Origin of the sequence: Actinoplanes sp. NPDC051475, assembly GCF_040689425.1 — a bacterium.
Classification (GTDB): Bacteria; Actinomycetota; Actinomycetes; order Mycobacteriales; family Micromonosporaceae; genus Actinoplanes.
The window spans coordinates 113,844-170,752 of sequence record NZ_JBFAZZ010000002.1; the positions used below are offsets into that span (position 1 = coordinate 113,844).

Consider the following 56,909-nt stretch of genomic DNA (forward strand, 5'->3'; position numbering starts at 1 on the left):
CTGCGTGGCGGAGACCGAGAGCGACGCCCCGGTACGGTCGTCCGCGGCGATGGCGGCGACCGTCGTGGCCGGCGCCGAGGGGACGTCCGGCGTACGCAGCAGCGCCCCGACGGCCAGCCCGGCGACGACGAGCACCACCGCCAGCAACCCACCGTTACGCACCAGCGCGGCGGTACGCCGGTTGCGCATCCGGAACCTGCGGCGTGCGGGTGGAGCCGTGGGCCCGGACCGCCCCGGCGGCGAAGCCTTGTCCGGTTCATCGCTGCGGGCATCGCCGAAAAAACGGACGAAGCGCGCCGGCGCCGGGCCCGTACGGTGCAATGCCCCGAAGGTGTCGAGCAGCTCGCGCCGATCGTCCTCGGGAAGCAGCTCGAGGGCCGCGATGGTCTCGACCGTCTCGTCGGCCGCTCCGCGGCACGACGGGCACGACTGAAGGTGGCGCTCCACCGCGTCGCCGTGCGACCGGTCCAGCGCATCCATGTAGTAGAGCCCGAGCAGGTCCGTCACGTGCTGCTCGTCACCGGCGATGTCAGCCACCTACATCAACCCTCTTGTCGCCGCTCGTCATGTCCACCGATGAACGACCGGGCAGGCCGCCTGGTTCATCCGGGCGGTCCTGGAATCCGGCCGGCGCCAGCCCCGCCCACCATGCCAGGCGACACCTCGTCCGGTGAAGTCCGGCGCCCCGATCCCCCGCCGGGCCCGTGAACCGCGCCGGTACGGCCCCCGTTGTACCGGTGATCCCAGCCGATGCAGCCGTGGAGGAGCCTTGTACTCGGTCGCCGTCGTCGCGGACCTGCCGATGTCGCGCAGGCACCTGGAGCGGGTCGCGTCCGGCGCCCCCGGCCTCCGGGTGGTCACCGTGGTCGGGTCGGTGCCGGAGCTCGACGCCGCGCACCGGGGGCACGACGTGGTGATCATCGAGCTGTCCCGGATCGACGATGCGGCGCTGGCGCTGGTCTCGCACGCCGCCGCGTACGGCCGGCCGCTCGTCGCCGCCGCCTGGCACCGGCCGTCGGACTTGCTGGCGACCGTCCACGCCGGAGCGCACGGCTGCATCTCCCGCCCCAGCGATCCCCGCGAGCTGGCCGCCGCCCTCGACGTCGTGGCCCGGGGCGGCTTCTATGCGGGCCAGCAGATCGGCGGGCCGCCGCTTCCGATCGGTGTGAACCTCGCGCCCCGGGAGCGTGAGACGCTGCGCTGGATCGCCTCGGGCTACACGCATTCGCAGATCGCGACCCGTATGGGCCTGTCCGAGGCGACGGTCAACACCTACGCCAAGCGCCTGCGGGCCAAGCTCGACGCGCGGAACAAGGCGGAGCTCACCCGGGTGGCGATCGAGTTCGGCGTCGTGCCGCAGGGGCGGCCGGACACGCCGGCCGCCTGAGCCGGCACGGGGCGGCTCAGGCGACGGGTGGTGGCGGTCCGGCATGCTCAGTCCGTCCAATGGCCACCGGGATCGGACCAGTGGTCCCCGCCGGGTCCTGGACCGCCGTTCACCGAAGGCGGCGGAACCGGCTCCGGGTCTCGTCGAGGAACCGGCCCGGCAGAGACGGGGCCGGGGGACGCCATCGCCGGCTCGCGGGCCTGGAGCCGCGGGTCGTACAAATCCATGTCGTTCTCGTAGCCCGCATCGTCGTCGTCCTTGCGCAGCAGCTGCCTGATCCGGTGGCCGAGCAGCGCGGCAGCCGCCAGCATCAGGGCCACCGTCACGATCAGAACGGTGGTTCGCGTCGAGCCGCTGCCCTCGTCGCCGCTGTCCTGCGAAATGGCCGGCGCAGGTTCCTGGGCCGAGGGTACGGTCGCCGCCGACTCCTCGCTCAGGACCTTCGTCACCGCCGAGGCGGGGCTGAGGAAGCCCCAGCCGTACTGGCTGTGCGGGGGTTCGCCGTCGCCCATGCGCTCGGCGGTGGCCTTCAACCGGTGGGTGACCTGGGCGGCGGTGAGGTCGGGATAGGCGGATCGGATCAGGGCCGCCTCCCCCGCCGCGAAGGCGACGGCGTAGTGGGTGCCGCTGCCGCTGACCGGGCCGTTGCTGCCGAGGCTGGTGACGTTGACGCCGGGTGCGGTCACGTCCACGGCGCCCTTGCGGTAGTTCACCGCCCATTGGTCGTCGATGCCGACCCCGGCGACGCGGACCGTACCCTCGGCCGCCCTGACGTCCGGGTTCACCGGCTTGTCCTCGGTCGGCGCGCCCAGGACCACCACGACGTCGCGGGCCACCGCATCGGCGATGGCCCTGGCGACGCCGGCGTCGGTCGCGTCGACGGACGAGCCCAGGGCGATCACCGTCGCGCCCGCGGCCACCGCGGTCGCGATGCCCTTGACCTGCGCCTCCGGCGTCACGGGGAGCTTGTCGCGGGCCACGCGTACCGGCAGGATCGTGGCCTCCGGGGCGACACCGACCGGCCCCTCGCCCTTGACCTGCCGGGCGACGAGGAGGGCGGCCATCGCCGTACCGGTGCCCAGGCAGTCGCTGTCGCCCCGGCCCGCGTCGTCGGTGACGTCGACGCCGATCGACACGTGCCCGCTGAGCTGTGCCAGGCCGCCGTTGACGCCGGAGTCGACGATCGCGACGAGCTGGCCCTTGCCCTTGCTCTGCGGCCACGCCTTGTCCGCCGCCATCCGCAACCGGGCCCAGTCCGACTTGGTGCTCGACGTGGAGGAGGACGGGCAGGAAGGCGCCGCCGGCGGCCGGCCGGCCTGCGGAGCGGTGAGGGTCACGCCGGGCTGGGCGCTCGGCGGGTTACCGGGCATCGGGATCGACTGCGGCGGGGCGGACTGCTGCGGAGCCGGGTCCTTGGTCGGCGTGCCCTTCTTCGGCGGGCTCTTCCTCGGTGGCGGGGGCAGGACGCCGTACTGGATGCCGGCGCCGACCGCGTCCCACGGCATCACCAGCATCCACCCGGCGTGCAGGCGGTTCCCATCGGTGAGGACGTCGCCGTCCGGCTGCTCGCGGCCGGTGTTGCCGTTGAGGATCTCCGCCGACCGGGAGCCGCTGCCCAGGAACCGGGTGGCGATCTCGGTGAGGTTCTCCGGCTTGCCGTTGTAGGACGAGGTCACCGTGTAGTACTTCACGTACTCCTCGTCGGCGGCGCGGACCGGCCCGGCCGTGGCCGTGAGCGTTCCCACCGCGACGGCGACGGCCAGGCCCATGCGGACCACGGTCCGGCTGATGCACCACATCGATGCGTTCCCCCTCAAAATCTGAAGCCCCGTTCCGTGAGCGCCTCGCGCAGGGCGCGCAGCGCGTAGAAGGTGCGGGACTTCACCGTGCCGGTCGGCACGTCCAGGATCTCGGCCGCTTCGGCCACGGAGCGTTCCTGGAAGTAGATCTCGACCAGGATGGTGCGCAGCCGCTCGGGCAGCGACGAGATCGCCGCGCGCACCTCCTGCGCCTCGAGCATCCGGTCGATGTCGTTCTCGGCTCCGGCGTGCGCGTCCAGCCGTTCGTCGAAGTACTCAGCCGGGCGTACCTGGATCGCGCGGACGTGGTCGATGGTGATCCGGCGGGCGACGGTGAAGAGCCAGGCCCGGTTCCACCGGCCCTCGGCGTTGCGCGCCTCCGGGTTCTTCCAGGCCCGGACCAGGGTCTCCTGGAGGATGTCCTCGGCCCAGTGCACATCGCCCTTGGTCAGGCGGGTGATGTAGGCCAGGAGCACCGGCCGGTGCACCCGCTGGAGGTGCTCGAGCGCCTCGGCGTCAGGGGTGCCGGGCCGGGCGGTGACCGCCGCCGGCGGGGCGTCCGTCCCACTTCCGGGCGGCGGGGAAGACGTACTCGGCATGGGCTCGTCCGATCCGGGTCGGTCCTCGGAGGCGCGTCCGCCGGCGGCCGGGGACAGCGGTCTGCTGAGGACCGCCACGCCCGTTCTCTCCGTCCGCATCGCCTCTCCGTTTCACCACTCGTCTGCAGCCACCACGCGAGGAGCCGGTGGCAAATCGGATGGTTGCACCGCCGCCGAGGGGTGTCGCGTCTCCCGGGACCGTCTCGCCCGAACTGCCACCCACATCTGCGTATTCGTTCCCGGGCTCACCGTGACCGGGAATCCCCACCGTCCCTGCGGCCGCCCGGGTCCAGCGCGCGCACCCGCTGCTCGAGCCGGGTGACCTGCCGCGGCAGGCGGTCCACCTTCCGGCCGATCCGCCAGGGCGCGATCCAGGGGATCCGGTGCACCGGTACGGCGGACCGCAGCACCTTCACCCGGCTCACCAGGGTCCGCGGCAGCCGTCCCGGCGCATCGGCGACGAGCACCAGCCCCACCAGCTCCATGCCGGCCGGGTGCCGCCCCTCCCGGACGGCGTTCAGGGCCCGGGAGGCGGCGCGCAGGCCCTGGGCATGGGTACGGGCCACCAGGAACACCCGCGCGGGCTCGTGCCGCCCGGCGTTCGGCCACCGGCAGCCGAGATCCACCCCGCCCAGCACAGCGGTGAGCGTCGTCGCGCCGGACCCACCGTGCGCGGAAACCCAGGCGACACCGTGTTCCGACAGCCGCCCGGCCGGTGCGGGCGCCGCCGTACGGGGTTGATGCGGCTGCCACCGCGGCACCTGCCCCCCGGGAGCCGCCACAGTGGACGGCAGTGAATCCGGTGGGGGCGGCGGCTTTTCCTCCACGGCAGGCGCGACGACCGGCGCCGGACCCCCGATGGGCGCGTGCGCCGGCGTGATCTTCTTCCCGAAGTACGTGTACGAGTGCCGGCCGGGCACGGGCGCAACCGGCTGCTCACCGTCGACGGCGGCATCGGGTGTGACGTACATCCGCATCTCCTCGTCAGGTGTCGGCGGGCTCGTGAACCGCGCCGGGCCGGTGCTCGTCCGGAACGGCGAGGACCCGAACGAGCCGTTGTCGAAGAGCCACAACGGACGTCCCGTGGTCCCGGTTCACGGCGTCCGGGAATTCGTCACCGGCGCCCGGCCGAGAGGACGTGGTCACGATATCCGCGGGACGCGGCAGGGCCGGAGTTGATTCAATGCGGGGATGCGTCCCGAACCGATCCGCCCGCCGAAGCTCGCCCCCGGTGACCGCGTCGCGGTCCTCTCACCCTCCTTCGCCGCCCCGGCGGAGTTCCCGGCGGTGCACGAGCGCAGCGTGCAGCGGCTCCGGGAGGAGTTCGAGCTGGAGCCCGTGGAGTTCCCGGCCACCCGGCGGCACGCGTCGGCACAGGAGCGGGCGGCCGACCTCATGGCGGCGTACGCCGACCCGAGCATCCGGGCCGTCTTCGCCACGATCGGCGGGGACGACCAGATCACGGTGTTGCGGCACCTCGATCCGGCACCGTTCCGGGCCGACCCCAAACCGTTCTTCGGGTACTCCGACAACACGAACCTGCTGAACTGGCTCTGGTACCACGGCGTCGGCGCGTACCACGGGATGTCCACGATGGTGTTCCTCGGCCGGGCAGCCGGCGCCGGGCCCGAGCTGACCTCGTCCCTGCGGGCGGCCCTGTTCACCGGGGGCGACCTGCAGATTCAGCCCGTGGACGAGTTCCGCGAGGAGGAGCTGGACTGGGCCGGCCCGATCGCGCTCACCGGGTCCGTGCAGTCGTACCCGCATCCCGGCCGGGTGTGGCATCGGGCCGATCGGGTGGTCAGCGCGCCGACGTGGGGCGGCAACCTGGAGATCCTGCACTGGACGCTGGCGGCGAACCGGTGGGTCCGGCCGGTCGAGGACTACGCCGGCTGCGTGCTGCTGCTGGAGACGTCCGAGGACATGCCGTCCGCGACGGAGGTGTTCCGCGTGCTGCGCGACTTCGGCGAGCGGGGCCTGCTCGAGCAGTTCCCGGCGGTGCTGGTCGGCACCGCCAAGGCCACGTCGCTGTTCAATCCGCGGCCGGTCGAGCGCCGGAACGCCTACCGGGAGGACCAGCGCGAGGCGGTGCTCAAGGCGTTCGGCGCGTACCACCCGGAGGCGATGATCGTCTTCGGCGTGGACTTCGGGCACACCGATCCGCAGTGGGTGCTGCCGTACGGCGGGCGCGTGACGGTCGACGGCGTGGCCCGCACCATCACTGCGCACTACTGACGGCGTCGAGGCCCGCGCACTTCCGCAGTCCGGTGTAGTTGTCGCGCGCGATGCCGGCCCGCCAGCCGCTGAGCACGGTGGGTTGGCCGGTGCCGGAGACGACCGTGGGCACGAACTCCGAACGCACGACCGTACGGCCCCGCACGGTCAGCCGTAGGACTCCGCTCCGGCCGCTGTACGGCGGGAACAGCCCCGAGGTGTACCAAAGGAAGTTGCCGAGGCCGTACGCGACATAGGCATCCCCGGACCGCCCGGCCCCCTGCAACACGTGCGCGTGCGCGCCGACGATGACGTCCGCACCGGCACCGATCAGGGCGTCGGCGAAGTCGCGCTGCCGCCGGTCGGGACAGCGGTCCCCCTCGGTCCCCCAGTGCGGCAGCACCACGACCAGGTCGCTGTCGGCGCGGGCGGCTCGCACCGCGGCCAGCGCCCGTTCCCGGTCGAACGCCATGGCGAGCCCCGCCCGGTCCGGTTGCGCCGCCCACTCCTGCGCGAGGTCGTCCACCTGGCTGAACGCGAGCACGGCGACCCGCACGCCGCGTACGGTCCGCCGCCACGGCTTGTACGCCTCGGTCGTGTCCCGGCCCGCGCCGATCGCACCGAGGCCGCCGCGCCGCACGGTCGCCATGGTGTCGGCGAGACCCTGCCGGCCGTAGTCGAGGCTGTGGTTGTTGGCGAGCGACACCGCGTCGACCCCCGCGGCCTTCAACGCCGGGACTGCGCCGTCGCGCGCGCGGAACACGTACCGTTTGGGCTCGGCCTTTCCCCGCCCGGTGACCGGCGTCTCCAGGTTGACGAACGTCAGGTCGCCGTCGGCGAGCTCCTTCGCCGCCGGTCCGAAGGCGGTGGCGGGATCCCCGAGCAGCTTGTCCACCCGCCCCTCGAAGTGCACGTCGCCCGCGAAGGTCAGGGTCACCTCGGGTGCCGAGCCGGCGGCGGCCTCGGGCGCGTCGTCGGGCGCGCAGCCCGCCGCGGTGAGCAGCACGGCCGCCGAGGCGATCGCCGCCAGCCGTACCCTCATCGCGCCACCGCCGGAACCCGCGCCCGCACTTGGCGGCCGAGGGCGGCCAGGACGATCCCACCGAGCACGATGGCCGCGGTCAGCGCCGCGGGCTCGGCCGCCGCGACCGCGAGCTGCACCGCGGAGCCCTGCACCGACAACCGCGGCAACAAGATCTTGTCGGCGAGCGCAAGACCAGGAACCAGAAGCAGATACCCGGGTACGGCCGCAGCACCCATCGCCGCCAGGAGCCGCCCACGCGCCAGAGCCGCCACGGTGAGGCCGAACGGCAGCGCCGCGAGTCCGGCGACCACCGTGGCGAGCCCGGCCGGGAAGCGGTCCACGCCGAGCACGGCCGCGCCGACCAGGGCCATCGCCCCGCGCAGCACGAGGTTCCGCCGGGACGCCGTGGCGATCAGGCGGTCGGTCTCGCCGGACAGGCGCAACCCGGCGGCGAGGAAGACCGCGAAGGTGACGGTCTCCGTCAGCAGCGTCGCGGCCGCCAGGACGGCGACCACCGCGGCCGCGGGCACCCGCTCCAGCAGCTTCGCGAGCACCGGGAAGAGTGCGAGGACGTACAGCAGGGAGAACTCGCGAGGCGTCAGCAGCACGACGCTCAACAGGTCACGCGAGTCAAGGAGCGGGACGCCGGGCAGCCCCGGGTTGAAGCGGCGGAGCACGACCAGCGTGACGGCGAGCCAGCCGAGGTGGGCCGCCAGGCAGGGGACCACCCAGGTGAGCACCAGCCGGGGCCAGGGCAGGGCGACGAGACGCGCCGTGCCCCGGCCGAGGTGGACGAGGAACAGCGCCGCGCCCAGCACCCCGGCCGCCCCGCCCACCGCCCACCACACCAGCGGTACGGGCAGGCTGATCGCCCATTCGATCTGGAGGTAGTGGCGGCCGACGACGTACTCGACCACGGCGCCGCACAGGCCGATGCCGGCGGCGGTGGCGAGCGCGCCGGTGGTGTCCGGCGTACGGGTCATCGGATGCTCTCGTAGCGGCGCGCCACCCGGGCTCCGATCCCAGTGAGGATCTCGTGCGGGTTGGTCCCCGCCCACCCGGCCCAGTCGGCGACGGTGGGCTCGCCGGCCTTGCCGGGTCCGAACATGACGGCCCACTCACCGGCGCGGACCGGCAGGTCACCGACGTCGAGGACGACCTGGTCCATGCTCACCCGCCCGGCGATCGGGCAGCGTACGCCCCGGACCGAGAACGACGCCCGGCCGGCCGCATGCCGCGGTACCCCGTCGGCGAAGCCCAGCGGCACCAGCGCCAGCGCGGTCTCACGGTCGGTGACGAAGTCGGGGCCGTACGAGACGCCGGTGCCCGCGGGGACCCGCTTGGTGAGCAGGATCTGCGCCCGTACCGTCATCGCCGACCGCAGGCCGAAGTCGCGGCCCGGCACCGGCTCGATGCCGTAGAGCCCGATGCCGGCGCGCAACATGTCGAAGCGGGCCCGGGGCAGCTGGAGCGCCGCGGCCGAGTTGGCGACGTGCAGGATCGGCGGTTCGAGTCCGGCGGCGGCGGCCGCCTGGCGGGCCTGGTCGAACTCGTCCAGCTGGGCGAGCAGGCGGGGGTTCCGCGGGTTCTCGGCGTTCGCCAGGTGCGACCAGAGCGCCCGTACGCGCAGCAGCCCCGCATTCTCGAACTTGCGGGCCCAGGAGAACAGCTGCGCCCACTCCTCGGCAGGTGCGCCGCCCCGAGACATCCCGGTGTCGAGCTTGAGGTGCACGTTCGCGACCGTCCCGGTGCGGTCGGCCGTGTCGGCGAGCACCTCCAGGGCCTCGACGCCACCGACCGACACGTCGATCCCGGCGGCCAGGACCTCCTCGAAGGTCTCCGTCGGCGGATACAGCCAGAGCAGCGTCGGCGCGGTGAGGCCCGCGGCGCGCAGGGCGAGCGCCTCCGCGACCGATGCCACGCCGAGCCAGGTGGCACCGTGGCGCAGCGCAGCACGCGCGACCTCCGCGGCACCGTGACCGAAGCCGTCGGCCTTGACCACCGCCATCATCCCGGCGGGACCGGCGGTGGCGGCGAGCACACGGGTGTTGTGGGCGATCGCGTCCAGATCGACGACGGCCTCTGCCATCGCCGTCACCGTCCGGCCCCCGTTGAGTTCGACACCCGGCGCATGCTGGACGACGGCCCTGCTCAATCTGAAGACCATTTTCTGGTCAATCCGCCGTCGTCACCGACAGTTTCCGCTCCGCCACGCGGTTGCCGGAAAGGGCCATCATGATGACCGGGCGGCCCAGCATGTGCGCGGTTTACGGCCAGCGAACAGAGCAACGGGAAGAATCGTACGACGATGCAGACCGAATGCCGAACGATGATTCAGGAAAACGCGGTGACGCGCCTGGAGGAGTACCTCCGGTCGGCGCGCAACCGGGCCTTCGTCGGCCGCACGGCCGAGATGGCGGCGTTCCGCTCCGCGCTGGCCGGCGGGGCGGTCTTCACCGTGCTCCACCTGTACGGCGCCGGCGGCACGGGCAAGACCACCCTGCTGCGTCGGTACGGCGTCGAGGCGGAGCGCGCCAATCGCCAGGTGGTGCGGCTGGACCGGTTCGAGCCCGGCGGGATGATCTCGACCCTGCTGGCCGCCGTGCCGCCCACCCCGGCGGGCACGGCCGGACCGGTGCTGCTCATCGACGAGTTCGAGCACTGGCAGCCGATGGAGGCGTGGCTGCGCGAGGAGTTCCTGCCAGGCCTGCCGGTCGGCTCCGTCGTCGTGCTCGCGGCCCGGAACCCGCCGGGCGTCGAGTGGACCGCGGACCCGGGCTGGAACGACGTCCTGCGGGCGCACGAGCTGGGCGACCTGCCCCCGTCCGAGGCGGAGATGCTGCTGGACCGGTACGCGATCCCCCGGCAGCGCCAGCCCTTCCTCACGGAGCTGGCCGGCGGCAACCCGCTCGCGTTGCGCCTGGCGGTGGAGGCGATCGGCGCGGACAAGGACGACGACGAGGTACGCCTCTCGGTGGCCCAGGCCGTGGTCAAGCAGGTGATCGGTGACCTGCCCTCGGCGGCGCACCGGCACGCCCTGGAGATCTGTGCGTACGCGGAGACCACCACGGAGAAGCTGATCCGTGCCACGGTGGCCGACGCCGACGCCGTGGAGCTGTTCCGCTGGCTGTGCACCCTCCCGTACGCGGAAAGCGGGGCGCGCGGCGTCCGGGTGCGCCCGTTCGTCCGCACCGCGGTCCGCACGGAGCTGCAGTGGCGCGATCCCCTCCGGCACGAGGCCGTGCTGACCCGTCTCGCGGAGGGCAGCACGCTGGTCTCCACCGAGCGGGTCGAGTCGCTGCCCCGACCGGAGTTCGACGCCGCGGTCCGCGACGCGTTGCGCGCGTGGCGACGCCCCGATCTGCTCGCCGGCAACCCGTTGGTGCACAGCCGGATGGTGGCCGCCTCCGAGGCCTCCGCCGAGCCGGTCGCCGCGCTGCGCGACGTCCTGAGGTCCACGGTGGACGCGCTGGGCGAGGATCCCCGGCAGGGCAAGTCGCATCGGGCGCTGGTTTCCACGTACCTCGGCGGGGCACCGACCCAGGAGGCCGCGGCGGAACGCCTCGGGCTCCCGTTCAGCACGTACCGCCGCCACCTCAACCGCGGCCTCGAGGTGCTGTGCAGCCTGCTGTGGCGGCGCGAGACCACCGGCCTCGAGCTCACCTGACCAGCGGCAACACCATCGTCGGCCGGTCGTCCCAGGCGGGCTCTGCCACGGTCGGCTCCTTGCGAGACGGCTGCCGCCGCGCGGGCAGCTCGAAGAGCCAGGACCCACCGGCCGCCTCGATCCCGCGCCGCAGGGTGAGGCACACCGTCACGAGCAGCGCGGTGAGCACCACGGGCAGGAAGACGGCGAGCACCAGCTGGACCGGGGTGCCCGCCGACGAGAACGGCTTGAGCAGCGCGGCATGCAGCAGCGCCAGCAGCGGCATGTGCATCACGTAGATGGGCAAAGTGTTGCGGCCGAGATCCGCCAGGAGCCGGCTCACCCAGGCCCAGCGATCGAGCTCCACCGCGGCGGCGATGCCCACGAGCACCGCGAGGGCACAGACCGCCGGCCAGACGCCGAACCACTGCTTCGCGCCGAGCAGACGGATCGCCAGCATGACGACCACGTAAGCCGCACCGCCGGCGAGCAGTCTGCGCCGGTTCGCCGTACGGGCCCAGCGCTCGACCCACGGCTTGAGCCGCAGCCCGGCGAGGAAGAAGAACAAGTTCTGGTAGAGCTGCCCGCGGTTCCCCGGTGCGGCGAGCAGGCCGGCGGACGCCACCGCGGAGAGCAGCAGCGCGGGCCCGAGCACGACGGCCACCGGCAGGTTGCGGGTGAGCTTGGCGACGACGAAGTAGACCGCCAGCGCGACCAGGTACCACAGGTTGGTCGGGGTGATGGTGACCTGTTCGAGCACGTCCAGGGCGCTGTGCGCGGCGAGCGTGTCGAAGCGCGGCACCATCGACAGCACCACGGTGTGCACGGTGAACCAGATGGCGTACAGGTAATAGAACCTGGCGATCCGGCTCCGCGCGGTGACCTTCCAGGAGCGCTGCACGGCGGACGCGGCGAACAGCCCGGAGATGGTGAAGAAGACCGGCATCCGCAGCGGCAGCAGCTGGTCGCCGAACGCGCCCCACAGGCCGGGGATCGGCGCGGGCAGATGCCACGTGATCTGCAGGTAGTGCTTCATGATGACGTGCCACAGCACGACCAGCAGGATGCAGACACCCTTGGCCACGTCCGCCCAGCCCGCCCTCGGCTTGGCCGGGGTCTCCGCGACGGGCGCGGGTTTCACGTGGGCGATGACCTGCGTCGGTGCGTCTTCCCACGCCGCGTGGGAAACCTCGGCCCACCAACCCGCGTCGGCCCCCGGCTCGGGCCGGGTCACGGCAGCGCGGGCGCGGGCCGCCGGGTCCCGGCCAGGGCGGTCGCGACCAGCAGGCCGAGCAGCTCCGGGTACGGGGTGCCGGCCGCCTGCCACATCCGCGGGAACTGCGACATCGCGGTGAGCCCCGGCATGGTGTTGACCTCGTTGACGGTCAGCCCATGCGCCGGATCGACGAAGAAGTCGACGCGCAGCAGACCCGCGCAGCCCAGCGTCCGGAAGACCCGGACCGCCTCGGCGCCCAGCCACTCCGTCGTGTCGGGGTCCAGGTCGGCCGGGATGACGAACTCGGTCAGGCCCTCGCGGTACTTGGCGTCGTAGTCGAAGAAGCCGTGGCCGGCGACCCGGATCTCCAGCGGCGGGCTCGCGACCAGCCGGCCGTCCGGCAGTTCCAGCACGCCGACGTCGATCTCGCGGCCCGGCACGCCGGCCTCGACCAGCACCTTCGTGTCGCACAGCCGGGCCGCCTCGACGGCCGCCGGCAGCTCGGTCCAGTCGCCGACCCGGGAGACGCCGATGCTCGACCCGCCGCGCGCCGGCTTCACGAAGGCGGGCAGGCGGAGGCGCTCCTGCTCGGCCGCGGTGACCTCCTCCTTCGCCCCGCGAAGCACCACGCCGTCGGCCACCGCGATGCCCTCCGCGGCGAGGATCTTCTTGGTGAACTCCTTGTCCATCGAGGTGGCGCTGGCCAGGACGCCGCTGCCGACGTACGGAATGCCGGCGAGTTCGAGGACGCTCTGCACCGTGCCGTCCTCGCCGTACGGCCCGTGCAGCACGGGCATGACGACGTCGACGTCGCGCAGCGCCTCCAGAGCACGGAACAGGCTCTCCACGATGGTCGGTCGCCAGCCGTCCGGTTCCGGCGTCATGGCCCGGAGGGCGGCCTCGTCGACGGTCGCGGTGGCACGGTCGGTGCCGACGATCCATTCGCCCTCGACGGTGATACGGACCGGAACCACCTCGTAGCGGCCGCGGTCGAGACACTGCACGACGCTCGCCGCCGACCGGCAGGAGACGTCATGTTCGGTGCTCCGCCCACCGAAGAGGACCGCAACTCGGACCGTTGGGGGCACGTCGCATCACTCCACGCTCGAAAATCGCCGACTCTGGGCGTGGATCGTGCGGCAGGCGGGTGCTCACCCGGAAGGTCAGTTACTGATCAATCGGTCCAATGCCTGGGTCTCGGTGGCGAAGAAGAGGTCGGGGTCGAGGCCCATGGACCGAAAGTTGCCCTCGATCTCGAGGCTGACGAGGCCGTGCAGCCGGCTCCAGGCCGTGACGGCGTGCAGCGCCACCGCCGGGTCGGTCGCGCCGGACCAGGCCGCGAGCTGCCGGGCCAGGGCCGGTTCCGGCTCCGGTCCCGGGCCGACCGCTTCCAGCAGTACGGTCATCGCCCGCTGCGCCGCCGCGACGAGGCGCTCATCGTGGGCGTCGTAGCCGGGCAGCGGCGCGGTGAAGAGCAGGCGATACCGGTGCGGCTGCGCAACGGCCCAGGACCGGTACGCCGCAGCCAGGTCGGCCAGCCGGCGTGGCGCCCCCGCAACGGCGGCGGTCAGGTCGGCGTACGCGTCCAGGATCAGCTCGGTGAGCAGGGCGTCCCGCCCGGCGAAGTAGCGGTATAGCGCGGGCCCGGAGACACCCAGCTCCTTGGCGATCGCGTTGAGTGAGAGCGCCTGCGGGCCGCCCTCGGCCAGCTGCCGGAGCGCGGCGTCCTTGACCTCCTGGCGCATCTGCGCGCGGAAGCGATCCCGGATTCCACTCGATGCCATGCCGCAACGCTACAACCTCTGTGCACGGTAAGACCCTCTAGCAAGATTTCATCCGAGTCCCCGGTACGGCGCCGAACCGGGGCATCGCCGCGGCGCCCAGCCCCGCCGAGCCGGCCGCGCCACCCCACTGAGCGGCCGCACGGTGCAGCGACGGCACGGTCAGGTCATCGAAGGCGACATGACCCCGATCCCTCTCGTCCGGCGACAGTTCCCGCAGCAGGAGCCGGCCGCGGCGGCCCGGACCCGGCTCGGTGGCCTCGAGCACCTTGAACGACGTGCCCGGCAGGAACACCACCCGGTGGTCCGCCCGGTAGTCGTCGTCCGGTTCCAGCAGACGGGTGTGCCGGGCCGTCATCGACCACACGAGTACATCCACAGTCCCCGGAAGGTCCGCCGGCGGTTCGATCAGCGCCTCGGTGAATCCCCAGTCCCTGAGCACGCGGTGCGCCCCGATCTCGCGGACCTCCTCGGCGCCGAGCACCGCACGCAGACCCGCGGCGCCGCGGTAGGACGGGAGCCGCTCGAGCCCAGCACTGACGCACCGGCCGAACGGCACGTGCGGGCCCGGGTCCCCGCGGCGCAGCGCAGCCGGGAGGCCGACACCGAAGGCGGACAGGTAGAGGTGGACCGCCGTGGCGTCCACCAGCGTCTCCGGCGCCGCCTGGAAGCGCGGGTGCCCGGCGAGCACCCGGGCGACCGTGGCGGCGGCCGCGTCGTACTGCCGGCTGAACGTGCCGCGCAGCCAGTTCCGCTCGTCAGTGAGGCCGTACGCGGTCGGCAGCGCCCGGGCCTGCGGGAAGGGCACGCTCTGGAAACGCAGCCGACTCTCGATCGCGGTCAGCACCATGGCTCACCACTCCGACTTCTGCACGAGAGCCCAGTCGTGGTCGTCGTTCTTGTGGCAGGCGGAGAGCGCGAGCTGCGTGTCGTTGCCGGCGTCCGCGTCGCCCGGGACGTCGAGGCACAGACCCGAGGCGGTGTTGCGGATCCAGTAGTGCTGGAACTTGCCGACGGTGATGCTCTTCTCCAGCCGCCAGTACTGGTTGTCCTCGTCGTAGCAGCCGGTCTCGTCCAGCAACGTGCCGTCCGGGACGTCGCCCAGGCCGGGCGGATCCAGGCAGTAGTCGTCGACCACGTTGCGGATCCAGTAGAGCTGGTAGCCGTCACCGTCGACGAACCGCGGCACGAACGCGAACTCCTGGTTGTCCTGTGTGGACTTCCGGCACGGCGACTGGTTGATCGGCCCATCGCGAGGGCCCGGGCCGGTGCCGGGCACGTCGACGCACTGCCCGGTCCCCTTGTTGTGCAGGAAGTACGGGCCGTACACCCGTCCTGAGCCGTCGCCGTCGGCGGCCTTGATCGGCGGCTGGTTGGACCGGCCGGTGGTGTGCGGGGGATTCGGCTTCGGCTTCGGCTTCGCGGTCGGATCGGCCGGCTTGGAAGGCGCAGGCTTCTTCGGTACGGCGGTCAGCCGGGTGTCCTTCGCATACTCCGTCTCATAGGCGCCCACCAGGGCGACCAGCGCCTTGAGGCCGTCGGACTTCTTGAGATCGGCCTGGTCCACATCGGAATCGCCACGCTGGAATGCGGCGAGGGCCAGCGGGTACGGATCCTTCGTGCGCGGCGCCATCTCCTCGGTGATCGCGCACATCGTCGTACCGAGGGCCCGGATCGCCGCGGTCGGGCTCCACGAGGTGGCATCGGACGGCGGCACGTACTTCACCCAGGTCTGCGGCAGGAACTGGGCGATGCCCTGCTGCCCAGCCGGCCCCAGCCGCTGCGGGTCGAAGCCGGACGTCGCCATGATCTGGGCTGCGATCCGCGGCGCGGGTACGGCCGCACACACCTTCCCGGCAGCCACGACGGCGGCCACGTAAGCGTCCGGTACGCGCACCGGCGCCGCCAGGGTGACCCGGGGCTCGACGGGCGGCGTGGACGGGGCTGGATCACCGGAGCCGCCGAAGGCGGGCTGCAGCGCGTACCAGGTCGCGTAGCGCTCGACGGTGTCCACGTACTCGCGGGCCGCGGCGGGCACGGTCGCCGCCTGGATGACCGGCGCCATCCCGACCCGGTGCGCCGCCAGCGCCAGGCGCCACTGATCCCCCGGCACCTTGACCAACCGAAGCTGCCCGACCAGGTCACACATGCCGTGGGCGAGGGCGAGCACGCTGGCCCGGGTGTCGGTCCGCTTGGCGTCCGCCCACGGTGCCCACTTGTGCCACGCCTTGGGCGTGAGACCGGCCGGGCCACGGCCGCCGGCCGCGCTCACCGCCTCCACCGGCTCGGCACTGAACTGGGAGGCGGCCATCACCTGGCCGGCCAGCCGGGCCGGGGTGAGCACCGGGCAGGACTTCGCCGCCTCTTTGAGCACGCGCACCTGGTCCGGCGAGACCTCGGCGCCGGGCAGCGCCTGTCCCGCGTACGCCGAGTCGGGTCGCCCCGACGCGGTCAGGGTCACCAACGCGGCAAGCCCGAGCGCCGCAATCGCCGCCAGCCGGCGGCCCCCCAATGTCGCTGTCCACATCCCGCTTGTCTCCTCGCGAAGCAGTCGTCCCCACGACGGTGAGGGAGTCTCACCGGTTCACGGATCGGGCCGGGAATCGTCAGATCATCCCGGCGCGCAGCGCGTACGCGACGGCGTGCGAGCGGTTGCGCAGCTTGAGGCGGTGGGTGAGGCCGTAGATGACGTTCTTCACCGTGCGCTCCGAGTAGGAGAGCTCGCCGGCGATCTCGCTGGTGTCGAGCCCGTCCGCCATGAGCCGCAACACGTCGATCTCCCGTGGGGTGAGCCCCGAGGCGTTCAGGCGGTGCGGGGTGAGCACGTCGCGCTGGAGCCGTTCGATGTGCTTGAGCAGCTCCCCCACCAGGTTCGGCGGCATGACGCCGCCCCCGGCGGCGGCCGCCAGCACGCAGTGCACCAGGCGTTCGGCGGTGACCGCGGACCGCGGCAGCACCGCCACGACGCGGCACTCGACCGCGGTGAGCAGCTCGGCCTCGTTGATCTCGCTGGTGACGAGCACGACCGACGCGCCCGTCTCCGCCGCCGAGCGCCGCAGCAGGGCGACGACGTCCGTGGTGAGCCGGTCGGCCGAGACGACGAGCACCTTGGCGGCGGCCCGCTCCGCAGCGGGGAGCAGCACGAGCCCGGGACGCGACTGAAGAAAATTGGCCAGCCCAGCATGGCTGATCGGATCCATCGCCTGCAGGGCGACGCGGACCTGCTCCACTGCTACCTCCGGTTGGTCGGCATTGCGCCGGGCCAGTCTCCGGAAGCGGCCTTCAGGAAATCTTCACGCGACCTTCACGGACGCATCGACCCAGTTCGCTGCGCCACTCGCAACCTTTTTGTCAATCAATCCGGGCCCGCCGCAATGCGCGGATGTACTTGGGGAGCTCCCGCGCCGCCTGCTCGAGCTGCCCGGGCGCCAGCTGGTCCACGAAGACGGCGTCCACAACGGCCTGGACCAGCTCGTCCGGCAGCTCGCCGAGGCTCGGCGCCGGGACCTGCCGCCAGATCCGCACGACCCGCAGCCGCGATCTCACCTGCGCCAGCGTGTCTTCCAGCTCCGCGATGGCCTCGTCCGCGCGTACGGCGTCCACCATCAGCCGCCCCTCCGCCGCCAGGGCGAGGAAGAGCTCCCCGGCGAAAGGAAGGGGCGATGCATCCCTGCTCATGCGTCCTCCTCGCCTGTCGCCACGAGTGCACCAGAACGGCGGTGCCCGCAGGAACCTCCCGCTGCCCGAACTGCCCCACGCGACCCCCGTCTCTGCCCCGGGCACCCGCGGACCTACGCGCAAGTAACTGCACGTCGAGCGGAGATCGTCGATTCGCGTACCGGGCGGGAAACGGTCAAGAATGGGTCACGACAGATCCGCAAACGGTCAAGGGCGACGATATGCTTGCCCGACGCGGGGCTCATGATCAGCTTGCATGCATTGATTAAGAATGACGTCGGTAGTGGCGGCAGAGAGCGATCTCACGACCACGAGATGGGGTAGCCATGAGGGCAGCGCACGAGGGCATGGACCTTCGCCTGCTGGGCCCCGTCCGGGCATGGCGGGACGAGACCGAACTACCGCTCGGCTCCGCGCGGCGTGCGGCGGTCCTCACCGTGCTGGCCCTGCACGCCGGCCACGCCGTCTCCCGCCAGCAACTCGTCGGTGCACTGTGGGGGGAAGAACCGCCGGCCAGCGCGATCGGCAACGTCTACACGTACGTCTCGACCCTGCGCCGGGTGCTCGAACCGGACCGTGACCGCTGGGCCGCGGGACAGCTGCTCACCTCCGGCGGCGGCAGCTACTGCCTGCACGTCCAGCCGGAGAACGTCGACGTGTTCCGCTTCGAGGCGCTGCGGGACGAGAGCCGCCGGCACCGCGGCGCGGGCGATCGGCTCGCCGAACTGGCCGCCCTCGAGGCCGCCATGCGGCTCTGGCACGGCGAGGCCCTCTCCGGCGTCCCGGGCCCGTACGCCGAGTCCCAGCGCCTGCGGCTGACCGAACTGCGCCTGGCCAGCGCCGAACGCCACGCGGCACTGCTCATGGAACTCGGCCGCAACGACGAGGCGATTTCCGCCCTGCGCGCGCTGGTGCAGGCGTACCCGTTGCAGGAAACGCTGCACGGCATGCTGATGACGGCGTTGCAGGCCACCGGCCGCCAGGCCGAGGCCCTGCGCGTGCACGACCACCTGAGCCGGGTGCTGCTCGAGGAGACCGGCACCGAGCCCACCGCGGCGCTGCGCACGATGCGCCTGCGCATCCTCACCGGCACCAAGGACCAGCCGTCATCTGCACGCCCCGTGGCCGGACCGGTCACCGCCTCCGACCCGGTCACGCTGATCGGGCGCGACGCCGAGCTGGCGTCGCTCCGGCAGGCCGTCATCGCGGTGGCGGGCGGGCGGGGTCGCAGCATCCGCGTCGTGGGGCCGCCGGGCATGGGCAAGTCCGCGCTGCTCACCGTGGCGCTGCGCGGCGACGTGCCGCGCGGTTGCCGCACGGGCTGGGGCGTCGGCGACGAGCTGGCCCGGCGCATGCCGCTCGGCGTGCTGCTGGAGTGCATGGAGTCCGCGATGTCCGGCGACGCCCCGCGCGACCTGGTGCGGCACCTCTTCACGGTGGCCGCGGACGCCATCGACGGCCCCCGCCCGCAGACCGTGGAACGGGCGGTCGGGCTGGTCCGGCAGGCCGCCGAGTCCCCGTTGATCCTCGTCGCCGACGACCTCCAGCGGGCGGACACCGCCACCCTGCAGGTCTGGAGCGCCTTGCACGAGCTGACCCGCGAGCTCCCGCTCCTGCTGGTCGCCTCCGTCCGGCCCGGGTCGAAGGTGCTCGGCGTGCCGGCCGACGAGACGCTTCACCTCGCACCGCTGCGCACCGAGCAGGCGACGGCGCTGATCCGGGCGGTCGCGCCGGCGTCGCTGGAGCCGCGGCTGCTGCGCCGGCTGCTCGCCGACGCCGGCGGAAACCCGTACTACCTGCGGCACCTCGCAGCGAGCGCGCGCAGCGGCGCCGGCTACCGCGACGTTCCGCCGCCCGAGCTGGTCGCCGCGGTGAACGCGCACCTCGCCGCGTTCGGCGAGGAGACCCGGCACATCCTGCGCGCCTGCGCCTTCCTGGGCGGGGAATGCACCGTGACCGAAGTGGCCGCCGTGACCGACCGGGATCCGCGGGAGCTGGCCCGGATCGTCGAACCCGCCCGGATCGCGGGCGTGCTCACCGACGACCCGCACACGCTCGCCTTCCGCCACCGGATCGTCTCGCGGGTGCTGCACGAGAGCACGCCGGCCGCGCTGCGGATCATGCTGCACCGATCCTTCGCCGAGAAGATCGCCGACCTCGGCGGCGCGCCGGAGCGGGTGGTGGAGCAGCTGCTGGCCGGCCCGGTGCCGCTCGACGCCGGCGCCAGCCGCTGGCTCACCCGCCACATCGAACAGCTCGCGGCCCGCGCCCCTGAGGCCGCGGTGACCATGCTGCGCCAGGTACGCGCGGAGTACGCCCTCGACGAGAGCACCCGGCTGAGTCTCACCGCCTGGCTGGCCCGGCTGCTGCACGAGCAGGCCCGCAACGCCGTGGCGGACGCCGGCTGGGTCGCCGCCCGCACCACCGACGTGACCCTCGAGGCCGAGATGCAATGGATCATGGCGTGCAGCCACGACCGGCACGGGGAACACGCGGCGGCCGCCGACGTGGCGCGCGCCGCGCTCAGCTCCCGTCGCTATCCGGAGCCCTGGCTCAACCGCTTCCGTCTGCTGATCACCAGGCTCCGGCCGTACCTGCCCGGTGAGCCGACCGCGCCGCACCTGAGCAGGTCGGCGCTGCTCGGAGACCAGGTCCCGGCCGGTCGCTGACCGGACGGCGGCGGAAACGGAGGACGGATGTCGGACGACCCGCAGGAACCCCTCCGGGTGTCGGTCCTCGGCCCGGTCCGGGCCTGGTACGGCGACCGCGAGCTGAACCTGGGCCCGGCCCGGCAGCGCGCCCTGTTCGCCGTTCTCGCGGCCGACGCCAACCGGATCGTCAGCCGGGACGACATCATCGAGGCGGTGTGGGGCACCAGCCCGCCGGCCACGGCGCCGGGCAGCGTGTACACGTACATCTCCGGCCTGCGGCGTGCGCTCGCTTCCGGCCCGGACCGCCGTGGCGCCGGCGAGGTGCTCACCTCCGGCCCGAACGGATACTCGCTGCGGGTAACGCCGGGCCACCTGGACAGCGATCGCTTCGAGCAGCTCTGCGCCGAGGCGGCCAACCTGCAGGAATCGGGCGACGCGACCGCGGCGGCGGCGCGCCTCGACGAGGCTCTGCGCATGTGGCACGGCGAGGCGTACGCCGGCGTCACCGGTGACCGCATCGAGGTGGAACGCACCCGCCTCGGCGACCGGCGGCTCGCGGCGGCGGAACGGCGCGCCCGCATCGCCATGGAGCTCGACGACGACGCGCTGATCGCCGACCTGGCCGGGCTCGTCCGCGACTATCCGCTGCACGAGCCGCTGCATGAGCTGCTCATGCTGGCGCTGTATCGCGCCGGCCGGCCGGCCGAGGCATTGGAGGCGTTCCGCGCGGCCCGCCGGACCCTCGTCGCCGAGCTGGGCGTCGAGCCCGGTCCCCGGCTCCAGGAGCTCCAGCGCCGGGTGCTGGACGGCTCGGTGGGCGGCGAGGACGAGCCGGCCCGGACCGCGGCAGTGGTGCCCACCCAGGTCGCGCGCGCGATCCGGGACGGGGTGACGGACCAGCCGCTGTTCGGGCGTACGGACGAAGTGGCCCTGCTGCGCGCCCTGGTCCGCCGGACCGCACAGGGGGGCGGGGCCGCCGTCTGGATCGAGGGCGAGCCGGGCATCGGCAAGACCGAGCTGCTGACCCGCTCGCTGTCCGGCGCCGACGAGGCCGGCTGCCAGCTGTTCTGGGGTGTGGCCGGCGAGCTCGACCGGCACGTCCCGCTGCAGGTGCTCGCCCGCGCGCTGGGCCTGGCGGCGAGCTCGCCCGATCCGCGCCGCGCCGCTCTCGCCGGCGAGTTGCACGCGCCCTCCGGCGACGACAATGACGACGCGGGGCCGGGGATCGCGGCGGAGCGGATCCTCGCGTACCTGCGGACCGCCTGCGCGGCGACGCCGACCGTCCTGGTCGTGGACGACCTGCAGTGGGCCGACGAGGCCAGCGTGCTGCTCTGGGACCGCCTGGCCGCGGCCACCCGGCACCTGCCCCTGCTGCTCGTGGCCGCCGCTCGCCCCGAGCCCAACGGTCGCGAGCTGGCCCAGCTGCGCCGGGGCGTACAGCTGCGCCAGGGGCATGTCCTGGTCCTGGAGGCACTCGCGCCGGAGGCGACCGAGGAGATCGTCGCCTCGGTGGTGGGCGCGTCGGTGGGTCCGCATCTGCGAACCGTGGTGAGCCACTCCGGCGGGAACCCGCTCTGCGCCCGGGAGATGACCTCGGCGCTGGTGCGCCGGGGTGTGGTGACGGTGGCCGAGGGCCGCGCGGACATCGATGCTTCGGTGCCCGTGGAGGCGCCGCGGTCGCTGCTCGCGGTGGTGCGCACCACCGTGGACTTCCTCAGCGAGGACACCAAGGAGGTGCTGCGGCTGGCCGCCCTGCTGGGCACGGAGTTCGCGGTGGACGACGTGGTCGCGGTGACCGGGCGTTCCCCGTTCGAGCTGTTGGCCAACCTCGAGGAGGCCCTGGCCGCGAGCATCGTCGTCGACTCAGGCCCGGATCTGGCGTTCCGGCACCCGTTCCTGCGCGAGGCCCTGTACGACAGCATCCCGCGGGCCATCCGCGCGCTGCGGCACCGGCAGACCGCCGAGATCCTGGCGCGCAAGGGCAGCCCGGTGACCCGGGTGGCCGAGCAGCTCGCCGCCGAGACGCCGGTCGTCGACGACTGGGTGATCGCCTGGCTGACCGAACACCACGCCGAGGTGGTCAAGCGGGTCCCACAGATCGCCCACACCCTGATCCGGCAGGTGCTCGGCACGGGCCTGGCCGCCGCGGAGCAGCGCGAGACGCTGCTGATCGCGCTGGTGAAGCTGGACTTCCGGTACGAGCGGTATCCGATCGAGGAGGCCCGCGAGGCACTCGGCATCGCCACCGACCCGTCGGACCGGGCCGAGATGCGCCAGCTGCTGGCGGCGATGAGGTTCCGACAGGGTGCCCCGGCGGAGGCGATCGGGCTGCTCACCGACGCGGTGCACGATCCGGCCGCGCCGGAGATCTGGCGTACGCGCCACCGGGTGCTGCTGGCCAACTTCCGCCGGGGTTCGCTGGACGACCTCGACCAGGCGGACGAGCGGGCGCGGCATGTGCACGACGAGGCGATCGCGGCGGGCCAGCCGTACGAGGCGGCGTTCGCCCTGCAGACGCTGTGGCTCACCCACTCCATCCGCCGCGACCACGAACGGGCCCTGGAGTACGTCGACCGCGCGCTGGAGATCATGCGCGATCACCCCACCTTCGCGGGCATGTACTTCGACCTGCTCGACAACCGCATGTTCACGCTGCAGAACCTCGACCGCCTCGACGAGGCCGAACGGACCCTGCGCGAGGCGGCTCTGTTCGCGATCCGGCACCGGCTGCCGGCCAGCCTCCAGGTGGCCTCGGCGGTGCAGTACTACTGGCTGGGCCGCTGGGACGACGCGACGGCCGAGGTCAGCGCGGTCACCGACGACGCGCCGGGCATCACGTTCCTGGGCATGCGGGAACCGGGCGCGGTGGCGATGCTCCTGCACGGCGTCGCGGCCCTGATCGCCGGGCGGCGGCGCGACCACAGCCTCGCCGCGGCCCATCTCGACGCCGCGAACGCCCTGCCGGTCACCGACGCCGAGCGCGAGAGCTGCGACTTCCTGCTGGTCGCCCGCGCCCTCGTCGCGGAGCAGCAGGGCCGCGCCGCGGAGGCGCTGGAGGAGCTGGCGCCCCTGCTCACCCCCGAGTACGCGCCGATGATGCTGCGCCATCAGTGGCTGCCCGACGCGCTGCGGCTCGCCCTCACCCTCGGCCGCCGCGACCTGGCCGAACGCGCTGCGGCCATCTGCGCGGCCGAGGCGGACAAGGAGGTCCGTCCGGCGCGCGCATTCGCCGCGGCGGCGCGGTGCCGGGCTTTGATGACCGAGGATCCCGAGCCGGCCCTGCGAGCGGCCGCGCACTACCGGGACGTCGGCCGGGTGCCCGAGCTGGCGGCCGCGCTGGAGGACGCGGCGGTGCTGCTCGCCCTGTCGCGGCGGCCGCATGAGGCGGCTCGTACGGGCGCGGAGGCGGCCGAGCTCTACACCGTGCTGGGGGCGCAGTGGGATCTGCACCGCACCCGCGAGCGGCTCGCCGAGTACGGCATCGACCTCTCCCGCGGCTCCGCGACGACCGCCACCGTCCGGTAGAGACGGTCGCGTGTCCAGATGTGATCGGTAACAACGCCGGCGGAACGCCGGAGCCCACCCGGCCGACTTCGGGCAACCCTACGCTGACCAGCACTTTTACGGCGTTGCAGTCGCATAACGACCCTGTGTTGCGTTCGTTTCTGGTTGGTTATGACCATGACCTTGACAGGAAAAGTTCGATAGTGCGTGAATGTGTTTCCGGATGGTAAAGCGTCGATGCCTGCATTGACGACGCTGGGAGACACCACGAAGGAGCACATGCCATGAGCGCCATGTCCGGCCGCTGGAGGCCGGCGGTCATAACCCTCGGAGCGGCCCTGCTGCTGGTCAGCGCCTGCGCCAAGTCCGAGGACAGCGACACCCCCGCGGCCGGGTCCAACGCGTCCGCGGGCGCGCAGGTCGTCCAGTCGGCGGCGCCGGGCGCCAAGACCTGCACGCTGGATCAGTTCGGCGGGCAGAAGGTCGACCTCAAGACGGCGAAGATCGGCTTCTCTCAGTCGGAGAAGGAGGCGAACCCCTTCCGCATCGCCGAGACGCAGTCCATCAAGGACGAGGCGGCGAAGCTGGGCATCCCCAGCGGCAGCCTGCAGACCACGAACGCGAACTCCCAGTTCAACAAGCAGATCAGCGACGTCGAGCAGATGATCGACTCGGGGGTCCAGCTGCTGGTCATCGCCCCGCTCAACTCCGACGGCTGGGATTCGGTCTTCGCCAAGGCGTCCGCCAAGAAGGTCCCGATCATCACGATCGACCGAAAGATCAACGCGACCTCCTGCAAGGACTACCTGACCTTCATCGGGTCGGACTTCGAGGAGCAGGGAAAGCGGGCGGCCGACAAGATGGCCGCCGCCCTGAACAACAAGGGCTCGGTGGCGATCCTGCTCGGCGCCCCCGGCAACAACGTCACCACGCTGCGCACCAAGGGCTTCAAGGACCAGATCGCCAAGGTCGCTCCCGAGATCAAGATCGTGTTCGAGCAGACCGGCCAGTTCGCCCGCGAGGAGGGCCAGAAGGTCACCGAGCAGCTCCTGCAGTCCAACTCGGACATCAACGGCATCTACGCGGAGAACGACGAGATGGCGCTCGGCGCCGAGGTCGCGCTCAAGGGCGCGGGCAAGAAGAAGGGTGACGTCAAGATCGTGACGATCGACGGCACCAAGGGCGCGGTCCAGGGCATTGTCGACGGCTGGATCTACTCGGTCATCGAGTCCAACCCGCGCTTCGGCCCGCTGGCCTTCTCGACGGCGACCAAGTTCTTCAACGGTGAGCCGATCCCCGAGGACATCATCATCAGCGACCGCGAGTACGACGAGAGCAACGCGAAGAGCGACCTGAACAGCGCCTACTGACGCACGGCTCATCCCCCACGGCGGCGCCGGACCTCTCCGGCGCCGCCGCGTGCCGTCTCAGACATTGATTTGTGTCTATATTTGTTCAAGTTGGTGACTCCCTCCCCGCTCGCAGGTCGCCGACACCGTCCCCTCCAGCACGCTCCCGGAAAAGGAGAACCAACGTGACTGAACATCGATCCCGGTCATGGCGACGCCTCCTCGCCGCGACCACCGCCGCGCTGATCGCCTCGGCCGGCGCCCTGATCGCCACCCAGGCACCGGCGGCGGCGTTCGTGCCGAAGACTCCCCCGCTCACCACCCCGTGGACCAACCAGGTCTCCATCACCAACCCGCTGCCCGAATACCCGCGACCCCAGCTGACCCGCCCGGACTGGCAGAGCCTCAACGGCATCTGGCAGTTCGCGGGCGCGGCTAACACCAACAACCCACCGGTGAACACCGATCTCGGCGAGGAGGTGCTGGTGCCGTACCCCATCGAGAGCGCTCTCTCCGGGATCATGCGGCACGAGGACTTCATGTACTACCGCCGGACCTTCACCGTCCCCACAGGCTGGGCCGGCCGCAACGTACAGCTCAACTTCGGCGCGGTCGACTGGCAGTCGAAGGTGTGGGTGAACGGCACCCTGCTCGGCACCCACGAGGGCGGCTACGACAAGTTCTCGTACGACATCACCGGCGCGCTGCGGGCCGGCTCGAACGAGGTGATCGTCGGCGTCTGGGATCCGACCAACAACCAGGACATCCCGGTCGGTAAGCAGCGGCTCAACCGGGGCGGCATCTTCTACACCCCGTCGTCGGGCATCTGGCAGACGGTCTGGCTGGAGCCCACCACCCCCGCGCGGATCACCCGCCTCGACACGACACCGAACGTCGCCGCGGGCGCGCTCGACCTCGTCGTGCAGGGTGCCGGCATCAGCGGCCAGGGCGTCCGGGCCGAGGTGCTCAGCGGCGGCGCGGTCGTCGGCTCGGCCACGGGCGGCGTCGGCTCGGCCATCCGCGTACCGGTCCCGAACGCCCACCTCTGGACCCCGTCGGACCCCTTCCTGTACGACCTGCGCGTGTCGCTGACCGGCACCGGCGGCGGTGACGTCGTGGGCGGCTACGTCGGCATGCGCTCGCTCGGCAAGGCGATGCTCGGCGGAGTGCTGCGACCGACGCTCAACGGCAAGTTCGTGTATCAGCTCGGCACCCTCGATCAGGGCTTCTGGCCGGACGGCATCTACACCGCACCCACCGACGCCGCCCTGCGCTTCGACCTGGAACAGCAGAAGGCGCTCGGCTTCAATATGGTGCGCAAGCACATCAAGGTCGAGAGCGACCGCTGGTTCTACTGGGCGGACCGCCTGGGCCTCATGGTCTGGCAGGACATGCCGGCGCTGGCCAGCGGCCGCGAGCCGTCGACGGCCGGGCGCCAGCGGTTCGAGAAGGAACTCAAGGAGATGATCGACGAGCACAAGGGCATCACGTCGATCGTCCAGTGGGTGCCGTTCAACGAAGGCTGGGGCGAGTACGACGCCGGCCGCATCGCCGACCTGGTGAAGGGCTGGGACCCGACCCGGCTGGTGAACCATGACTCCGGCTCCAACTGCTGCGACTCCGACCCGGACCCCGGAAACGGCGACGTGATCGACGACCACGTGTACGTCGGCCCGGGCATCACCCGCGCCCCGAGCGCCACCCGCATCGCGGTCAACGGCGAGTACGGCGGCCTCGGCCTGCGCGTACCCGGGCACGAGTGGCCGACCAGCGGCAAGTTCGCGTACGAGTGGCTGCCCGACTCGAACGCCCTGACGAGCCGCTACGTGCAGATCACCGGCAAACTCGTCGACCTGATCAACGGCAACGGCCTGTCCGGTTCCGTCTACACCGAGCCGACGGACGTGGAGGAGGAGCTCAACGGCTTCTACACGTACGACCGGCAGATCCAGAAAATGGACTTCACCCGGGTACGCGCGGTGAACCAGATCGTCCTCGGCGCGGCGAACGGCACCACGCTGCCGACGAACAAACTCGCGTCCCTGCGCGTCACCACACCCGGCTACACCAACCGCTACCTGCGCCACCGCGACGGCGCGGCCCGCACGGACGTGATCAGCACGGCGAGCGCGACGACCGACCGGCAGGACGCCACCTTCTTCGTACGCCCCGGCCTGGCGAACAGCTCCTGCTACTCGTTCGAGTCCCGCAACTTCCCCGGCCGCTACCTGCGGCACCGGGCGTACCGGGTCTACAGCGAGGCGAACGACGGCGGCACCTTCACCGCGGACGCGACGTTCTGCGCCCGGCCGGGCCTGTCCGGCGGCGGCACCTCCCTGGAAGCGTCGACCATGCCGGGCTACTACCTGCGGCACCGCAACGACGAGGTGTGGATGGACCAGAACACCGGCGGCTCGTTCAACGACGACGCCACCTGGGCCGTCTCCACGCCGCTGTGGCGCAGCGACGCCGACCTCGCCGTCGGGCAGAAGCGCTCCTTCCGGGTCACCACCCCCGGGTACGACACCCGCTACCTGCGGCACTACGACGGCCTCGCCCGGACGGACGTCATCACGACGAGCAGTCCGGCCACCGACCGGGCAGACGCCACCTTCACCGTGCGCGCGGGTTTCGCCGACTCGAGCTGCTACTCGTTCGAGTCGGTCAACTTCCCAGGCCAATACCTGCGGCACGCCGGCTACCGCCTGCAGAAGTCGTCGAACGACAACACAACGACCTTCCAACAGGACGCCACATTCTGCGCCCAGCAACCCCTCAACGGCGGCACCGGCACCGTCTCGCTGGAATCCTTCAACTACCCCGGCTACCACTGGCGCCACTACGCCGAAGCGGTCTACATCGCCACCACCGGTGGCGCCAACACCTGGGACAACCCCACCAGCTACGCCGCCGACACCACCTGGACCACCGCAACCCCCCTGGCCTGACCAACCGTCGGCCGCGCGACCAGCAGGCTGCCCGGCCACCGATCCTCGCGCTGGCCCACGCAGCGCAACCACAACGGCTTCGGGGGGATGGGATGGCCCACGCAGGGATCAAGCCTGACCGCCCGGAGTGGGCCATCCCATCCCCCCGAAGCCCCCACGGTGACCACCCCCAGGCCAGAACGAGGATGTGCGATCTCTTGACGGATTATGTTGAGAAGTGAGTGAATGTGTTCATGGCGCTGCTAGAAGTCGTCGATGTATCGAAGGTGTTCCCGGGCGTGCGCGCCTTGGACGATGTCTCCTTCACCCTGCAAGCGGGCGAGGTGCACGCCCTGGTCGGCGAGAACGGTGCCGGGAAGTCCACTTTGATCAAGGTGCTGACCGGTGTCTACCAGCCGGACGGCGGCCAGGTCCGCTACCGCGACGAGCCGGCCCGGTTCGACTCGCCCATGGACGCCCAGCGCGCCGGGATCTCGACGATCTACCAGGAGGTCAACCTCATCCCGCTGATGAGCGTGGCCCACAACCTCTTCCTCGGCCGCGAGCCGCGCACCTCTCTCGGCCTGCTCGACGAGAAGCGGATGTTCCGCGAGGCACACGAGATCCTGCTCCGCTACGGCGTCACCACCGACGTCCGGCGCCAGCTCGGCACCCTCGCCCTCGGCGCGCAGCAGATGGTCGCGCTCGCCCGGGCGGTCATGATCGACGCCAAGGTCGTCATCATGGACGAGCCGACGTCGTCGCTGGAACCGCGCGAGGTAGAGACGCTGTTCGGCGTCATCCGGGATCTGCACGCCCAGGGCATCGGCATCGTCTACGTCAGCCACCGCCTCGACGAGCTCTACCAGATCTGCGACGCGGTCACGATCCTGCGCGACGGCAAGGTGGTGCACACCGGCAAGCTGGCCGACCTCGAACGCATCCGGCTCGTCTCGCTCATGCTCGGCCGCGACATGTCCGCCGTACGCCGGGAGGGCTTCACCGGCTTCGCGGGCGACCACGCCGGTGTCGAGGACGCCGCCCCGGTGCTGCGGGTCTCCGGCCTGACCAGCCGGCACAAGCTGCACGACATCAGCTTCGCCGTACGGCCGGGCGAGGTGGTGGGGCTGGGTGGCCTGCTCGGCGCCGGGCGCAGCGAGACGATCAAGGCGATCGGCGGGGCGTACCCGGTCGACGACGGCACGGTCGAGGTCGACGGCAAGGATCTCAAGCGGCCCACCACCGTGCAGGCGGTCAAGGCCGGCATCGCGGTGCAGCCCGAGGATCGCAAGGCCGAGGGCATCGTCGCGGGCCTCTCCGTACGGGAGAACATCGCGCTCGCCGTCCTGCCCCGCATGTCGAAGCTGGGCCTGGTCTCCGACAAGAAGATCGACGAGATCGTCCGCACCTACATGACCCGGCTGCGGATCAAGGCGTCCAGCCCGGACCAGCGCGTCGGCGACCTCTCCGGCGGCAACCAGCAGAAGGTGCTGCTCGCGCGGCTGCTCGCCACCAAGCCCAAGGTGCTGCTGCTGGACGAGCCCACCCGCGGCATCGACGTGGGCGCGAAGGCCGAGGTCCAGGGGCTCATCGACGAGCTGGCCGCCGAGGGACTCGGCGTCGTGCTGGTCTCCTCCGACGCAGAGGAGCTCGTCGAGGGCTCGGACCGGGTGGTGGTGCTGCGCGACGGCGCGGTCGTCGGCGAGCTGCGCGGCGACGACGTGACCACCGAGGCGCTGCTGGAGACGATCGCCGCGGCGGCGGTCGAAGCGAAAGAGGTTGGCAATGACCACTGAGGCTGCGACCGCCCCGCGGCCCGCCGTCGACATGGCACGGGTGCGCGCCTGGCTGCCGAAGTACGGCGTCTACGTCGCGATCGGCGTGCTGGTGCTCTACAACGTGCTGTTCACCCCCCACTTCCTGACCTGGAGCAACCTGCGCATCCAGCTCGTCCAGGTCGCGCCGATCGTCATCGTGGCGCTCGGCATGGCGCTGGTGATCGGCACCGAGGGCATCGACCTGTCGGTCGGCTCGGTAATGGCGCTCGCGGCCGCCCTCATCCCGCTCTATCTCGGGTACGGCGTCGTCGCGGCGATCCTCGTCTCGGTGCTCGCCGGCGCGGCGGTGGGCCTGATCAATGGCACGCTGGTGGCCCGGGTGGGTCTGCAACCCATCGTGGCCACCCTCGCCCTGTTCGTGGGCGGCCGTGGCCTGGCCCTGGTGATCTCCAAGGGCCAGCTCAAGGATGTCCGCAACGAGGACTTCATCTTCCTCGGCTCCGGCGACTTCCTCGGCATCCCGATGCTGGTCTGGATCGCCGCCCTCCTGGTCGTCGTCGTCGCCTTCGTGGTCCGCCGTACCGTCTTCGGCCGCCGCCTGCTCGCGATCGGCGGCAACCGCCCGGCGACCGAACTCGCGGGCATCCCGGTCAAGCGGGTCCTCATCACCGTCTACATCATCTGCGGCGTCCTGGCCTCCGTCGCCGGCGTGCTCGCCGTCTCCCGCATCCAGTCCAGCGACGCCTCCTCGGTCGGCCTGCTCATCGAGCTCTCCGCCATCACGGCGGTGGTGGTCGGCGGCACCCCGCTGACCGGCGGTCAGGTCCGCATCGTCGGCACGGTGGCCGGCGCCCTGCTCATGCAGCTGGTGGTCGCCACGATGATCAAGCACAACCTCCAGCCGTCCACGACCGAGATGGTGCAGGCCGTCATCATCCTCATCGCCGTCTACGCCGCCCGAGAGAGGAAGACCCGGTGACCCAGCAGATCGCGTCGGAACCGCAGGCCGTCGTGGCCCTCGCCGCCGACGAGCGCCGGGCGCAGCGCACCGACCGCCTCGTCGGCCTGGTGCAACGCCAGGGCGCGCCGGCCGTCCTCATCACCGTCGTGATCATCGCCGCGGCGGCGTTCCCGAACTTCCGCAGCTATGACAACGCGGGCACGATCCTCGTCGCCGCGGCCCCGCCCGCGCTCATCGCCCTCGGCATGACCTTCGTCATCATCACAGGTGGCATCGACCTCTCCGTGGGTTCGCTGTATGTCCTCGGTGGCGTCGTCTCAGCCTATGCGTCCCAGTGGGGACTGATTCCGGCATTCTTCTTACCGTTGGCCGTGTGCGGGCTCATCGGCGTGATCAACGGGCTGCTCATCGCGTACACGAGAATGGCGCCCTTCATCGTGACGCTGGCGGCACTGCTCGGGGCGCGGGGACTGATGCGCGCGCTCAGCAGCGAGGGCTCGACGACCTATCTGGTCAGCGACGACGCGTTCCGCCGCTTCGGCACGGGCTCGTTCCTGGGCATCGGCTACCCGGTGTGGCTGGTGGCGGCCGTCTTCGTGGTCGGCATGGTGCTGCTGTCGCGCACCCGGTTCGGTCACGCGGTGTACGCGGTGGGTGGCAGTGAGGACGCCGCGAGCCTCATGGGCATTGCTGTACGGCGTACCAAAGTGTGGGTCTATGTCATGTCCGGCCTGCTCGCCGGCCTGGCCGGGGCGATCAACGCGGCCAAGCTCGGCTCCGGCGTCACGGTGCTGGGCACGGGCATGGAGCTGGACGCGATCGCCGCGGTGGTCATCGGCGGCACGCTGCTGACCGGCGGCGCGGGCACCATCGCGGGCACGATCGCCGGCGTCCTGCTGCTGGGCGTGATCCAGAACATGATCAATCAGGTCGGCAACGTCCCCAGCAGCTACCAGCAGGTCATCAGCGGCGCGTTCCTCGCGGTGGTGGTCGTCGCCCAGACCTACCTCGTCCGGCTACGCCGGGTGACCTGAGAAGATATAAGCATGATCCAACCCACCTTCGTGTACGACGGGGACTGCTCGTTCTGCACCACCTGCGCGCAGTTCATCGAGCGCCGCATCCCGTCGCACGCGACGGTGGTCCCGTGGCAGTTCGCCGACCTCGACGCGCTCGGGCTCACGCTCGAGCAGGTGGAGGAGGCGGTGCAGTGGGTCGGCCCGGACGGCACGGTCGCCTCCGGGCCGGACGCGATTGCGCTGCTGCTGCGCGACGCCGGCCGCCTGTGGGAGGTCCCGGGCCGCGCGCTGCAGCTCAAGCCGGTCGGCCTGCTGGCGTGGCCGGCGTACCGATGGATCGCCGGCCACCGCCACCTGCTGCCCGGCGGCACGGCGGCATGCTCCCTGCCGCAGGCTCAGCGCGAGCGCCTCTACGGCCCCGACGCCGCGTAGTCACTCGAGGCGGGCCGTGCCGAGCACGTGGCCTTCCTTATCGGCCACCGCCACCGCGCGCACGTCGTGCAGCTGGATCGAGCTGGCGCCGGTCACCTTGGCGTTGCCGCTGGGAGTCGGACCCCAGATCGCCGCCTGCTCCGTCGAGCCGTCGGCCTGGCGGACCTGGCAGACGAACGGCCCGCGGCCGGTCAGCCGGGACACGTTCAGGTCGACCGACACACCCCAGGTCTTACCGGTCAGCACCGCCTCGCCGGTCATACCTCCGCCGCTCGCGGGCTCGAAGACCGCGGTGACCAGCGGCGGCCGGCTCGGCACCGCCTGCGGAGGCGGAACGGGCCGTTCCTCGTCGCGCGTCAGGACGAACCCCAGAGAGATCGCCGCGACGAGCAGCACCGCCGCCGCGGCCGCCAGCCATCGCGTGCCGAGGCGACGGCGCTCGCGGGCACGCTCGGCCCGCATCCGGGCGAGCAGACCCTCGATCCGGACGGCGCTCGGCCGCGTTCCGGGAGCGACGGCCGGCGGCGGCGAGGCCTCCAAAGATCGCAGAAGCTCCGGTACGGGGCCCAGCTGCTCCAACTCCGTACGGCAGTCGTCACAGTGCAGCAGATGGGCGTCGAGCCGGTCGGTGTCGGTGTCGTCGAGGCCGCCCAGCAGGTAGCCGCCGAGCAGTTTGCGCAGTTCCTCGTGGCCGGGGCTCATCGCAGCACCCCCATCTCCTCGAACACCTGCCGCAGGGCGCGCACCGCGTAGTAAGCCCTCGACTTCACCGTGCCCTCGGGCACCGACAGTCGCTTGGCGGCGTCCGCGACCGTCCGTCCCTCGTAGTACATCGCCTGCACCACCGCGCGATGGTCGGCCGACAGGCGTTCCATGGCCTCGGCCACCAGCCAGCCCTCGACGAGCTCGTCGACGTTGTCGGCCGACGGCACCGCCGCGACCGCCGCGTCGTCGCCGACCAGGTGCGGCCGGCGCTGCTCGGCCCGCCACGCGTTGGTGACCACGTTGCGGGCGATGGTGAGCAGATACGACCGGGTACGCCCGAGGTCCGGATCGAGATGGTCGATGTGCCGCCAGGCCCGCAGCAGCGTCTCCTGCACCAGGTCCTCGGCCTTGTGCCGGTCCTGCACGTATCGCGAGACGAAGCTGAGCAGCACCGCATAGTGCTCGGTGTACAGCGCGGTCATGAGCTCCTCGTCGGGACTCACCCGTCGTCTCATCGCCGCCTCCCGTCGCCGTCCCGCCCCGTTGTACCCCGGCGGCGCCCGCACGGTTCAATCAGCGCGCGGCAGAAGAGGCCCGAACCGCTCGTACGGGATCAGGCCTCTTCGTTCAGGCTGCGATCAGCAGGCTCCGCGACCGCCGAAGCGGAAGGTCCGGTCACTCAGGGAGAGCACGCTGTAGTACTCGCTCGTGGCCCGCACCGCGGCCCTCGGCTCCGGGCCGTTGGTCATGGAGATCGACCCGATACGCCCGGCGGTGGTGTCCGACGCCGGGCTGCCGTTGCCCATGTCCGTGCAGGGCGCCGAGCTCGCCGCGGCGACCTCGCCGAACCACTGGGTCAGGCCGGCCCGGGTGTACGTGCCGTTCCACAGCCTGTCGGGGAAGTACCCGATCCACTCGGAGTCGTACGCGATCCACCACACGCCGCCGGAGTGCTGGATGCCGAACCGCTTCTGCAAGCCGGTCGGCAGGGTGTCACCGGGCTTGACCGTCCTGCTGTACACCTCGAAGCCGCAGGCGTTGTAGCAGCTCGGCTGCCGGTCCTTCCAGTAGTAGACGAACAGGTGCGGATCGTCGTCGCCGTTGACGGTCCGGTCCACGGTCCAGCCGACCTCCACGATCTGCCGGCCGTCCGCGGACTGCACCGCGATCTCGGTGAGCGAATGGAAGTCGTCGTGGTTCAGCTCGGGCTTGGCGATGCTCAGGTTGGCCCAGGTGCCGTCGGTGTCCCCGGTCTGGGTGCCGACGGCGTAGTGGAAGTACACGTCACCGGGCGCGGCCACCGCGCCGGTGACCGGGGGCGCCGGCGGCACGACGGTGGTGGTGGCCTTGCGCAGGATGCCGGAGCGCGAGTTGCGGCCCTTGGGCGCGTACTCAGGCACGGGTTCCAGGGATCCGCTGGTGTCGGCGGGCGCGGCGTCCGCACCGGCGGCGGCGACCGCGGCACTGGAGACGCCGGCCCGCGCACGCTTGAGCTTCGACGGCCGCTCACCCCACGGCAGCACCTTCGGCGGCGTCGGCACGGGATCGCCCTCGTCGTCGGTCGCCACCGTGTCCGGAACCGCCGCCCCGGCGGGTGCGGCCACTGCGGGCGTCGCGTCAGCGGGCACGGGCACCGCGTCAGCGGGCGCGGCCACTGCGGGCGCCGGCGCATCCGGCGTCTCCTCGGCGTTGGCGTTCAGGGTCCACACGACGCCCATGGAACCGACTACGGCGGCGGCTAGGCCGGCGGCGAGCAAACCGCGGCGGGAGTTCGACACGTGTCCGTCCTCGTTCATCGGGGGGCACGGAGGCGGGGGCGAGGGGAACCTCCGGGCACCCGCTCTCGCAGGCGCCGCCGACGATATAACGCTCCGGATACCGATGGCTGCGCTCGAGCGCCCATTCCGCCTGAACGGTGGAGGACGTGGGCCGATCCGGTGAATCATCAAGCGCGAATATCGACCGTACGTATCGGCACAGTCGCTGTACGGCAAATTTTCATGAGCAGTTTGTGAAAGAGGCTAACGGGTGTGAGGCTCTTTCGGGTCTAGCGTGGACACATGCCCGGCATCGAGGTTCTTCAAATAACTGATCAGGGTGTCGAAAAGCGCATGATGTCCGAAGTCGACGAATTGCTCGGACGCGACGACACCCTCATCTGGATCGATATTCTGCAGTGGGACGAGGAAGCCGTACGGCTGCTCACCGACGTACTCCACTGCCACCCGCTCGCCGTACGGGACTGCGCGGTGCGCAACCGGGTACCCCGGGTGCGCATCTATCCGGAGCACCATCTGCTGATCCTGCACGGGCCGGAACGGGGGCCGTCCGGGCACATCCACTACATCGAACTCGATCAGATCATCAGTCACAGGTACCTCGTGACCGTGCACGGACCGCTGAATCCGGCCGTGAATCCCGAGGTCGCAAACCGGGAGACCGACGCGGTGCGCCGCCGGCTCGAGAGCGGGCGGCTCCGGCCGGGGTCACCGTACGAGCTGTCGTACGCGATCGTCTCCACCCTCGCCCAGCGGCTGGAGTCCTTCATCGAGGAGATCACCCGCGACGTGTGGCACCTGGAGCAGCGGGTCACCGGCGGGCACATGGGCAACCCCGAGGAGTTCCTCGAAGAATTGTTCCAGGCCCGGCACGGCCTTCTCGCGGTCCGCACGATGGGCGCTCTCGGCGCCGAGGTGTACGGCCGCATCGTCGCATTGGGGAAGAGCATCCCGGAGTCGGATCTCCTGTTGATCATGGATGTCGTCGATCAATTAAGTCGGATCAAGGGACTCGCGGACGGCGAACGTGAATATCTTCAGGGTGTCATCGAGTTCTATCGCGTCCGCGCCGAGACGAAAATGACCATCGCCGCCGAACGCCTTGCGGTGATCGCGGTGGTGACTTTGCCGATCACGGCGCTTTCCTCTATTTACGGCATGAACATCATCGTCAACCAGAGCACCCATGTACCGCAGTTGCTGGCGGTCCTCCTGGTCATGGCAATCATGTCCGCCCTCCTGCTGACCTGGGCCAAACGCCGCGGCTGGTGGTAGGCCGGCCGCCGGCCACGTTTCCGATCTCACATCGTGGTAGGTCCCGCGCGCCTCGCCCACCGGCGTACTCTCGCCAGGTAAACCTATAAGCCTTATAGGTTTTGTAGGCAACCGAGGAGTGCTCCGTGACCACCGTCGACATCCGCCTCGACCACCTCGCCGTCGCGCTGCGGCACGCCGCAGACCCGCAGGCGTGGCCGGTGGTCCCGCGCTTCGACCCGATCGACCGGTGGTACCACCGGCTCGCCGCGGAGCCGGATCACGAGGTGTGGCTGCTGACCTGGCTGCCCGGCCAGGGCACGGACCTGCATGACCACGGCGGCTCGGCCGGGGCGTTCCACGTCTTCTCCGGCAGCCTCGTGGAGGACACCGTCAGCGTCTCCCCCGGCTCGGCACCCCGGGTCACCGCCCGCGAACTCGGCGAGGGAGCAGGCCGCCGCTTCGGCACCCACCACATCCACCGGATCACCAACCGCTCCAACCGCCCGGCGATCAGCATCCACGCGTACGGCCCCGCCCTGACCACCATGACCCGCTACCGGATCGCCGCCACGGGCCTGGACGTGGTGACCGTCGAGCGCGCCGGAGCCCAGTGGTGAGCTCGCCGCTGATGCAAGCCCCTCCCGGCTCCCGTGGCATCGACGATCTGCTCGCCGAGGCCCGCGCCCGCCTCGTACGCGTCGGCCCCCGCGAGACCCACCGCGCGATGGCCCGCGGAGCCGTGCTGATCGACATCCGCCCGGCCGCCCAGCGAGCCGAACACGGCGAGATCCCGGGTGCCGTCGTCATAGAACGCAACGTCCTGGAATGGCGCCTCGACCCTCGCAGCGATGCGCGGTTGCCGTTCACGCACTACGACCTCGAGGTGATCGTGACCTGCCAGGAGGGGTACACGAGCAGCCTGGCGGCGGCGGCGCTGCAAGACCTCGGACTGCTGCGGGCGACCGACCTCGACGGGGGATTCAAGGCCTGGCAGGCGGTCGGCCTCCCGACGATCTGACCGTCAGGAGCGGGCGTAGCGGGCCACCCCGTCGATGATCAGGTCGAGGCCGAACTCGAAACGCTCGTCCTGGCCCCCGGACGTCATGACCCGGGCGTTGGCCCGCAGATTCGGGAACCGCTCGGCGGGCAGATTCTCGAAGTACCCGGCGAGCTGCTCGGCGAACGTGTCGCCGTACTCGCCCTCGGTCACCCCGCGCCCCGCTGCGGCCTGGGCGTGCAGGGAACCTTCGTAGGAGTCCGCGACCAGGTACAGGAAGAGCCGGTCGAGGGCCCAAGAGGCGACCTTCGGCGGTACGCCGCCGGCCAGCAGGATTGCGAGCATGCCCTCGGACACGCGCAGAGCATTGGGGCCGGTCGGAACCGTGGCCAGGGCCGCCCGGGCGATGTCGTTGTATCGGCCCATCACCGCGTGGCTGGAGCGGGCCAGCTGCCTGATCTGGTCCCGCCAGCGGCCCGGCTCGGGGGCCGGCACGTCGATGTCGCCGCAGATGCGGTCGAACATGAGCTGGAGCAGCTCCTCCTTGTTCGCGACGTGCGCGTAGAGGCTGGATGCCCCGGTGTGGAAGACGGCCGCGATCCGCCGCATGCTGACCGCTTCGACGCCCTCCTCCGTGACGATGCGCAGGCCGGCGTCGACGATCTGGGCCTGGCCGAGTGCCGGGCGGGCCGGGCGGGCACGCTTCGGGAGGCCGCGGCGCCACGGCGGGAGGGGCAGTTCGGTGTCGGTCATCGGCGAATATCGTAGTTGACTCGAACGGTGTTCGTAAGTAGAACAGTGTTCGACACATCGGAACACTGTTCGGGGGAATCGCATGCAAGCCGTAGTGGAGGGGACGCCCACCGGGGTGGCTCCGTACCGTTGGCGTTGGGTCGCGCTCTTCGTGATCCTCGCCGTCGAGGTGATGGACCTCCTCGACTCGCTCGTCACCACGATCGCCGGTCCGGTCATCCGCGAGGAGCTGGGTGGCTCGCTGAGCCTGATCCAGTGGCTCGGCGCCGCCTACACGCTGGCGATGGCCATCGGGCTGCTCACCGGCGGCCGGCTCGGCGACATCTACGGCCGCCGCCGGATGTTCATGATCGGCGCGACCGGCTTCACGCTCGCCTCGATGCTCTGCGCCGTGGCCTGGACGCCCGGGGTTCTCATCGGCGCCCGCGCGGTGCAGGGGCTCTTCGGCGCGCTGATGCTGCCGCAGGGCCTGGGCATGATCAAGCAGATGTTCTCACCGCAGGAGCAGGCGAAGGCGTTCGGCGCGTTCGGGCCGGTGATGGGCCTCGGCGCCGTCGGCGGTCCGATCCTCGCGGGCTGGCTGGTCGACGCCGACTACTTCGGCACCGGCTGGCGGATGATCTTCCTGATCAACCTGCCGCTCGGGCTCTTCGCGGTGTTCGGGGCGATCAAGTTCCTGCCCGAGTTCCGCAGCGAACGCACCCCGCGCCTCGACCTCGCCGGCGTCGTCCTGGCCGCGGTCGGCGCCTTCCTGCTGCTCTACCCCCTGGTGCAGGGCCGGGAGCTGGACTGGCCGGCCTGGACCCTGGTGATGCTGGCGGCCGGGATCGCCGTGTTCGGACTCTTCGCCCGCTACGAGGCGAGCCGGGACAAGCGCGGCCTGGATCCCCTCGTGACCCCGAGCCTCTTCCGCAAGCGCGCGTTCACCGGCGGCCTGCTCCTCGGGCTCGTCTTCTTCGCGGCGCTCATCGGCACCGGGCTGGTCTTCACCCTGTACCTGCAGGTCGGGCTCGGTTTCTCGCCCCTGAAGGCCGGTCTGACCACCCTTCCGCAGGCCCTGGGCACGGTCGTCGGCTTCATCGCCGCCGGCGCCGGTCTCAGCGAGCGGCTGGGCCGCAAGCTCCTGCTGCTGGGCACCGTCGTCATGGCGCTGGCCACCGCCGGGGTGGCCGCCACGGTCCAGGCCGCGGGCGCCGACATCACGCCCTATCACCTGATCCCGGCGCTCGTCCCGCTCGGCGCCGGCATGGGCCTGGCCATGGCGCCGTTCTTCAACATCATCCTGGCCGGCGTCGACGACGAGGAGACCGGTTCGGCCTCGGGCGCGCTCACCTCGGTGCAGCAGCTCGGCGGCGCCTTCGGGATCGCCGTGCTGGGCACCGTCTTCTTCGGACTGCTGCCCGGCGCGGTCGGCGACCATGTCGACGCGGCGAGCCTGCGGCCCGCCCTGACCGCGGCGGCCGTCCCGGCGGAAGCCCAGCCCGCGGTGGTCACCGCCCTGCGTACCTGCCTGCAGGACCGGGTGGCGGCGAAGGATCCCGACGTGGAGCCGCCGTCCTGCCGGGCACAGGCCCAGCCCCAGGGCCCGGCGGCGGCGGAGATCGGCACCAAGGCCACGGAGGCGGTTCGTGCCGGATTCCGGGACGCCACGGTCCGCGCGCTCGGCATCGCGCTGTTGATGCTGGTCGCCTCGTTCGGTCTGGCGTTCCTGTTGCCCCGGAAGGCGAGACCGGAGGCAGCGCAGCACTGACTCGAGGATCACGGCCGGGCGCGGGCGATGAACCCGTGCCCGGCTAAGTAATTACACCGCCACGCTGGTGTACTGCTTGCCGCCCTCGGTGACCACACGTACCGAAGCCACCTGGTCCGGTGGCACCAGCGCGCTGCCGTCGAGGGTCGTACCGTCGGCCGCGCCGGTCGCCGAGACGACCCAGCTTCCGGCCAGGATCGCCGTACCGTCGCGGGCCACGACCTCGAGCCGGCACCGCTCACCCGCCGGGATCCCCGAGACCGCGGCCTTGACCCGCACCCAGCCGGGCGCCGGCGCGACCGCGACCGTGATCCGGGCCTTGGTGACCGGATCCACCGCGGTCGCCGTCTTGGTTCCGGGCGCGGTGGTCGGCACGGACTGCGTCGGCACCGGTTGAGCCTTCGGCGGCGCCGTGGAGTGACCGACCACGACACCGGAGGCGACGGACAGCCCTACCACTACCGCTGCGGCGGCTCCCACCAGCGCCGTGCGCCGATGCCGCCTCCCGGCCGACTCGTTCCTGATCTGCCGCAGCGTGCGCTGCAACAGCAGATCGGCGTCGTCCGGTGGCCCGTCCAGCAGCATCGCCTCGGGCACGGCCTCGAGCGCCATCGTCCACTCCCGCAGGGACTCCACCTCGGCCCGGCACTCATCACAGCCGGCGAGATGCTCCTCGACCTCGCGGATCTGGTCCGCGTCCAACGACTTCGTCAGGTAGCCGGCGAGGTCCACGTGATTCGTCTTCATGAGGCAGACCGTTCCGTTCCGGCGGGGCTCAGCGACTTGAGGTCGCGTAACGCCCGGAGTGCGTAGAAGGATCGCGACTTGACCGTTCCCGGCGGGATGCCGAGCGTCCTGGCGGCCTCCGTCACCGTGCTGCCCTGCAGATACAACTGCTCGAGGACCTCACGGTGCTCGGCGGAGAGCCGGCTCAGCGCGTCCACCACCACCATCGAGTTGACCACCCGTTCGGCGTGGTCGTCGTCCGACGCCACGTCCACCGGGCTCTCCCGCACCTCGGGGGCGCGGGCGTTGCGGGCCCGGATCTGGTCGGTGACGATGTTGCGGATCACGGTGAGCAACCATCCGCGTACCGAACCCTTTCCGTTCACCAGGCTGTCCGGGTGCCGCCATGCGCGGACCAGGGCCTCCTGGACGACATCCTCGGCAGCCGCGCGGTCGCGGGTCAGCTGCGTCGCGTACGCGAGCATTGCCCGCCCGTGTTCCTCGAACAACGACCTGACCAGTGCCTCATCGGCCACCTCCCGGCGACGTTGGAGCCTCAACCCCGGCATCTCTTCCCCCACCCGGCGGTCCATCTGCCGAGGCTGGCCGGACGGAGCGCTGTTCCGGCCACCCTCGACCCCCGTTTCGTCGGTCTGACTCTCCTCACACGTACGCCCCTTCGATCCGGTTCAAAGAATGTCGAGTGAACCGGATCGGCGGGTGACCCGTGTGATGGGGGTCCGCTTCACCGACAGGGGGAATCATGAAGCGCACCAACATCGTGTCCGCGGCGATCGCCGTCACCGGCGTGCTCGGCCTCACCGCCTGCGCCCCGCCGGCGGAGCGCACCGCCACCGACGTCGCGGCGGTGGTGGCCGAGCAGACCGCCCCGCCGACCGCCGACGCGCCCCCGGAGAGCGGCCGTGGGCCGGCGCCGGAACTCGCGGGGGTGGAGACGCCGGATCCGCCGACCGCGCCCATACCCGAGCCGACCGTCGCGAAGACCCAGAAATGGGTGAAAATCTACAGCGGTGGGTCGAAGAAAGACGTGACCCCGCCGCGGAGCATCCGTACGGGCAGCAAGACGGTCGAGCTCAACGCCACCGAGAACGCGCAGATCGGCACCTACGTCACCGACGGCGCCGGCCGCACCCTCTACCGCTTCGACAAGGACGACAACAAGCCGCCGAAGGCCACCTGCAACGGCGACTGCGCCAAGGCCTGGCCGCCGCTGCTGATCAAGTCGCCCGGCAAGATCTTCCCCAAGGGCATCGACCCCAAGATTCTCGGGTACGTCGAACGCGCCGACGGACACTGCCAGGTGACCATCAACGGCTGGCCGGTGTACTACTTCGCCAAGGACGAGAAGCCGGGCGACATCCTCGGACAGGGCGTCAACGGCACCTGGTTCGCCGTGAACCCCGAGGGCGGCAAGACCAAGCCGCTGCCGGACGCGATCCAGCCCGCGCCCGAGAACCAGGGTGGCGAGGGCGGCGACGCTCCCGCGGACCCCGGCTACTGACAGCTCCGGCCCCACGATCTCGAGCCGTGGCACCGCGAACGCCGACACGGGACAGCCGCCACCCGGCTGCGCGGGCACCAGATGCGCGCGATGGTCGTCACTGTCGATCCGGCGCCCGTCCCAGCACCCGGGGAAGTCGAAGATCCGCAGCACGCGCTGTCCCGCCCGGCACAGCGGATAGCGCAGACTCCGCCGCCGTTCCTCGCCCGCGCAGGACGACGTTCTCGATGGCGACGTAGTCGGGCCCCAGCCGGGGTGTCGTGACGCGGGCGGCCCCGATCGCCAGCCCGGCGAGCACGATCGCCAGGGTCGCCGCGACCACCCGCCGCCGGCCCCGCGCGTCCGCCATGACCTCACCATACGCACGCGTCAGATCGTCCACCGTGGTGCAAAACCCGACAGATGCCTATGGGTCGGCGGCGCCGGCACGGACCATGGACACATCGAAGGTCTTGCGTATCGGGCACGGGATTTACTTGACGACCGAACTGTCGATACTGGGGAACATGGCGGACCGGATCTCGGGTGACCGCCGGCTTCCCGTGCCGGTCACCGCGTACGGCCCGCTGCACCTGCTCGCCTCCCACGTGCACCGGCTCGCCAACACCGGACGGGCGCAGGAGGCACTGGCTGCGGCCGACGCCTTTCTGGCCATCGCCGACGCGGTCGACGACATCCGGACGGCCCGCTTCCTGGTCCAGGGCAAGATGTACGCCCTGCTCGCCCTCGGTCGCAGCACCGAGGCACACCCGTACGGCGTGGCGCTGCTGCACGCCCAGCGCCGGGCCGGGTCGGGGCCGGGCGAGGCCAAGGCGCTCTGCGACCTCGCCCAGATCAACGTGCTTACCGGCCACTACGTCGACGGGATGCGCAACCTCGCCCGGGCCGGGGTGCTGCTCGACGCGGGCACGGCGGACGACGACCGGCACCGTTCGGCGCTGTGCTCGTTCGCGGAGGCGGCCACCGCGGCGGAGCTGTACGAGTCCGCCGCCGACGCGTACGAGCACCTGCGGCACCGCTCTACCTCGTTCGACCTGGTGCACGCGATGACGCTGCTGTATTGGGGACTGCGGCTGGCGCACGTGGGGCGTACCGAAGAAGCCCGTACCCGGTTGCGCCGCAGCGCGGAGATCACCCGGGAGCGGCTCGACGACCAGCCCGACCCGACCGTCACCGCCGTGCACGCCCTCGCGCTGGCCAAGCTCGGCGAGACGACGGTGGCCGAGAAGCTCGCGCGCTCGGTGGTCGTGGAGTTGCGGGCGGCGGGCACCCATCAGTACGCCCGGATGGCCCACCTCGCCCTCGGCATCAGCCTGCGGGCGCACGGCTTACTGGCCGAGTCGCGGCGCGAGTTCATCGCCGCCCGCGACCTGACCGAGCCCGGTGCACGCCCCGACGAGCTTCCGATCATCCGCTTCGAGCTGGCGCTGACCGCGCTCGAACTCGACGACGGCCGGCCGAGCCGGGACCTCTTCGAGGTGGTCGAGGGGCAGGTGCGGGAGCTGTGGCAGCTACGGTTGCAGCGGTTGGCGATGCTGCGGCAGGCCCGCCAGCGCGAGGAGACCGAAACGGCCCGCGCGCACGCCGAGCGCGAGGTCCTCCGCGACCCGCTGACCGGCCTGGGCAACCGCCGCCGGTTCGACGTCCTGCTCGACGGCGTCTCGCCCGTCGCCGAGGAGCCGCTCACGCTACTGCTCATCGACGTCGACCATTTCAAGGCGGTGAACGACGCGTATTCGCACAGCGCCGGCGACGAGGCGCTGCGGCAGGTGGCGGCGATCCTGCGGGCGCACTGCCGGGCGGAGGACGAGGCGGTCCGCTACGCCGGTGACGAGTTCGTCATCTTCCTGCGCGGCGACGTCCGGGCCGGCGGCGAGGTCGGCGAGCGCATCCGTACGGCCGTGGCGCGGACCGAGATCATCACCAGCGTCCGGATGACGGTCAGCGTCGGCGTGGCCGTCTGGCGGCCAGGCATGACGGGTGACCAGCTCTTCCGCGCCGCGGACGAGCGGCTCTACGCCGCCAAGTGGAGCGGCCGGAACACCACCGCGGTCTGACTACAGCGGGAACACCACGTTCGAGCGCCCGCTGTACGGGTGCCGCGTCCCGTCCCGCTCGTGACCGGTGTGCGGCGCGTCCAGCCACACCACGTACGGGACGCCCGAGGACAGCCCGGTGATCGTGGCGGTGACGGTGCACCCGGTGGCCGCGGGAACCTTCTGCCACGTGTACGGGTTCTGGTTGCCCGCCTTCAGGGGCTGCTTGACGGCGGTGATGCGGTAGTCGGAGTCGTACTGCCGCGGCCAGGTGACGGTCAGCTTGCCGGCGCCCGGGGTGACCTCGAGGGGGATCAGGACCGGTTCGATGGTCCAGTCGTCGACGCACTCGGCGGGCGCCGCCGGCAGGAAGGACACCGGCGGCAGCGCGGGCGACGGGGAGCCGCTGTGGCTGACCTTCGGCGTGGGCGTGGGACTACCGCTGCTCACCACGATCCAATTGCCGCCGCCCGCCGCGGGCGTCGCGCTCGCCGAGGCGCCGGGGGTACCCGTCGCCGAGCTCAGCCCGAGCACGCCGCAGCCGCCCACCGCGAGGGGCAGGGCGAGGACAGGCAGCAGGAGCTTGAGGAGACGCATGCCTTCCGGATCGGCTTCTTTCCGCGCTGGATTAGCCCCTGTCGGTCATGCCTTGAAAAGCTGGTGGCCGGCCATCTCGAGGCCGTCCTGGCCGACCGCGATCCGGGTACGCAGCCCGGTCTCGTCGCTCAGCACCAGGCCGGCGTCGTCCCGGCTGTACGTGCCCCGCGCGCTACGACGGCGCCCCGCCACCTTGCCCTCGTACGACCAGTCCTCGGCCAGGCAGAGCCGCACCGTGCCGTCGGCGTTGCGCCAGAAGCCGGCGAAGCCCTCCGGCGGGCCGGCGGGGCGCGGCAGGAAGCCGCCGTCGATCTTGTCGGCGCCGCCGAAGGCAAGGGCCAGCAGTGACGCGGTCGAGAAGATCGTCGCGTCGACGTGGTCGATTCGCATGGTGCTCCGGGGGGGTCGTACGTGGGCGGGGACCTTTCCTTTCGGCCGCCTTGACCTCAGCTTGAGACTTCCGGTGGGCATTGACGGTTAACAATTTTTCTACTTTATTAACTGTTAACACCCTTCACGCGAGAGGGGACATCCCCATGCACCACCGGAAGTGGATCGCGGCCGCGGTCATCGCCGCCACCGCCGCCCTGCAACTCCAGACGACCGGCGCCGCCCTGGCGGCGACGGTCTGCAACCGCTACTGCGACGGCCGTGACCCCGCGCTCTCCCCCGGCGACCGGGTTCCCGTCAGCACCGCCCTGTACGGCCGCACCTTCAAGGTCCACGTCGACGACACCGACGCCATGATCTGGGCGTCGGTGGAGAACGGGCAGCCCGGCGACCAGGTGTGGCTGGACCGCTCCTTCGACGGCGGCCGCACGTGGAACGGCGACAGCCGGCTCGGCGACACCTCAATCCCGGCCGGTGCCGCCGGGTGGCGCACGGCCATGTACAACGTCGACGACTGGAACGCCCGGGGCGTCGGCGTGCTCCGGGCCTGCGGCAAGGCCGGCGACCGACCGGAGTTGGCCTGCACCGCCTGGTCCCGCAGCACCTGGAATGCCTGGGACCGCCGGACGGCCGCCGCCACCGCGCTGATGATGCGTTACGACCGCGGCACCGGCCTCTTCGACTCCAACGGATGGTGGACCGGGGCCAACGCGCTCACCGCCCTCATCGACACCAGCCGCATCACCGGCATGCACAGCTACGACTACGCGATCGCCGGCACGTACGACAAGCAGATCAACGCGGCGCAGGGGCAGTTCCGCAACGACTACCTCGACGACAGCGGGTGGTGGGGGCTGGCCTGGGTCGCCGCGTACGACCGCACCGGCGAGAGCCGCTATCTGAGCACCGCTCGCGCCGACGCCGACCACATGCACGCGTACTGGGACACCGCCCGGTGCGGCGGGGGCGTGTACTGGAACACCGGCGGCACGGCGAAGAACGCCATCACCAACAGCCTCTACATCCAGCTCAACGCGGCACTGTCCCAGCGAATCGGCGGCGACACCGTCTATCGGGGCCGGGCCCAGGCGGGCTGGGCATGGTTCCGGGGCAGCGGCATGATCAACAGCTCGAACCTGGTCAACGACGGCATCAACCTCAGCACCTGCCGCAACAACGGCGACGTCACCTGGACGTACAACCAGGGAGTGCTGATCAACGCGCTGGTCCAGTTGAACAAGCTCACCGGGGACGCCGATGCGCTCGCCGTCGCGCGCCGGGTCGGGGACGCGGCGACGAGCAGCACGTACCTGAACGTCAGCGGGATCCTGCACGAGCCGAACGAGCCGGACCAGTGCAGCGGGGACGGGGTGTCGTTCAAGGGCGCCTTCGTCCGCGGGCTGGGGGTGCTCAATGCGGTGGCCGGGCGCCCGTACGACGCGTACCTGCGCCGGCAGGCCGACTCCGCGTACGGGAAGGACCGGAACACCTTCGACGCGTACGGCAGCCACTGGGCCGGCCCCTACCTCGGCACCAACCACAGCTGTCAGCACAGTGTTCTTGACCTCATGAACGCGGCTCCGTAGGCGTAATGCTCATCCGGCGACCGTCCGAGCCGATCGTGCGAGGAAACGTCCCGCCGCGAGAGGAGAGCCATGACCGCCCAGCCCCGCACGCTCGTGCGGGACCGGCGGCTGCCGCTGATCCTCCGGGCGCTGGCGGTCGCCGGTGCCGCGTGGCTGCTGCTCGTGTTCACCGCCGACGGCACCCTGCCGCTCGGCGTGGCCACCGGCGCGGCCGTGGCGCTCACCGCGCTCGTGATCGCCCGCCAGCTGAACGGCCTGCGCCGCAACGACCGGGTGCTCGAGCGCCTCGACGCCAACATGCTCGAGCTGCGGCACCAGGAGCAGCGTTTCCGCCTGCTGGTGCAGAACTCCACCGACGTGGTGACCATCACCGACGCCGACGGGCGGCTGGCGTACGTCAGCCCGGCCGTCCGGCGCGTGCTCGGCAGCGATCCCGCCACGGTGATCGGCACGAACCTCGGGCACCGGATGCACCCGGACGACCGGACCGCCGTCGCCGGGCACATGAGCCGGATCGCCGTCTACCCCGGCGCCACGACGACCTACCGGGTACGCCTGGCGCACGCGGACGGTTCGTACCGGACGCTCGAGGTGATCAGCGCCAACCTGGTCGACGAGCCGGGCGTGGCGGGCATCGTCAGCAACTGCCGGGACGTCACCGAGACGGTCGAGGCGCACGAGCGGCTCAGCTACGAGGCGAGCCACGACGTGCTCACGGGCCTCGCCAACCGGGCGCTGTTCGGCGAGCGGCTCGCGGCGGCGGTGGCCCGCAGGGAAAGGGGCCAGCGGCTGAGCATCGTGCTGGTCGACCTCGACGACTTCAAGACCGTCAACGACACGCTCGGGCACGCCTGCGGAGACGAGCTGCTCATCGCGGTTGCCGAGCGGATGCGGGCCGGCGTACGCCCGACCGACACGGTGGCCCGCCTCGGCGGCGACGAGTTCGCGATCCTCTTCGAGGGGCTGGGCGGCCGCGACGTCGACCGGGTGCTGGAGCGCATCACGGAGGCGCTGGCCATCCCGATGGAGGCCGAGGGGCACCTGCTGGCCGTCCGCGCGAGCTTCGGCGTCGTCGACGGACGCGGCGGCGACGACGCCGGCAACCTGCTGCGCCAGGCCGACATCGCCATGTACGAGGCGAAGGAGCGTGGCGGAGGCCGCTTCCAGCGCTACCGTCCCGGTTCGGAGGCCCGCGGGGCCGAACGCCGCCGGATCACGACCGCGCTGACCGCCGCGCTGGAGCACGACGAGCTCGTCCTGCACTACCAGCCCGTGGTCGCCCTCCCGGAGGGACGCCTCACCGGGGTCGAGGCCCTCGTCCGCTGGGCGCACCCCGAGCGCGGGCTGCTCGCTCCGGGCGAGTTCATCCCCGGCGCCGAGCTGACCGGGATGATCGTGCCGATCGGCCGCTGGGTGCTGCGCGAGGCGTGCCGTCAGGCCGCGGCGTGGATCGCCGAGCTGGGCGATCAGGCCCCCGGTTCGATGTCGGTGAACGCCTCGGCGCGCCAGCTCCAGGACGCCTCGTTCGCCGCGGACGTGGCGGCCGCGCTGCGGGAGACGGGCCTCGAGGCCGGCCGCCTGACCATCGAGATCACCGAGTCGACCGCGGTCGGCGGCGGGGCCACCGCGGAGACGCTGCGGACCCTGCGCGCGATGGGCGTCCGGCTGTCGCTGGACGACTTCGGCACCGGCGCCTCGACGCTCAGCCTGCTGGCGAACTGCCCGGTGGACCAGATCAAGCTCGACCGGTCGTTCGCGCCGGTGCCGGGTCCGGATGCCATCGCCGGAGCGGTGCTGCAGATCGCCCGTGCGATGGGGGTGGAGGCCGTCGCCGAGGGCGTCGAGACCCTGGCGCAGGCGGAGAAGCTGGGTGATCTCGGCTACGTCCGCGCGCAGGGCTTCCACTTCGCCCGGCCCATGGCGCCGGAGCAGATCGCGGCGGCCATCATGGCGCCGGCGGAGTGCCTCGCAATGCCGTCGTGACGGAGTCCACGAGCTTCTCGAGGTAGTCGTCGTCGATCGGGGTACGCGCGACTGCGAGCCGCCAGTACAGCGGGCCGAGCATGAGGTCGACCGCGAGCTCCGGATCGGTCCCCGCGGGCAGCTCGCCCCGCTCGACGGCCTGCCCGACGATCTTCTCGCCGACCGCGAGCTGGTGGGTGCGCAGGGCGCGCTGGAGCGTCTCGGCGATCTTGGGAGTCCGCGCGGTCTCGGCCATCAGGTCGGGGATGATCTGCGAGGCGATGCGGTGCTGCAGCGCCTTGCTGACGATGAACATCAACAGCTGCAGATCCGTGGCGAAACTTCCGGTGTCCGGCATCGGCACGCTACGCTCCGCCACACCGGAGACGATCTCCAGTACCATCTCCAGCTTGTTGCTCCACCGGCGGTACACAGCCGTCTTGCCGACCCCGGCCCGGCGCGCCACCGCCTCGATGGAGAGCCGGCCGTAGCCGACCTCGGCCAGCTCGTGCATCACTGCGTTCCGGATGGCCGCGGTGATGTCACCACGGAGCACCGCCGCTCCGGCCGGTGCACGTTTCGCTGTCGCCACGAGGACACTATACGCGAGGACGCAACGGTTGCGTTTCGACGTCGGGTCGGATAAATTCGGGCCAACGTCGATACGATGGCGTTTCATCGCGACAGACTGTTTAGTGTGTTCCCGCGGAAGTCACCCAGGTCCCCGACCCCTGACGGACCGACCAGATCGGAGCGCCACCCCATGTCTCAGACGGCGGTCGCCGATTCCGACACCGGCACCCCTCTGCGGGAGCTCGCCCGCCGGCACGGCCTGAGCGCGGCCGGCAAGCTGCCGGGCCTGGCCGCCTACACGCGGCAGCTGTGGTCGTACCGGCACTTCATCGCCTCGTACGCGAATGCCAAGGTCATGTCGTCGCTGGGCAAGACCCGGCTCGGGATGGTCTGGCAGGTGCTGACGCCGCTGATCAACGCGGCTGTCTACTACGTGATCTTCGGGCTCGTCCTCAGCACGGCGCGGGGCGTCGACAACTTCATCGCCTACCTCTGCACCGGCGTGTTCGTCTTCCAGTTCACCCAGTCGGTGGTACAGGCGGGCATCCAGGCGATCAGCGGAAACCTCGGGCTCATCCGGGCCCTGCACTTCCCGCGTGCGAGCCTGCCGCTCGCGATCACCATGGTCGAGGTCCGCAACATGCTGGCCTCGGTCGCGGTCCTGATGGTCATCGTCGGCATCCGCGAACCGATCACCTTCGAGTGGCTGCTCGTCGTGCCGATCTTCCTCCTCCAGTCGGTCTTCAACGCCGGCCTCGCCATGGCCGCCGCCCGGCTCGGTTCCAAGGTCGCCGACTTCAAGCAGCTCGTGCCGTTCATCATGCGGATCTGGCTGTACGGCTCCGCCGTGCTCTACCCGGTCTCCAAGTTCGCCGACAAGCTGGACGGCTGGAAGCTCGCGGTCGTCGAGGCCAACCCGCTGCTCGTCTTCATCGACCTGATGCGCCACGCCCTGATGGAGGACGTGCAGCTCGCCAACTCGCCGCTCGTGCTGTGGCTGGAGGCCATCGGCTGGACGATCGTGGTGGGCATCGGCGGCTACGTCTACTTCTGGCGCGGAGAGAAGGGCTACGGCCGTGGCTGACCAGCGCGAACCCACCGTGATCGTGGACGACGCGCACGTCGTCTACCGGGTCCACCAGGCCGGCAGCGCCGGTACGGGCAGCCCGCTCGCCAGCTTCAAGCGGATCGTCACCGGCTCCAAGCCGGCCACGCTGCGGGAGGTGCACGCGATCAAGGGGGTGAGCTTCGTCGCGTACAAGGGCGAGGCGATCGGCCTGATCGGCACCAACGGCTCGGGCAAGTCCACCCTGCTGCGCGCGATCGCGGGCCTGCTGCCGGTCGAGAAGGGCGCCGTCTACGCGGCCGGCCAGCCGTCGCTGCTCGGCGTCAACGCGGCGCTGATGAACGACCTCCCCGGCGAGCGCAACGTCGTGCTGGGCTGTCTCGCCATGGGCATGTCACCGGCCCAGGTGAAGGCCCAGGTCAAGGACATCATCGACTTCTCCGGCATCAACGAGCGCGGCGACTTCAGCTCGTTGCCGATGCGGACGTACTCGTCCGGCATGGCCGCTCGGCTGCGTTTCTCGATCGCGGCCGCCAAGAAGCACGACGTGCTGCTGATCGACGAGGCGCTGGCCACCGGCGACGCCAAGTTCCGCAAGCGCAGCGAGCAGCGGGTCCGCGACCTGCGCGCCGAGGCCGGCACCGTCTTCCTGGTCAGCCACAGCGAGCAGTCGATCCGGGACACCTGCGAGCGCTGCATCTGGCTGGAGTCCGGGCTGATCCGCGGCGACGGCCCCACCGACGAGGTGCTCAAGGAGTACGAGGCCTACGTCAAGAAGTGACGCAGGCCCCGGACGTCATCTCATCGACAGGTGCACGTGGTTCGTGTGGTCGCTGGACGGATCGCCGTTGCCCCGGGTGTACGCCTTCCACCCGCTGCTCGGCAGCCAGATCCGCCGGAACCAGATGACGTAGAGCACACCCAGCCGGCTCGCGTTGTTGATGAAGTAGTTCGCCAGCCGGTTGCCGTAGTCGCGGCTGCTGCCCGACGCGATGCCACCGAAGCCGCCCCGGTCGGCCGCGAAGTCGCAGGCCCGGCCCTGGGGATGCTCACCGCTGTTCTGGTGGCGGAAGCAGGCGACGAAATGGGTGAAGCCGTCGGCCTTGGCCTCCTTCATGGCGTGCAGCGTCCGCGGGGTGATGCACCCGGTGGTGGTCGGGTCGTTGACGGTGCAGGACTCATTCGGTAGCGAGCCGTCGGAGTTGCGGGGCGCGGCGGCGGCGCGTGAGCTGGAGCCCCCGCCGGTGGAGCCGCTGCCACCACCGTCGTCCGCGGCCGTCGTGGTGGCGTTGTGTGCCTTCAGCGCGCCCTCGGCCTGCGTCTTGCGCTTGGCCATGATGGTGAGCTGCTTCTGCTGGTCGCGGATCGACGCGTCGATCGCCAGCTTCGCCTGCTCCTGCCGGGCCCGTGCGTCCTTCAGGTCGCGGATCGCGCGGTCCTGCTTCACCGCGACCGTCTCCAGGGTCTGGGCCCGGTCCAGCATGCTGCCGGTGGAGTCGGCGGTGAGCAGGGCGGTCATCGGGCCCAGCCGGCCGGTCCGGTACGACCTGCGCACGATCTCGTCGAGCGCGCCCTGCTTGGGGCCGAGCTCGGTGTCGATCTCCTTGAGCTTGGCGACGAGCTCCTGCTGGCGCTTCTTCGAGCGGTCGAGCGCCTCCTTGGCTTCGACGAAGCCCTTCGACGCCGCCTCGAGCTGCTCGACGAGGGACTTGGAGCCGCCCTCCCCGTCGTCGCCGGAATCTCCCGGCGCGGCGAGCGGGCGGGGCGCCGCGGTGGCCGCGGCCGGGGCGACGAGCGCCAGCCCCGAGGTGGCGACGAGGACCGCGAGCAGGGTCGCTAATCGCCGGCGGACAGGGTCGAGCCTCACGTGCGTTCCTTCCGTCGGCCGCCGGTCGGGTTAGCTGACGGGTTCGGGACGGAAGTGATCCCTACCGCAGGAGCTGCGGATTCACCCCATTACCGGATGGGTCCCCGGCTCGCCTTTCGGCGATTAGGCGGCGGTTCCGTGATGGAACCGTGACGAACGATACCCACGGTTTTCCGCAATCGACAGGTGTCGCACTCTGTGCGGTCATCCGAACACACGGCGTCAGTTTCCGCGGGCTGTCATTCCATCGAGTGGTAACGCAAAGTCGTTGGGAGGTAACGCTTTTGCCGATGTCGCGCCCGGTGATGAGCGGCCCGGAGTCAGGTAAGCTTTCCGCCGGTCACTGCCAAGGAAGGCACCGCCCCCAAGGTGCCGGCAGACCACCGCTCAATCGCCGTGAGGCGAATCGGGGAACCACCTGGTAATGGGGTGAATCCGCTGAACAAGCGGTAGGGATCGCTTCCGTCCCGAACCCGTCAGCTAACCCGGTCGGCGGCAACACGGAAGGAAACTGGATGACGGCAAGACCCCGCCGGTGGCTGGTCCTCGCCCTGGCATCGCTCACTGCGGTCACCCTGATCGCAGCCCCCGGCGCGCCCGCGAGTGCGGCGCCGGGCGGCGGGAACTCGTCGACTGCCGACGACGGCGACGACAATCCCATGCTCAACGACGTGCTGGACAACACGGGCCGGCGCTACCTGGCGGCCAAGTCGGCGGTCGCGAAGTCGACCAAGAGCCAGCTGGCCCTCGCCCTCAAGGTCAAGGACGCGGAGGCCACGCGGGACGCCCTGCTGCCCGAGGTGGGCGCGGTGGCGGCGCAGCAGTACCGCACGGGCGGCCTCACCACCATGGGCTTCCTGCTCAACGTCCGCTCGCCCGACGCGTTCATCGACAAGGCGGTCTCGCTCGAGGAGATCAACGACCTCAACGACAACAAGCTGCGCCAGCTCGACGCTGCCATCAACGACGTCGCCACCGCGAAGGCGCGCCTCGACCAGGAGGTCAAGGCGCAGAAGCAGAACCTCGAGCTGATGACGAAGCAGAAGGAGTCCGCCGAGAAGGCCCTCGACCTGGTCGGCGGCAAGACGGTGACCGGCGGCTTCGTGCTGGCCAAGTCCCGGGTGGCGGCGCCCGCGCCCCGCAACGCGGACGGGGAGTTCGGCCCGCTGCCGTGCAACGTCGACGACCCGACCACGAGCGGCTGCATCACGGCGCGCACGCTGCACATGTACCAAGAGGTGAAGAAGGCCGGATTCAACCGCTTCGTAGGTTGTCACCGCGACGGCGGCCCGTTCGAGCACCCGAAGGGCCGCGCCTGCGACTGGTCCCTGCAGAAGAGCGGCTTCTCACCCTGGCACAACCAGGACACCCGCGAGTACGGCAACAACCTGATGGCGTTCGCGGTCCGCAACGCCGACCGGCTGGGCATCCTGTACGTCATCTGGAACCGCATGATCTGGTTCCCGGCGACGGGCTGGAAGACGTATCACGGACCGTCCAACCACACGGACCACGTGCACATCTCGATGCTGTAGCAGCGCCCCACGCGACGAAGCCCCCGTTCCCTGACGGAACGGGGGCTTCTGCCGCTCTTGAGCTTCTAGGAACCGCTCGCCCGGCGGACCGGTGCGCGACCGGCCGGCTGCGTCGGGGCCGGACCGGTGGGCGGCGCCGGCGGGATCGGCAGGACGATCGGCTTCACCTGCGTGACCGTGACCTCCTTGCCGTGGTGCAGCAGGTCCAGCCGCGCCGACCCGCCGCCGTTGCGCAGCGAGTACGTGACCTCGTCCGGCGTGACCTCGACCCGCAGCCGGAGCCCGCGCCACAGCAGCGAGAACTCGAGGTTGCTGATCCGGCTCGGCAGCCGCGGCGCGAACGAGAGCTGGCCGTTGTAGTCGCGCATCCCGCCGAGGCCGGCCACGAGGGCGATCCAGGAGCCGGCCAGCGACGCCACGTGAACGCCGTCGCGGGCGTTCTGGTGCAGGTCGTGCAGGTCCATCAGGGCCGCTTCGCCCAGGTAGTCGTGGGCCAGCTCGACGAAGCCCACCTCGGCCGCTATGACCGCCTGGATGCAGGCCGACAACGATGAGTCGCGGACCGTACGGGCGTCGTAGTACGCGAAGTTGCGGGCCTTCTCCTCCGGGGTGAAGGCGTCGCCGCGGACGTACATGGCCATGACCAGGTCGGCCTGCTTGACGACCTGCTTGCGGTAGAGGTCGAAGTACGGGTAGTTGAGCAGCAGCGGGTACGCCTCCGGCGGAGTGTTCTCGAAGTCCCACTCCTGCAGCCGGGTGAAGCCCTCCGACTGCTGGTGCACGCCCAGCTCACGGTCGTACGGGATGTGCACGGCCGCCGCGGCGTCGCGCCAGGAGGCGGATTCCTCGTCGTCGACGCCGAGCTTGCGGGCCAGGTCGGGGTGACGCTTGGCCGCGTCCGCCGCCGCGAAGAGGTTCTGCTGCGCCATCAGGTTGGTGTAGACGTTGTCGTCCACCACCGCCGTGTACTCGTCCGGGCCGGTCACGCCGTCGATGTGGAAGCGGCCGTGGCGGTCGTGGTGACCCAGCGAGCGCCACAGGCGGGCGGTCTCCACCAGCAGCTCCAGGCCGACCTCGCGTTCGAAGTCGTCGTCGCCGGTGGCGGAGATGTAGCGGCGGACCGCATCGGCGATGTCGGCCCCGATGTGGAAGCCGGCGGTGCCGGCCGGCCAGTATGCCGAGCACTCCTGCCCGCGGATCGTGCGCCACGGGAAAGCCGCCCCCTGCAGGCCGAGGGTCTGCGCGCGCTCCCGGGCGAGATCCAGGGTGGAGTGCCGCCAGCGGAGCACGTCCGCGGCCGCCGCGGGCTGCGTGTACGTCAGCGCCGGCAGCACGAACGTCTCGGCGTCCCAGAACGTGTGGCCGTCGTACCCGGGGCCGGAGAGGCCCTTGGAGCCGATCGGGCGCTTCTCGGCGCGCGCGCCGGCCTGCAGGGTGTGGAACAGGCCGAAGCGGACCGCCTGCTGCACCTCGGGGTCGCCCTCGACGCGCACGTCGGAGTGGTCCCAGAAATCGTCGAGGAATTCGCGCTGGGCCTCGATCAGCCCCTCCCAGCCGTCCAGCCGGGCGCTGGCCAGGGCCGCGCCGACCTGGTCGCGCACGGCGGGCAGAGAGCGGTTGCTGGACCAGCCGTACGAAGCCAGCTTCACGACCCGCAGCTTCTGTCCGGGCTCCAGCTTGCAGGCGACCGTGGTACGCAGCCAGTCGGGGTGGCCCTCGGTGGTAACGGCGTGCTTGCCGGGCGCCTCGACGAGGTGTTCCATGGCCGCCGCCATGCGCAGGTCGCTGGCCTTGGTGCAGTGCACGAGCAGACCACCGGTGCGCTGTTCCAGCATCTCCTCGGCCTGCAGCGGGTGGTCCAGCACCGCCGCCACGCGCGGGTCCTTGCTGGTGGGCGGCAGCTGCTCGTTGGCCACGAGCTCGGACTGCAGGATCAGCCGCGCGGTGTCGTTCAGCGGTTCGACCTCGTAGAGGAACGCCACGACCGAGCGCTGGGTGAAGGACACCATCCGCACGGTGCGTACCCGGATCGCCTGCCCGGAGGGTGACACCCACTCCACGATCCGCTCGAGGGTGCCGGCGCGCAGGTCCAGCGTCCGCTCGTGGGAGCGCAGGTCGCCGTACCGCACGTCGAACGGCTCGTCGTCGACGAGCAGCCGCATGAGCTTGGCGTTGGTGACGTTGACCATCGTCTGACCCGACTCGGGGAAGCCGTAGCCGGCCTCGGCGTAGGGCAGCGGCCGCAGCTCGTAGAACGAGTTCAGGTAGGTGCCGGGCAGGCCGTGCGGCTCGCCCTCGTCCAGGTTCCCGCGGATGCCGATGTGGCCGTTGGCCAGGGCGAAGACCGACTCTGACTGGGCCAGGAGATCCAGGTCCAGCCGGGTCTCCCGGATGTGCCAGGGGTCGACGGGGTAGGCCCGTTCACGGATCACGGTGGTGCCTCTCGCAACTGAGAAGAGAAGTAAGTCTTTGGGGGGTGTTACCGCGTGAGGAGCTCGGCGAGGTCCTGCACCACGATGTCAGCGCCGTGCTCGCGCAACGCCTCGGCCTGACCGACCCGGTCCACGCCGATCACGATGCCGAATCCACCGGCCCTGCCGGCCTCGACGCCGGCAAGGGCGTCCTCGAAGACCGCGCAGTTCTCCGGTGGGACGCCGAGCAGCTTCGCGCCGTGGAGGAACGTGTCCGGCGCGGGCTTGCCCGGCAAGTGTTCCGCACGGGCGACGACGCCGTCCACACGCACCTCGAGGAGGTCGGTGATATCGGCGGCTTCCAGCACGTCTTTGCAGTTGGCGCTCGCTGACACGACCGCGCGGCGCAATCCCGCATCCTGGGCGGCGTGCAGGTAATCGACCGATCCGGGATAGACCTGTACGGCCCCTTCCTGGATCTTTTGCAAGACCAGCAGGTTCTTGCGGTTACCGATGCCGTTGACGGTCTCCTCGTCGGGACCGTCGTCGGGCGTGCCTTCGGGCAGGGTGATGCCCCTGGAGGCGAGGAAGGTGCGGACCCCGTCGGCACGCTGCCGACCGTCGACGTACCGGTGGTAGTCGGCGCCGGGGTCGAAGGGCACGAACTGCTGCCCGTGCTTAGGGGACCAGGCCCGGAGGAAGGCGTCGAAGGTCTGCGTCCACGCGGCGTTGTGGACCAGGGCGGTCTGGGTGAGCACACCGTCGAGATCGAAGAGGCATGCCGTCACATGAGGAGGTAGTCCGAGCACCGGCCTAATGTAGTCGCCCTCGGTGACGAACACGCTTGAATGCCGATGTCGACATTTCCACGGCGTTTCATGCCGTGTTCAGCCTCCGGCAGACGCCCCGTTGAGCAGGTCAGATGCCGGACGCCGACCCGGCAGGTCGATGCGTAGTCCGATAGTTGTCCCAATTGGGCCGGTCGCCATGGTGACTTCGTCGCACAGCTGGTACGCCAGCCAGATCCCCCGGCCGCCGTCCTCGAATGCGCCGGGGGCCTCGGGCGGGCGCCGGTGTTCCTCGGGGATGCCGGGCCCGGAGTCGGTCACCGTGCACCAGACCGCGGTGGGGGTGCGGGACAGCACGAGCCGCCCGCTGCCGCCCGCGTGCAGCACGACGTTGGTGATCACCTCGTTGACCGCGAGGACGAAGCCGTCCAGTCGGTCGGCCAGTAGGCCTGGATCGAGATGCTGGAGGACCTCGTGCCGCAGCACGGTGATGTCGTCACGGCCGAAGACGCGGTCGAGCAGCGCGCTGCTGCCGGTTTTCTGGTACGAGGGGACCGCGCCCGGTGACTCCCTGCCCGGAGCCGGACGCAGCACTTCGTGGTCGACGGTTTCCTCCACCGCCGAGCAGCCTACGCTGTGTACCGC

General features: G+C 71.1%; 50 protein-coding genes and 2 riboswitches (1 of these 52 only partly in view). Of the genes, 22 read left to right on the forward strand and 28 right to left on the reverse strand.

The window, feature by feature from the left end:
* Positions 1 to 537: the 5' portion of a zf-HC2 domain-containing protein gene (locus tag AB0368_RS05060; RefSeq protein ID WP_366152492.1), read on the reverse strand. 264 nt of this gene lie to the left of the window's left edge; 537 of the gene's 801 nt are visible here — the first part of the coding sequence; its start codon is at positions 535 to 537; its stop codon lies off the left edge, out of view.
* Positions 538 to 769: 232 nt separating this feature from the next.
* Here AB0368_RS05060 and AB0368_RS05065 point away from each other — a divergent pair, with 232 nt between their 5' ends.
* The gene (locus AB0368_RS05065; RefSeq protein ID WP_366152493.1) at positions 770 to 1,387 is read left to right on the forward strand and encodes a response regulator transcription factor; all 618 of its coding nucleotides are present in this window, start codon (positions 770 to 772) and stop codon (positions 1,385 to 1,387) included.
* Between the two features lie 47 nt (positions 1,388 to 1,434).
* Here AB0368_RS05065 and AB0368_RS05070 read toward each other — a convergent pair whose 3' ends face one another.
* The 3 genes from AB0368_RS05070 to AB0368_RS05080 all read right to left on the reverse strand — a co-directional run bounded on the left by AB0368_RS05070 (position 1,435) and on the right by AB0368_RS05080 (position 4,756).
* Positions 1,435 to 3,186, reverse strand: a complete 1,752-nt coding sequence (locus tag AB0368_RS05070; protein WP_366152494.1) for a S8 family serine peptidase — start codon at positions 3,184 to 3,186, stop codon at positions 1,435 to 1,437.
* Positions 3,187 to 3,200: 14 nt separating this feature from the next.
* The gene (locus tag AB0368_RS05075; protein WP_366152495.1) at positions 3,201 to 3,884 is read right to left on the reverse strand and encodes a sigma-70 family RNA polymerase sigma factor; all 684 of its coding nucleotides are present in this window, start codon (positions 3,882 to 3,884) and stop codon (positions 3,201 to 3,203) included.
* A 146-nt stretch (positions 3,885 to 4,030) separates the two neighbouring features.
* The gene (locus AB0368_RS05080; RefSeq protein ID WP_366152496.1) at positions 4,031 to 4,756 is read right to left on the reverse strand and encodes a DUF6668 family protein; all 726 of its coding nucleotides are present in this window, start codon (positions 4,754 to 4,756) and stop codon (positions 4,031 to 4,033) included.
* A gap of 220 nt (positions 4,757 to 4,976) precedes the next feature.
* Between AB0368_RS05080 and AB0368_RS05085 the strand changes: the two genes are divergently transcribed.
* The gene (locus AB0368_RS05085; RefSeq protein ID WP_366152497.1) at positions 4,977 to 6,020 is read left to right on the forward strand and encodes a S66 peptidase family protein; all 1,044 of its coding nucleotides are present in this window, start codon (positions 4,977 to 4,979) and stop codon (positions 6,018 to 6,020) included.
* Here the strand turns inward: AB0368_RS05085 and AB0368_RS05090 are convergent.
* From AB0368_RS05090 to alr, 3 genes are read right to left on the reverse strand one after another with little or no spacing between them, the layout of a single operon-like run.
* Complete coding sequence (locus AB0368_RS05090; protein WP_366152498.1) at positions 6,004 to 7,041, reverse strand: CapA family protein; 1,038 nt, start codon at positions 7,039 to 7,041, stop codon at positions 6,004 to 6,006. The two genes, AB0368_RS05085 and AB0368_RS05090, sit on opposite strands and share 17 nt — an antisense overlap.
* Positions 7,038 to 8,006 carry a hypothetical protein gene (locus tag AB0368_RS05095; protein ID WP_366152499.1) on the reverse strand — a complete coding sequence of 323 codons (969 nt, stop codon included), beginning with the start codon at positions 8,004 to 8,006 and terminating at the stop codon, positions 7,038 to 7,040. Before AB0368_RS05095 ends, AB0368_RS05090 begins: the two co-directional genes overlap by 4 nt.
* Positions 8,003 to 9,112, reverse strand: coding sequence for an alanine racemase (alr, locus tag AB0368_RS05100; RefSeq protein WP_366152500.1), 1,110 nt, complete (start codon positions 9,110 to 9,112; stop codon positions 8,003 to 8,005). The genes AB0368_RS05095 and alr overlap by 4 nt, the downstream gene beginning before the upstream one ends.
* A 258-nt stretch (positions 9,113 to 9,370) precedes the next feature.
* On the opposite strand from alr, the gene AB0368_RS05105 reads away from it, so the two are divergent.
* The gene (locus AB0368_RS05105) at positions 9,371 to 10,690 is read left to right on the forward strand and encodes a hypothetical protein (RefSeq protein ID WP_366152501.1); all 1,320 of its coding nucleotides are present in this window, start codon (positions 9,371 to 9,373) and stop codon (positions 10,688 to 10,690) included.
* On the opposite strand, the gene AB0368_RS05110 is transcribed toward AB0368_RS05105, so the two are convergent.
* From AB0368_RS05110 to AB0368_RS05140, 7 genes are all read right to left on the reverse strand, one after another.
* Positions 10,683 to 11,810 carry an acyltransferase gene (locus tag AB0368_RS05110; protein ID WP_366152502.1) on the reverse strand — a complete coding sequence of 376 codons (1,128 nt, stop codon included), beginning with the start codon at positions 11,808 to 11,810 and terminating at the stop codon, positions 10,683 to 10,685. The two genes, AB0368_RS05105 and AB0368_RS05110, sit on opposite strands and share 8 nt — an antisense overlap.
* A gap of 89 nt (positions 11,811 to 11,899) precedes the next feature.
* On the reverse strand, positions 11,900 to 12,973 hold the full coding sequence (locus AB0368_RS05115; protein WP_366152503.1) for a D-alanine--D-alanine ligase family protein: 1,074 nt from the start codon (positions 12,971 to 12,973) through the stop codon (positions 11,900 to 11,902).
* Positions 12,974 to 13,048: 75 nt separating this feature from the next.
* Positions 13,049 to 13,669 carry a TetR/AcrR family transcriptional regulator gene (locus tag AB0368_RS05120; protein ID WP_366152504.1) on the reverse strand — a complete coding sequence of 207 codons (621 nt, stop codon included), beginning with the start codon at positions 13,667 to 13,669 and terminating at the stop codon, positions 13,049 to 13,051.
* Between the two features lie 37 nt (positions 13,670 to 13,706).
* Positions 13,707 to 14,516, reverse strand: a complete 810-nt coding sequence (locus AB0368_RS05125) for a hypothetical protein (protein WP_366152505.1) — start codon at positions 14,514 to 14,516, stop codon at positions 13,707 to 13,709.
* A gap of 3 nt (positions 14,517 to 14,519) precedes the next feature.
* Complete coding sequence (locus tag AB0368_RS05130; protein WP_366152506.1) at positions 14,520 to 16,193, reverse strand: RICIN domain-containing protein; 1,674 nt, start codon at positions 16,191 to 16,193, stop codon at positions 14,520 to 14,522.
* A 79-nt stretch (positions 16,194 to 16,272) separates the two neighbouring features.
* The gene (locus AB0368_RS05135; RefSeq protein WP_366152507.1) at positions 16,273 to 16,896 is read right to left on the reverse strand and encodes a response regulator transcription factor; all 624 of its coding nucleotides are present in this window, start codon (positions 16,894 to 16,896) and stop codon (positions 16,273 to 16,275) included.
* Positions 16,897 to 17,017: 121 nt separating this feature from the next.
* Entirely contained in the window at positions 17,018 to 17,344 is a 327-nt protein-coding gene (locus AB0368_RS05140; RefSeq protein ID WP_366152508.1) for a hypothetical protein, read from the reverse strand.
* 326 nt (positions 17,345 to 17,670) lie between these two features.
* On the opposite strand from AB0368_RS05140, the gene AB0368_RS05145 reads away from it, so the two are divergent.
* The 8 genes from AB0368_RS05145 to AB0368_RS05180 all read left to right on the forward strand — a co-directional run bounded on the left by AB0368_RS05145 (position 17,671) and on the right by AB0368_RS05180 (position 31,965).
* The gene (locus AB0368_RS05145; RefSeq protein ID WP_366152509.1) at positions 17,671 to 20,013 is read left to right on the forward strand and encodes a BTAD domain-containing putative transcriptional regulator; all 2,343 of its coding nucleotides are present in this window, start codon (positions 17,671 to 17,673) and stop codon (positions 20,011 to 20,013) included.
* 27 nt (positions 20,014 to 20,040) lie between these two features.
* Complete coding sequence (locus AB0368_RS05150) at positions 20,041 to 23,520, forward strand: BTAD domain-containing putative transcriptional regulator (protein WP_366152510.1); 3,480 nt, start codon at positions 20,041 to 20,043, stop codon at positions 23,518 to 23,520.
* A 263-nt stretch (positions 23,521 to 23,783) separates the two neighbouring features.
* Positions 23,784 to 24,869 carry an ABC transporter substrate-binding protein gene (locus AB0368_RS05155; RefSeq protein WP_366152511.1) on the forward strand — a complete coding sequence of 362 codons (1,086 nt, stop codon included), beginning with the start codon at positions 23,784 to 23,786 and terminating at the stop codon, positions 24,867 to 24,869.
* Between the two features lie 164 nt (positions 24,870 to 25,033).
* Positions 25,034 to 27,796: an AbfB domain-containing protein gene (locus AB0368_RS05160; RefSeq protein WP_366152512.1), complete on the forward strand. Its 2,763-nt coding sequence runs from the start codon at positions 25,034 to 25,036 to the stop codon at positions 27,794 to 27,796.
* A 233-nt stretch (positions 27,797 to 28,029) separates the two neighbouring features.
* Positions 28,030 to 29,571 (forward strand): sugar ABC transporter ATP-binding protein, encoded by a 1,542-nt coding sequence (locus AB0368_RS05165; RefSeq protein WP_366152513.1) that lies wholly within the window; start codon positions 28,030 to 28,032, stop codon positions 29,569 to 29,571.
* The gene (locus tag AB0368_RS05170; protein ID WP_366152514.1) at positions 29,561 to 30,532 is read left to right on the forward strand and encodes an ABC transporter permease; all 972 of its coding nucleotides are present in this window, start codon (positions 29,561 to 29,563) and stop codon (positions 30,530 to 30,532) included. The genes AB0368_RS05165 and AB0368_RS05170 overlap by 11 nt, the downstream gene beginning before the upstream one ends.
* A complete protein-coding gene (locus tag AB0368_RS05175; protein ID WP_366152515.1) occupies positions 30,529 to 31,548 on the forward strand; it encodes an ABC transporter permease in 1,020 nt (339 codons plus the stop codon). The genes AB0368_RS05170 and AB0368_RS05175 overlap by 4 nt, the downstream gene beginning before the upstream one ends.
* A gap of 12 nt (positions 31,549 to 31,560) precedes the next feature.
* Positions 31,561 to 31,965: a DCC1-like thiol-disulfide oxidoreductase family protein gene (locus AB0368_RS05180; RefSeq protein ID WP_366152516.1), complete on the forward strand. Its 405-nt coding sequence runs from the start codon at positions 31,561 to 31,563 to the stop codon at positions 31,963 to 31,965.
* Here the strand turns inward: AB0368_RS05180 and AB0368_RS05185 are convergent, their stop codons facing one another.
* The 3 genes from AB0368_RS05185 to AB0368_RS05195 form a co-directional block, all read right to left on the reverse strand.
* A complete protein-coding gene (locus AB0368_RS05185; protein ID WP_366152517.1) occupies positions 31,966 to 32,667 on the reverse strand; it encodes a zf-HC2 domain-containing protein in 702 nt (233 codons plus the stop codon).
* The gene (locus AB0368_RS05190) at positions 32,664 to 33,185 is read right to left on the reverse strand and encodes a sigma-70 family RNA polymerase sigma factor (RefSeq protein ID WP_366152518.1); all 522 of its coding nucleotides are present in this window, start codon (positions 33,183 to 33,185) and stop codon (positions 32,664 to 32,666) included. Before AB0368_RS05190 ends, AB0368_RS05185 begins: the two co-directional genes overlap by 4 nt.
* A gap of 123 nt (positions 33,186 to 33,308) precedes the next feature.
* Complete coding sequence (locus AB0368_RS05195) at positions 33,309 to 34,448, reverse strand: neprosin family prolyl endopeptidase (protein ID WP_366152519.1); 1,140 nt, start codon at positions 34,446 to 34,448, stop codon at positions 33,309 to 33,311.
* A gap of 333 nt (positions 34,449 to 34,781) precedes the next feature.
* Here AB0368_RS05195 and AB0368_RS05200 point away from each other — a divergent pair, with 333 nt between their 5' ends.
* The 3 genes from AB0368_RS05200 to AB0368_RS05210 all read left to right on the forward strand — a co-directional run bounded on the left by AB0368_RS05200 (position 34,782) and on the right by AB0368_RS05210 (position 36,723).
* Positions 34,782 to 35,723 (forward strand): magnesium transporter CorA family protein, encoded by a 942-nt coding sequence (locus AB0368_RS05200; RefSeq protein ID WP_366152520.1) that lies wholly within the window; start codon positions 34,782 to 34,784, stop codon positions 35,721 to 35,723.
* 125 nt (positions 35,724 to 35,848) lie between these two features.
* A complete protein-coding gene (locus AB0368_RS05205; protein ID WP_366152521.1) occupies positions 35,849 to 36,322 on the forward strand; it encodes a cysteine dioxygenase family protein in 474 nt (157 codons plus the stop codon).
* Positions 36,319 to 36,723 carry a rhodanese-like domain-containing protein gene (locus AB0368_RS05210; protein ID WP_366152522.1) on the forward strand — a complete coding sequence of 135 codons (405 nt, stop codon included), beginning with the start codon at positions 36,319 to 36,321 and terminating at the stop codon, positions 36,721 to 36,723. Before AB0368_RS05205 ends, AB0368_RS05210 begins: the two co-directional genes overlap by 4 nt.
* Before the next feature lie 3 nt (positions 36,724 to 36,726).
* Here AB0368_RS05210 and AB0368_RS05215 read toward each other — a convergent pair whose 3' ends face one another.
* Positions 36,727 to 37,455: a TetR/AcrR family transcriptional regulator gene (locus AB0368_RS05215; protein WP_366152523.1), complete on the reverse strand. Its 729-nt coding sequence runs from the start codon at positions 37,453 to 37,455 to the stop codon at positions 36,727 to 36,729.
* Positions 37,456 to 37,537: 82 nt separating this feature from the next.
* Here AB0368_RS05215 and AB0368_RS05220 point away from each other — a divergent pair, with 82 nt between their 5' ends.
* Positions 37,538 to 39,205 carry an MFS transporter gene (locus AB0368_RS05220; protein WP_366152524.1) on the forward strand — a complete coding sequence of 556 codons (1,668 nt, stop codon included), beginning with the start codon at positions 37,538 to 37,540 and terminating at the stop codon, positions 39,203 to 39,205.
* A gap of 51 nt (positions 39,206 to 39,256) precedes the next feature.
* On the opposite strand, the gene AB0368_RS05225 is transcribed toward AB0368_RS05220, so the two are convergent.
* Complete coding sequence (locus AB0368_RS05225) at positions 39,257 to 39,952, reverse strand: zf-HC2 domain-containing protein (protein ID WP_366152525.1); 696 nt, start codon at positions 39,950 to 39,952, stop codon at positions 39,257 to 39,259.
* Entirely contained in the window at positions 39,949 to 40,500 is a 552-nt protein-coding gene (locus tag AB0368_RS05230; RefSeq protein WP_366152904.1) for a sigma-70 family RNA polymerase sigma factor, read from the reverse strand. Before AB0368_RS05230 ends, AB0368_RS05225 begins: the two co-directional genes overlap by 4 nt.
* A 194-nt stretch (positions 40,501 to 40,694) precedes the next feature.
* Here AB0368_RS05230 and AB0368_RS05235 point away from each other — a divergent pair, with 194 nt between their 5' ends.
* On the forward strand, positions 40,695 to 41,453 hold the full coding sequence (locus tag AB0368_RS05235) for a hypothetical protein (RefSeq protein ID WP_366152526.1): 759 nt from the start codon (positions 40,695 to 40,697) through the stop codon (positions 41,451 to 41,453).
* 97 nt (positions 41,454 to 41,550) lie between these two features.
* Here AB0368_RS05235 and AB0368_RS05240 read toward each other — a convergent pair whose 3' ends face one another.
* Positions 41,551 to 41,802, reverse strand: a complete 252-nt coding sequence (locus AB0368_RS05240; protein ID WP_366152527.1) for a hypothetical protein — start codon at positions 41,800 to 41,802, stop codon at positions 41,551 to 41,553.
* Positions 41,803 to 41,959: 157 nt separating this feature from the next.
* Here AB0368_RS05240 and AB0368_RS05245 point away from each other — a divergent pair, with 157 nt between their 5' ends.
* Positions 41,960 to 43,510 carry a GGDEF domain-containing protein gene (locus tag AB0368_RS05245; protein WP_366152528.1) on the forward strand — a complete coding sequence of 517 codons (1,551 nt, stop codon included), beginning with the start codon at positions 41,960 to 41,962 and terminating at the stop codon, positions 43,508 to 43,510.
* Here AB0368_RS05245 and AB0368_RS05250 read toward each other — a convergent pair whose 3' ends face one another.
* On the reverse strand, positions 43,511 to 44,086 hold the full coding sequence (locus tag AB0368_RS05250) for a hypothetical protein (RefSeq protein ID WP_366152529.1): 576 nt from the start codon (positions 44,084 to 44,086) through the stop codon (positions 43,511 to 43,513).
* 45 nt (positions 44,087 to 44,131) lie between these two features.
* The gene (locus AB0368_RS05255) at positions 44,132 to 44,476 is read right to left on the reverse strand and encodes a hypothetical protein (RefSeq protein WP_366152530.1); all 345 of its coding nucleotides are present in this window, start codon (positions 44,474 to 44,476) and stop codon (positions 44,132 to 44,134) included.
* 146 nt (positions 44,477 to 44,622) lie between these two features.
* Here AB0368_RS05255 and AB0368_RS05260 point away from each other — a divergent pair, with 146 nt between their 5' ends.
* Together AB0368_RS05260 and AB0368_RS05265 are read left to right on the forward strand one after the other, a co-directional pair.
* Positions 44,623 to 46,062 carry a glycoside hydrolase family 76 protein gene (locus AB0368_RS05260; protein ID WP_366152531.1) on the forward strand — a complete coding sequence of 480 codons (1,440 nt, stop codon included), beginning with the start codon at positions 44,623 to 44,625 and terminating at the stop codon, positions 46,060 to 46,062.
* A gap of 69 nt (positions 46,063 to 46,131) precedes the next feature.
* Positions 46,132 to 48,045, forward strand: coding sequence for an EAL domain-containing protein (locus AB0368_RS05265; protein ID WP_366152532.1), 1,914 nt, complete (start codon positions 46,132 to 46,134; stop codon positions 48,043 to 48,045).
* Here AB0368_RS05265 and AB0368_RS05270 read toward each other — a convergent pair.
* Entirely contained in the window at positions 48,008 to 48,616 is a 609-nt protein-coding gene (locus AB0368_RS05270) for a TetR/AcrR family transcriptional regulator (protein ID WP_366152533.1), read from the reverse strand. The genes AB0368_RS05265 and AB0368_RS05270 overlap by 38 nt on opposite strands.
* A 171-nt stretch (positions 48,617 to 48,787) precedes the next feature.
* On the opposite strand from AB0368_RS05270, the gene AB0368_RS05275 reads away from it, so the two are divergent.
* Positions 48,788 to 49,681, forward strand: a complete 894-nt coding sequence (locus AB0368_RS05275) for an ABC transporter permease (RefSeq protein ID WP_366152534.1) — start codon at positions 48,788 to 48,790, stop codon at positions 49,679 to 49,681.
* Positions 49,674 to 50,444, forward strand: a complete 771-nt coding sequence (locus AB0368_RS05280) for an ABC transporter ATP-binding protein (RefSeq protein WP_366152535.1) — start codon at positions 49,674 to 49,676, stop codon at positions 50,442 to 50,444. The genes AB0368_RS05275 and AB0368_RS05280 overlap by 8 nt, the downstream gene beginning before the upstream one ends.
* Before the next feature lie 15 nt (positions 50,445 to 50,459).
* Here AB0368_RS05280 and AB0368_RS05285 read toward each other — a convergent pair whose 3' ends face one another.
* Complete coding sequence (locus tag AB0368_RS05285) at positions 50,460 to 51,530, reverse strand: hypothetical protein (RefSeq protein ID WP_366152536.1); 1,071 nt, start codon at positions 51,528 to 51,530, stop codon at positions 50,460 to 50,462.
* Positions 51,531 to 51,533: 3 nt separating this feature from the next.
* Positions 51,534 to 51,670: riboswitch (cyclic di-AMP (ydaO/yuaA leader) on the reverse strand.
* A gap of 234 nt (positions 51,671 to 51,904) precedes the next feature.
* Positions 51,905 to 52,041: riboswitch (cyclic di-AMP (ydaO/yuaA leader) on the forward strand.
* A 4-nt stretch (positions 52,042 to 52,045) separates the two neighbouring features.
* Here AB0368_RS05285 and AB0368_RS05290 point away from each other — a divergent pair.
* The gene (locus AB0368_RS05290; protein WP_366152537.1) at positions 52,046 to 53,065 is read left to right on the forward strand and encodes a hypothetical protein; all 1,020 of its coding nucleotides are present in this window, start codon (positions 52,046 to 52,048) and stop codon (positions 53,063 to 53,065) included.
* 65 nt (positions 53,066 to 53,130) lie between these two features.
* Here the strand turns inward: AB0368_RS05290 and AB0368_RS05295 are convergent, their stop codons facing one another.
* The 3 genes from AB0368_RS05295 to AB0368_RS05305 all read right to left on the reverse strand — a co-directional run bounded on the left by AB0368_RS05295 (position 53,131) and on the right by AB0368_RS05305 (position 56,882).
* Entirely contained in the window at positions 53,131 to 55,497 is a 2,367-nt protein-coding gene (locus AB0368_RS05295; protein ID WP_366152538.1) for a glycoside hydrolase family 65 protein, read from the reverse strand.
* A gap of 47 nt (positions 55,498 to 55,544) precedes the next feature.
* Positions 55,545 to 56,285, reverse strand: a complete 741-nt coding sequence (locus tag AB0368_RS05300; protein WP_366152905.1) for a beta-phosphoglucomutase family hydrolase — start codon at positions 56,283 to 56,285, stop codon at positions 55,545 to 55,547.
* Positions 56,286 to 56,363: 78 nt separating this feature from the next.
* Complete coding sequence (locus AB0368_RS05305) at positions 56,364 to 56,882, reverse strand: ATP-binding protein (protein WP_366152539.1); 519 nt, start codon at positions 56,880 to 56,882, stop codon at positions 56,364 to 56,366.
* Positions 56,883 to 56,909 lie beyond the last annotated feature (27 nt).

Coding starts and splice junctions, on each gene's coding strand:
- AB0368_RS05070 (WP_366152494.1), bottom strand. CDS start 3,186: ATGTGGTGCATCAGCCGGACCGTGGTCCGCATGGGCCTGGCCGTCGCC.
- AB0368_RS05075 (WP_366152495.1), bottom strand. CDS start 3,884: ATGCGGACGGAGAGAACGGGCGTGGCGGTCCTCAGCAGACCGCTGTCC.
- AB0368_RS05080 (WP_366152496.1), bottom strand. CDS start 4,756: ATGTACGTCACACCCGATGCCGCCGTCGACGGTGAGCAGCCGGTTGCG.
- AB0368_RS05085 (WP_366152497.1), top strand. CDS start 4,977: ATGCGTCCCGAACCGATCCGCCCGCCGAAGCTCGCCCCCGGTGACCGC.
- AB0368_RS05090 (WP_366152498.1), bottom strand. CDS start 7,041: ATGAGGGTACGGCTGGCGGCGATCGCCTCGGCGGCCGTGCTGCTCACC.
- AB0368_RS05095 (WP_366152499.1), bottom strand. CDS start 8,006: ATGACCCGTACGCCGGACACCACCGGCGCGCTCGCCACCGCCGCCGGC.
- alr (WP_366152500.1), bottom strand. CDS start 9,112: ATGGCAGAGGCCGTCGTCGATCTGGACGCGATCGCCCACAACACCCGT.
- AB0368_RS05120 (WP_366152504.1), bottom strand. CDS start 13,669: ATGGCATCGAGTGGAATCCGGGATCGCTTCCGCGCGCAGATGCGCCAG.
- AB0368_RS05125 (WP_366152505.1), bottom strand. CDS start 14,516: ATGGTGCTGACCGCGATCGAGAGTCGGCTGCGTTTCCAGAGCGTGCCC.
- AB0368_RS05130 (WP_366152506.1), bottom strand. CDS start 16,193: ATGTGGACAGCGACATTGGGGGGCCGCCGGCTGGCGGCGATTGCGGCG.
- AB0368_RS05140 (WP_366152508.1), bottom strand. CDS start 17,344: ATGAGCAGGGATGCATCGCCCCTTCCTTTCGCCGGGGAGCTCTTCCTC.
- AB0368_RS05145 (WP_366152509.1), top strand. CDS start 17,671: ATGAGGGCAGCGCACGAGGGCATGGACCTTCGCCTGCTGGGCCCCGTC.
- AB0368_RS05150 (WP_366152510.1), top strand. CDS start 20,041: ATGTCGGACGACCCGCAGGAACCCCTCCGGGTGTCGGTCCTCGGCCCG.
- AB0368_RS05155 (WP_366152511.1), top strand. CDS start 23,784: ATGAGCGCCATGTCCGGCCGCTGGAGGCCGGCGGTCATAACCCTCGGA.
- AB0368_RS05165 (WP_366152513.1), top strand. CDS start 28,030: ATGGCGCTGCTAGAAGTCGTCGATGTATCGAAGGTGTTCCCGGGCGTG.
- AB0368_RS05170 (WP_366152514.1), top strand. CDS start 29,561: ATGACCACTGAGGCTGCGACCGCCCCGCGGCCCGCCGTCGACATGGCA.
- AB0368_RS05180 (WP_366152516.1), top strand. CDS start 31,561: ATGATCCAACCCACCTTCGTGTACGACGGGGACTGCTCGTTCTGCACC.
- AB0368_RS05185 (WP_366152517.1), bottom strand. CDS start 32,667: ATGAGCCCCGGCCACGAGGAACTGCGCAAACTGCTCGGCGGCTACCTG.
- AB0368_RS05190 (WP_366152518.1), bottom strand. CDS start 33,185: ATGAGACGACGGGTGAGTCCCGACGAGGAGCTCATGACCGCGCTGTAC.
- AB0368_RS05200 (WP_366152520.1), top strand. CDS start 34,782: ATGATGTCCGAAGTCGACGAATTGCTCGGACGCGACGACACCCTCATC.
- AB0368_RS05215 (WP_366152523.1), bottom strand. CDS start 37,455: ATGACCGACACCGAACTGCCCCTCCCGCCGTGGCGCCGCGGCCTCCCG.
- AB0368_RS05220 (WP_366152524.1), top strand. CDS start 37,538: ATGCAAGCCGTAGTGGAGGGGACGCCCACCGGGGTGGCTCCGTACCGT.
- AB0368_RS05225 (WP_366152525.1), bottom strand. CDS start 39,952: ATGAAGACGAATCACGTGGACCTCGCCGGCTACCTGACGAAGTCGTTG.
- AB0368_RS05230 (WP_366152904.1), bottom strand. CDS start 40,500: ATGCCGGGGTTGAGGCTCCAACGTCGCCGGGAGGTGGCCGATGAGGCA.
- AB0368_RS05235 (WP_366152526.1), top strand. CDS start 40,695: ATGAAGCGCACCAACATCGTGTCCGCGGCGATCGCCGTCACCGGCGTG.
- AB0368_RS05240 (WP_366152527.1), bottom strand. CDS start 41,802: ATGGCGGACGCGCGGGGCCGGCGGCGGGTGGTCGCGGCGACCCTGGCG.
- AB0368_RS05245 (WP_366152528.1), top strand. CDS start 41,960: ATGGCGGACCGGATCTCGGGTGACCGCCGGCTTCCCGTGCCGGTCACC.
- AB0368_RS05250 (WP_366152529.1), bottom strand. CDS start 44,086: ATGCGTCTCCTCAAGCTCCTGCTGCCTGTCCTCGCCCTGCCCCTCGCG.
- AB0368_RS05255 (WP_366152530.1), bottom strand. CDS start 44,476: ATGCGAATCGACCACGTCGACGCGACGATCTTCTCGACCGCGTCACTG.
- AB0368_RS05260 (WP_366152531.1), top strand. CDS start 44,623: ATGCACCACCGGAAGTGGATCGCGGCCGCGGTCATCGCCGCCACCGCC.
- AB0368_RS05265 (WP_366152532.1), top strand. CDS start 46,132: ATGACCGCCCAGCCCCGCACGCTCGTGCGGGACCGGCGGCTGCCGCTG.
- AB0368_RS05275 (WP_366152534.1), top strand. CDS start 48,788: ATGTCTCAGACGGCGGTCGCCGATTCCGACACCGGCACCCCTCTGCGG.
- AB0368_RS05290 (WP_366152537.1), top strand. CDS start 52,046: ATGACGGCAAGACCCCGCCGGTGGCTGGTCCTCGCCCTGGCATCGCTC.